At 65.9% G+C, this 54319-nt stretch carries 55 protein-coding genes and 1 tRNA gene (2 of these 56 only partly in view); 27 read left to right on the top strand and 29 right to left on the bottom strand.

Annotated elements, in window-relative coordinates; genetic code table 11:
- From ACGGKE_RS07420 to ACGGKE_RS07410, 3 genes are all read right to left on the bottom strand, one after another.
- Positions 1-710, bottom strand: partial view of a Gfo/Idh/MocA family protein gene (locus ACGGKE_RS07420; RefSeq protein ID WP_394441805.1) — the 5' portion only. It extends 214 nt beyond the left edge of the window; 710 of the gene's 924 nt are visible here — the first part of the coding sequence; its start codon is at positions 708-710; its stop codon lies beyond the left edge, outside the window.
- The gene (locus ACGGKE_RS07415) at positions 707-2284 is read right to left on the bottom strand and encodes an aldehyde dehydrogenase (NADP(+)) (protein ID WP_394441594.1); all 1578 of its coding nucleotides are present in this window, start codon (positions 2282-2284) and stop codon (positions 707-709) included. Before ACGGKE_RS07415 ends, ACGGKE_RS07420 begins: the two co-directional genes overlap by 4 nt.
- A gap of 143 nt (positions 2285-2427) precedes the next feature.
- Positions 2428-4230: an IlvD/Edd family dehydratase gene (locus ACGGKE_RS07410; RefSeq protein ID WP_394441590.1), complete on the bottom strand. Its 1803-nt coding sequence runs from the start codon at positions 4228-4230 to the stop codon at positions 2428-2430.
- 201 nt (positions 4231-4431) lie between these two features.
- Here ACGGKE_RS07410 and ACGGKE_RS07405 point away from each other — a divergent pair, with 201 nt between their 5' ends.
- Together ACGGKE_RS07405 and ACGGKE_RS07400 are read left to right on the top strand one after the other, a co-directional pair.
- Positions 4432-5460 carry a COX15/CtaA family protein gene (locus ACGGKE_RS07405; RefSeq protein WP_394441587.1) on the top strand — a complete coding sequence of 343 codons (1029 nt, stop codon included), beginning with the start codon at positions 4432-4434 and terminating at the stop codon, positions 5458-5460.
- Positions 5457-6257 (top strand): hypothetical protein, encoded by an 801-nt coding sequence (locus ACGGKE_RS07400; RefSeq protein ID WP_394441584.1) that lies wholly within the window; start codon positions 5457-5459, stop codon positions 6255-6257. The genes ACGGKE_RS07405 and ACGGKE_RS07400 overlap by 4 nt, the downstream gene beginning before the upstream one ends.
- A gap of 6 nt (positions 6258-6263) precedes the next feature.
- Here ACGGKE_RS07400 and ACGGKE_RS07395 read toward each other — a convergent pair whose 3' ends face one another.
- On the bottom strand, positions 6264-6890 hold the full coding sequence (locus ACGGKE_RS07395) for a hypothetical protein (RefSeq protein WP_394441581.1): 627 nt from the start codon (positions 6888-6890) through the stop codon (positions 6264-6266).
- Positions 6891-6955: 65 nt separating this feature from the next.
- Complete coding sequence (locus ACGGKE_RS07390; RefSeq protein WP_394441578.1) at positions 6956-8404, bottom strand: sigma-54-dependent transcriptional regulator; 1449 nt, start codon at positions 8402-8404, stop codon at positions 6956-6958.
- 147 nt (positions 8405-8551) lie between these two features.
- Here ACGGKE_RS07390 and ACGGKE_RS07385 point away from each other — a divergent pair, with 147 nt between their 5' ends.
- The 4 genes from ACGGKE_RS07385 (at position 8552) to ACGGKE_RS07370 (ending at position 10392) form a co-directional block, all read left to right on the top strand.
- Positions 8552-8677: an aa3-type cytochrome c oxidase subunit IV gene (locus ACGGKE_RS07385; RefSeq protein ID WP_394441575.1), complete on the top strand. Its 126-nt coding sequence runs from the start codon at positions 8552-8554 to the stop codon at positions 8675-8677.
- A 36-nt stretch (positions 8678-8713) separates the two neighbouring features.
- Positions 8714-8995, top strand: coding sequence for a hypothetical protein (locus ACGGKE_RS07380; protein ID WP_394441572.1), 282 nt, complete (start codon positions 8714-8716; stop codon positions 8993-8995).
- Positions 8996-8997: 2 nt separating this feature from the next.
- Complete coding sequence (locus tag ACGGKE_RS07375) at positions 8998-9627, top strand: NAD(P)(+) transhydrogenase (Re/Si-specific) subunit beta (protein WP_394441802.1); 630 nt, start codon at positions 8998-9000, stop codon at positions 9625-9627.
- A gap of 72 nt (positions 9628-9699) precedes the next feature.
- Complete coding sequence (locus tag ACGGKE_RS07370) at positions 9700-10392, top strand: aspartate/glutamate racemase family protein (protein WP_394441569.1); 693 nt, start codon at positions 9700-9702, stop codon at positions 10390-10392.
- A 26-nt stretch (positions 10393-10418) separates the two neighbouring features.
- On the opposite strand, the gene ACGGKE_RS07365 is transcribed toward ACGGKE_RS07370, so the two are convergent.
- Together ACGGKE_RS07365 and ACGGKE_RS07360 are read right to left on the bottom strand one after the other, a co-directional pair.
- On the bottom strand, positions 10419-10715 hold the full coding sequence (locus tag ACGGKE_RS07365) for an RNA-binding S4 domain-containing protein (RefSeq protein ID WP_317516464.1): 297 nt from the start codon (positions 10713-10715) through the stop codon (positions 10419-10421).
- On the bottom strand, positions 10708-13386 hold the full coding sequence (locus ACGGKE_RS07360) for a helicase-related protein (RefSeq protein ID WP_394441565.1): 2679 nt from the start codon (positions 13384-13386) through the stop codon (positions 10708-10710). Before ACGGKE_RS07360 ends, ACGGKE_RS07365 begins: the two co-directional genes overlap by 8 nt.
- Before the next feature lie 264 nt (positions 13387-13650).
- Between ACGGKE_RS07360 and ACGGKE_RS07355 the strand changes: the two genes are divergently transcribed.
- Positions 13651-13785, top strand: a complete 135-nt coding sequence (locus tag ACGGKE_RS07355) for a hypothetical protein (protein ID WP_394441562.1) — start codon at positions 13651-13653, stop codon at positions 13783-13785.
- Positions 13786-13862: 77 nt separating this feature from the next.
- On the opposite strand, the gene ACGGKE_RS07350 is transcribed toward ACGGKE_RS07355, so the two are convergent.
- A tRNA-Arg gene (locus ACGGKE_RS07350) sits at positions 13863-13939 on the bottom strand.
- A 67-nt stretch (positions 13940-14006) separates the two neighbouring features.
- On the opposite strand from ACGGKE_RS07350, the gene ACGGKE_RS07345 reads away from it, so the two are divergent.
- Positions 14007-14735 (top strand): queuosine precursor transporter, encoded by a 729-nt coding sequence (locus tag ACGGKE_RS07345; protein WP_394441559.1) that lies wholly within the window; start codon positions 14007-14009, stop codon positions 14733-14735.
- Here the strand turns inward: ACGGKE_RS07345 and truA are convergent.
- Positions 14726-15466 carry a tRNA pseudouridine(38-40) synthase TruA gene (gene truA / locus ACGGKE_RS07340; RefSeq protein WP_394441556.1) on the bottom strand — a complete coding sequence of 247 codons (741 nt, stop codon included), beginning with the start codon at positions 15464-15466 and terminating at the stop codon, positions 14726-14728. The two genes, ACGGKE_RS07345 and truA, sit on opposite strands and share 10 nt — an antisense overlap.
- Positions 15467-15470: 4 nt before the next feature.
- The gene (fmt, locus tag ACGGKE_RS07335) at positions 15471-16379 is read right to left on the bottom strand and encodes a methionyl-tRNA formyltransferase (RefSeq protein ID WP_394441553.1); all 909 of its coding nucleotides are present in this window, start codon (positions 16377-16379) and stop codon (positions 15471-15473) included.
- A 53-nt stretch (positions 16380-16432) separates the two neighbouring features.
- On the opposite strand from fmt, the gene recR reads away from it, so the two are divergent.
- The 3 genes from recR to ACGGKE_RS07320 all read left to right on the top strand — a co-directional run bounded on the left by recR (position 16433) and on the right by ACGGKE_RS07320 (position 20440).
- Positions 16433-17029 (top strand): recombination mediator RecR, encoded by a 597-nt coding sequence (gene recR / locus ACGGKE_RS07330; protein WP_394441550.1) that lies wholly within the window; start codon positions 16433-16435, stop codon positions 17027-17029.
- A 59-nt stretch (positions 17030-17088) separates the two neighbouring features.
- Positions 17089-17619, top strand: coding sequence for a peptide deformylase (gene def, locus ACGGKE_RS07325; RefSeq protein WP_394441546.1), 531 nt, complete (start codon positions 17089-17091; stop codon positions 17617-17619).
- A gap of 364 nt (positions 17620-17983) precedes the next feature.
- On the top strand, positions 17984-20440 hold the full coding sequence (locus tag ACGGKE_RS07320; protein WP_394441543.1) for a TonB-dependent receptor: 2457 nt from the start codon (positions 17984-17986) through the stop codon (positions 20438-20440).
- Between the two features lie 117 nt (positions 20441-20557).
- On the opposite strand, the gene phoB is transcribed toward ACGGKE_RS07320, so the two are convergent.
- The 7 genes from phoB to ACGGKE_RS07285 all read right to left on the bottom strand — a co-directional run bounded on the left by phoB (position 20558) and on the right by ACGGKE_RS07285 (position 27883).
- Positions 20558-21259, bottom strand: coding sequence for a phosphate regulon transcriptional regulator PhoB (gene phoB / locus ACGGKE_RS07315; protein WP_228167299.1), 702 nt, complete (start codon positions 21257-21259; stop codon positions 20558-20560).
- Between the two features lie 2 nt (positions 21260-21261).
- On the bottom strand, positions 21262-21957 hold the full coding sequence (gene phoU / locus ACGGKE_RS07310; RefSeq protein WP_394441539.1) for a phosphate signaling complex protein PhoU: 696 nt from the start codon (positions 21955-21957) through the stop codon (positions 21262-21264).
- Positions 21958-21976: 19 nt separating this feature from the next.
- The gene (gene pstB / locus ACGGKE_RS07305; RefSeq protein ID WP_394441537.1) at positions 21977-22765 is read right to left on the bottom strand and encodes a phosphate ABC transporter ATP-binding protein PstB; all 789 of its coding nucleotides are present in this window, start codon (positions 22763-22765) and stop codon (positions 21977-21979) included.
- An 8-nt stretch (positions 22766-22773) separates the two neighbouring features.
- On the bottom strand, positions 22774-24033 hold the full coding sequence (gene pstA, locus ACGGKE_RS07300; RefSeq protein ID WP_394441535.1) for a phosphate ABC transporter permease PstA: 1260 nt from the start codon (positions 24031-24033) through the stop codon (positions 22774-22776).
- Positions 24030-25424, bottom strand: a complete 1395-nt coding sequence (gene pstC, locus ACGGKE_RS07295; RefSeq protein WP_394441532.1) for a phosphate ABC transporter permease subunit PstC — start codon at positions 25422-25424, stop codon at positions 24030-24032. Before pstC ends, pstA begins: the two co-directional genes overlap by 4 nt.
- 10 nt (positions 25425-25434) lie before the next feature.
- Positions 25435-26499 (bottom strand): substrate-binding domain-containing protein, encoded by a 1065-nt coding sequence (locus ACGGKE_RS07290; RefSeq protein ID WP_394441799.1) that lies wholly within the window; start codon positions 26497-26499, stop codon positions 25435-25437.
- Positions 26500-26590: 91 nt separating this feature from the next.
- Positions 26591-27883: an ATP-binding protein gene (locus ACGGKE_RS07285; RefSeq protein WP_394441529.1), complete on the bottom strand. Its 1293-nt coding sequence runs from the start codon at positions 27881-27883 to the stop codon at positions 26591-26593.
- A gap of 101 nt (positions 27884-27984) precedes the next feature.
- Between ACGGKE_RS07285 and ACGGKE_RS07280 the strand changes: the two genes are divergently transcribed.
- The 5 genes from ACGGKE_RS07280 to ACGGKE_RS07260 all read left to right on the top strand — a co-directional run bounded on the left by ACGGKE_RS07280 (position 27985) and on the right by ACGGKE_RS07260 (position 31899).
- Entirely contained in the window at positions 27985-28425 is a 441-nt protein-coding gene (locus ACGGKE_RS07280) for a hypothetical protein (protein WP_394441526.1), read from the top strand.
- Between the two features lie 134 nt (positions 28426-28559).
- Positions 28560-29702, top strand: a complete 1143-nt coding sequence (locus ACGGKE_RS07275) for a glycosyltransferase (protein ID WP_394441523.1) — start codon at positions 28560-28562, stop codon at positions 29700-29702.
- Positions 29703-29744: 42 nt separating this feature from the next.
- Positions 29745-30053, top strand: a complete 309-nt coding sequence (locus ACGGKE_RS07270) for an HPr-rel-A system PqqD family peptide chaperone (RefSeq protein WP_394441521.1) — start codon at positions 29745-29747, stop codon at positions 30051-30053.
- The gene (locus ACGGKE_RS07265; protein ID WP_394441518.1) at positions 30050-30913 is read left to right on the top strand and encodes an HprK-related kinase A; all 864 of its coding nucleotides are present in this window, start codon (positions 30050-30052) and stop codon (positions 30911-30913) included. Before ACGGKE_RS07270 ends, ACGGKE_RS07265 begins: the two co-directional genes overlap by 4 nt.
- Positions 30910-31899, top strand: a complete 990-nt coding sequence (locus ACGGKE_RS07260) for a nucleotidyltransferase family protein (RefSeq protein ID WP_394441515.1) — start codon at positions 30910-30912, stop codon at positions 31897-31899. Before ACGGKE_RS07265 ends, ACGGKE_RS07260 begins: the two co-directional genes overlap by 4 nt.
- Here ACGGKE_RS07260 and ACGGKE_RS07255 read toward each other — a convergent pair.
- Positions 31896-32495, bottom strand: coding sequence for a TetR/AcrR family transcriptional regulator (locus tag ACGGKE_RS07255; RefSeq protein WP_394441513.1), 600 nt, complete (start codon positions 32493-32495; stop codon positions 31896-31898). The genes ACGGKE_RS07260 and ACGGKE_RS07255 overlap by 4 nt on opposite strands.
- Positions 32496-32566: 71 nt before the next feature.
- Here ACGGKE_RS07255 and bdcA point away from each other — a divergent pair, with 71 nt between their 5' ends.
- A complete protein-coding gene (gene bdcA, locus ACGGKE_RS07250) occupies positions 32567-33280 on the top strand; it encodes an SDR family oxidoreductase (RefSeq protein ID WP_394441510.1) in 714 nt (237 codons plus the stop codon).
- A gap of 41 nt (positions 33281-33321) precedes the next feature.
- On the opposite strand, the gene ACGGKE_RS07245 is transcribed toward bdcA, so the two are convergent.
- The 4 genes from ACGGKE_RS07245 to ACGGKE_RS07230 form a co-directional block, all read right to left on the bottom strand.
- On the bottom strand, positions 33322-34674 hold the full coding sequence (locus tag ACGGKE_RS07245) for an amidohydrolase (protein WP_394441507.1): 1353 nt from the start codon (positions 34672-34674) through the stop codon (positions 33322-33324).
- Positions 34675-34749: 75 nt separating this feature from the next.
- Positions 34750-36258, bottom strand: coding sequence for a S10 family peptidase (locus ACGGKE_RS07240; protein WP_394441504.1), 1509 nt, complete (start codon positions 36256-36258; stop codon positions 34750-34752).
- 509 nt (positions 36259-36767) lie between these two features.
- Positions 36768-37559, bottom strand: coding sequence for a 3-hydroxybutyrate dehydrogenase (locus tag ACGGKE_RS07235; protein ID WP_394441502.1), 792 nt, complete (start codon positions 37557-37559; stop codon positions 36768-36770).
- Positions 37556-38749 carry a patatin-like phospholipase family protein gene (locus ACGGKE_RS07230; protein ID WP_394441500.1) on the bottom strand — a complete coding sequence of 398 codons (1194 nt, stop codon included), beginning with the start codon at positions 38747-38749 and terminating at the stop codon, positions 37556-37558. The genes ACGGKE_RS07235 and ACGGKE_RS07230 overlap by 4 nt, the downstream gene beginning before the upstream one ends.
- Before the next feature lie 159 nt (positions 38750-38908).
- Here ACGGKE_RS07230 and ACGGKE_RS07225 point away from each other — a divergent pair, with 159 nt between their 5' ends.
- The gene (locus tag ACGGKE_RS07225) at positions 38909-39790 is read left to right on the top strand and encodes a neutral zinc metallopeptidase (protein ID WP_394441496.1); all 882 of its coding nucleotides are present in this window, start codon (positions 38909-38911) and stop codon (positions 39788-39790) included.
- A gap of 41 nt (positions 39791-39831) precedes the next feature.
- Here ACGGKE_RS07225 and ACGGKE_RS07220 read toward each other — a convergent pair whose 3' ends face one another.
- Together ACGGKE_RS07220 and ACGGKE_RS07215 are read right to left on the bottom strand one after the other, a co-directional pair.
- On the bottom strand, positions 39832-40197 hold the full coding sequence (locus ACGGKE_RS07220) for a hypothetical protein (RefSeq protein ID WP_394441493.1): 366 nt from the start codon (positions 40195-40197) through the stop codon (positions 39832-39834).
- Between the two features lie 83 nt (positions 40198-40280).
- Positions 40281-40466, bottom strand: coding sequence for a hypothetical protein (locus ACGGKE_RS07215; protein ID WP_394441491.1), 186 nt, complete (start codon positions 40464-40466; stop codon positions 40281-40283).
- A gap of 21 nt (positions 40467-40487) precedes the next feature.
- Between ACGGKE_RS07215 and ACGGKE_RS07210 the strand changes: the two genes are divergently transcribed.
- From ACGGKE_RS07210 to xth, 6 genes are all read left to right on the top strand, one after another.
- Entirely contained in the window at positions 40488-43244 is a 2757-nt protein-coding gene (locus ACGGKE_RS07210) for a bifunctional [glutamine synthetase] adenylyltransferase/[glutamine synthetase]-adenylyl-L-tyrosine phosphorylase (RefSeq protein WP_394441488.1), read from the top strand.
- Positions 43244-43705, top strand: coding sequence for a thioredoxin-dependent thiol peroxidase (gene bcp, locus ACGGKE_RS07205; protein WP_394441796.1), 462 nt, complete (start codon positions 43244-43246; stop codon positions 43703-43705). Before ACGGKE_RS07210 ends, bcp begins: the two co-directional genes overlap by 1 nt.
- Positions 43702-44493: a ferritin-like domain-containing protein gene (locus tag ACGGKE_RS07200; RefSeq protein WP_394441485.1), complete on the top strand. Its 792-nt coding sequence runs from the start codon at positions 43702-43704 to the stop codon at positions 44491-44493. The genes bcp and ACGGKE_RS07200 overlap by 4 nt, the downstream gene beginning before the upstream one ends.
- Before the next feature lie 125 nt (positions 44494-44618).
- The gene (locus tag ACGGKE_RS07195) at positions 44619-45347 is read left to right on the top strand and encodes a M23 family metallopeptidase (protein WP_394441483.1); all 729 of its coding nucleotides are present in this window, start codon (positions 44619-44621) and stop codon (positions 45345-45347) included.
- 80 nt (positions 45348-45427) lie between these two features.
- On the top strand, positions 45428-45754 hold the full coding sequence (erpA, locus tag ACGGKE_RS07190; RefSeq protein ID WP_394441480.1) for an iron-sulfur cluster insertion protein ErpA: 327 nt from the start codon (positions 45428-45430) through the stop codon (positions 45752-45754).
- Positions 45755-45830: 76 nt separating this feature from the next.
- On the top strand, positions 45831-46607 hold the full coding sequence (gene xth / locus ACGGKE_RS07185; protein WP_394441793.1) for an exodeoxyribonuclease III: 777 nt from the start codon (positions 45831-45833) through the stop codon (positions 46605-46607).
- A gap of 9 nt (positions 46608-46616) precedes the next feature.
- Here xth and ACGGKE_RS07180 read toward each other — a convergent pair whose 3' ends face one another.
- Positions 46617-47585: a diacylglycerol/lipid kinase family protein gene (locus tag ACGGKE_RS07180; RefSeq protein WP_394441478.1), complete on the bottom strand. Its 969-nt coding sequence runs from the start codon at positions 47583-47585 to the stop codon at positions 46617-46619.
- Positions 47586-47595: 10 nt separating this feature from the next.
- Positions 47596-48090, bottom strand: a complete 495-nt coding sequence (locus ACGGKE_RS07175; protein WP_394441475.1) for a DUF2141 domain-containing protein — start codon at positions 48088-48090, stop codon at positions 47596-47598.
- 128 nt (positions 48091-48218) lie between these two features.
- On the opposite strand from ACGGKE_RS07175, the gene lptF reads away from it, so the two are divergent.
- Positions 48219-49427: an LPS export ABC transporter permease LptF gene (lptF, locus tag ACGGKE_RS07170; protein WP_394441471.1), complete on the top strand. Its 1209-nt coding sequence runs from the start codon at positions 48219-48221 to the stop codon at positions 49425-49427.
- Positions 49428-49430: 3 nt separating this feature from the next.
- Entirely contained in the window at positions 49431-50531 is a 1101-nt protein-coding gene (lptG, locus tag ACGGKE_RS07165; protein ID WP_394441468.1) for an LPS export ABC transporter permease LptG, read from the top strand.
- A 162-nt stretch (positions 50532-50693) separates the two neighbouring features.
- Here lptG and ACGGKE_RS07160 read toward each other — a convergent pair whose 3' ends face one another.
- On the bottom strand, positions 50694-51764 hold the full coding sequence (locus ACGGKE_RS07160; RefSeq protein WP_394441465.1) for a fatty acid desaturase family protein: 1071 nt from the start codon (positions 51762-51764) through the stop codon (positions 50694-50696).
- A gap of 155 nt (positions 51765-51919) precedes the next feature.
- Between ACGGKE_RS07160 and ACGGKE_RS07155 the strand changes: the two genes are divergently transcribed.
- Positions 51920-53077 carry an N-acetyltransferase gene (locus ACGGKE_RS07155; RefSeq protein ID WP_394441462.1) on the top strand — a complete coding sequence of 386 codons (1158 nt, stop codon included), beginning with the start codon at positions 51920-51922 and terminating at the stop codon, positions 53075-53077.
- A 10-nt stretch (positions 53078-53087) separates the two neighbouring features.
- Here the strand turns inward: ACGGKE_RS07155 and aroB are convergent, their stop codons facing one another.
- Both aroB and ACGGKE_RS07145 read right to left on the bottom strand, forming a co-directional pair.
- A complete protein-coding gene (gene aroB / locus ACGGKE_RS07150; RefSeq protein ID WP_394441459.1) occupies positions 53088-54200 on the bottom strand; it encodes a 3-dehydroquinate synthase in 1113 nt (370 codons plus the stop codon).
- Positions 54191-54319, bottom strand: the 3' portion of a protein-coding gene (locus ACGGKE_RS07145) for a shikimate kinase (RefSeq protein ID WP_394441456.1). The gene runs 420 nt beyond the window's last position; only the last 129 of its 549 coding nucleotides appear in the window; the start codon falls outside the window, past its right edge; it ends in the stop codon at positions 54191-54193. The genes aroB and ACGGKE_RS07145 overlap by 10 nt, the downstream gene beginning before the upstream one ends.

The following is a 54319-nucleotide window of genomic DNA, read 5'->3' as shown; positions in this document are numbered from 1 at the left end:
CTGTCGGTTTCGACGGCGATGTCCCAGGTCTGCGGACCGGTCTGGCGCCAGTCGAACACGGTGTCGATCGCTGCGCCCGACGCCGTCGCCAGGCGGAGCGTCGCGCCGATCGGCGCCTGCTTGTTGGACGGCACTTCCAGTTCCGCCGACAGGACGGTGATCGGCTCGCCAACAATCTCGGTCAGGATCGACAGGGCGTTTATGCCCGGATCGAACACGCCAAAGCCGCCCGCTTCCCAGATCCAGGGCTGGCCGGGATGCCAGTGGCGGACATCCTCGCGCCACTGAATGTCGATCCGCTCGACCTTGCGCTCGGCGATCCAGGCCTTGGCCTGCGCCACCGCGGCGGCGTAGCGGCTGTGCCAGCTGGCATAGAGGGCGACGCCCTGGCGCCGGGCCAGGGCGATCAGCGCCTCGACTTCGGATACCGTCGCGCCCGGCGGCTTTTCCAGGAACACATGCTTGCCCGCCAGCAGCGCCTGGCGGGCCGCCGCATAACGAACCTGCGGCGGCTGGCAGAGGATAACGGCGTCGAGATCGGGCTCGCCCGCCAGCATTGCGCCGAGATCGGGGTAGTTGTTCACCCCTTCCCCCTGCGCGTTGCGGCTGGCGACCGCGACCAGCGCGATGCCGTCGATCTTCTCGATCGCCGGCAGATGCTGGTCGCGCGCGATCTTGCCAAGGCCGACGAGACCGGCCCGGATCATCAGGCGGCCACTTCCAGCTTGCCTTCGACGCGGCGCGTCAGGCCCCAGGGATTGGCGTCCTGCAGCGCGGGCGGCAGCAGCGCTTGCGGAACGTCCTGATAGCAAACGGGGCGCAGGAAGCGCATCATCGCCAGCGTGCCGACCGAGGTCGAACGCCCGTCGGCGGTCGAGGGGAAGGGACCGCCGTGGACCATGGCGTGCGTCACTTCGACGCCGGTGGGCCAACCATTGGTCAGGATGCGGCCAACCTTGCGCGACAGGGTCGGCAGCAGCTTGGCGGCATCATCCTCATCACCTTCGCCGATCTGCAGCGTGGCGGTCAGCTGACCTTCCAGCCCTGCGATCGTCGCGACGATTTCCTCGATGCTGGAGCAGCGGATGAGAACCGAGGACGAACCAAACACTTCTTCGGCGAGCACGGGGTTGGACTTGAAGGTCGCGCTGTCGGTCGAGAAGAAGGCGGCCTGGCCACGATTGACGCCTTCGGGATCGGTCCCGCGAGCAACGGTGGTGACGCCGTCGGCGCTAGCCAGCGCAGCAACGCCCTTTTCATAGGCTTCGTGGATGCCCGGCGTCAGCATGACCTGAGGGGCGGCGCCCGACAGAGCGCTGGCGGCGGCGGCGACGAAGCTGTCGAGGTCCGGGCCGTCGAGCGCGATCACCAGGCCCGGATTGGTGCAGAACTGGCCCGAACCCATGGTCAGCGAACCGACGAAGGCGGCGCCCATGGCTTCGGCGCGATCAGCAAGCGCACCGGGCAGCAGGACGACCGGGTTGATCGACGACATTTCGGCATAGACCGGGATAGGCTCGGGGCGTTCCGCAGCGATCTTCATGAGCGCCGTGCCGCCGCCGCGCGATCCGGTAAAACCCACCGCCTTGATGCGCGGATCCGCGACCAATGCGCCACCCAGGGCGCGATCGGCGCCTGGCAGGTAGGAGAAGACGCCTTCATGCAGGCCGCAGCTCTTGACCGCCGCCTGAATGGCGCGTGCGACCAGTTCACCGGTGCCCGGATGCGCGCTATGACCCTTGACGACGACCGGCGAACCGGCGGCGAAGGCCGCAGCGGTGTCGCCGCCCGCTACCGAGAAGGCCAGAGGGAAGTTGGACGCGCCGAACACGGCAACCGGTCCGACCGAATGGTTGACGCGGCGCAGGTCCGCGCGCGGCAGCGGCTGACGCTCCGGCATCGCCTTGTCGATGGTGGCGTCGAGCCAGTCGCCCAGGCGCACATAGCTGGCGAAGAGGCGCAACTGGCCCACGGTGCGGCCACGCTCGCCCTCCAGGCGGGCGCGCGGCAGACCGGTTTCGGCCATGGCGGTTTCGATCAGCAGGTCGCCGATGCCCATGATGTTGTCGGCGACAGTCTCAAGGAAGGTCGCGCGCGCATCGGGCGAGAGGGTGGAAAAGCTTTCGAAAGCGGCGTCAGCCAGCTTGGTGGCTTCCTCCACTTCGGCGGGCATGGCGCTCGAGAAGGCGACATCGCCCTTTTCGCCCGTGGCCGGGTTGATGGCGTGGAAAGGCTGGCCGCCGGTGCGCTCGCTCGCGCCGATGAGGATGGCTCCGTTGAACATGGGCTGTCTCCTGATGGGATCAAAGGGGCTGGCTAGACGAGCGCGCCGCATCGGTAGAAGATGATTTTGCGGCGGTCGTGATGCGAAACAGGATGGAAGGGGACGGCGACGCAGATGGCAAGCCGCCGTCCCACTTTCAATGATCAGTGATTGTCGCGCGGCAGGCCCTTGGTCTGGGCGATGCGCTGATATTTCTCCGCGCCTTCCAAAATGGCGCCGGTGTTCATCTGGCCGACGACCGAGCGCTGGATTTCCTGCCACGGCGTCTGCGAAGCGGGATAGGGGTAGCCGCCCGCAGCCTCCAGCTTCGCGCGGCGCGCAGCCAGTTCCTCGTCGGAAATGAGGACGTTCACCTCTCCCTTGTTGAGGTCCATGCGGACGCGGTCGCCGGTTTCCAGCAGCGCCAGGCCGCCCATCGCGGCTGCTTCGGGCGAGGCGTTGAGGATCGAGGGGCTGCCTGACGTGCCCGACTGGCGGCCATCGCCGATGCAGGGCAAGGCGGAAATGCCTTCGGTGATCAGATAGGCAGGCGGGCGCATGTTCACGACTTCGGCCGCGCCGGGATAGCCGATCGGTCCGGCGCCGCGCATGAACATCAGCGTGTCCGGCGTGATGCCCACTGCCGGATCGTCGATGCGATGATGATAATCCTCCGGCCCGTCGAACACGACCGCCGGGCCTTCAAAGGCGTTGGGATCATCGGGGTTGGACAGGTAGCGTTCGCGGAATTCCTGGCTGATGACGCTGGTTTTCATGATCGCGGCATCGAACAGATTGCCCGACAGCACCAGGAAGCCGGCTTCCTCCTTGATCGGCTGGGCGAAGGGGCGGATGACCTTTTCATCCTCGATCTCCACGCCTCGGCAGTTATCGCCGATGGTCCTGCCATTGACGGTCATCGCGCCTTCGCGGATCAGCCCCTGTTCGATCAGCTGGCTGATGACGGCGGGCAGGCCGCCGGCGCGGTAATAATCCTCGCCCAGATATTCGCCGGCCGGCTGCATGTTGACCAGCAGCGGCACCTTGTGGCCCACCGTCTCCCAATCCTTGAGCGGCAGATCGACGCCCATGTGGCGGGCGATCGCGGCCAGGTGGATCGGCGCGTTGGTCGAACCGCCGATCGCCGAGTTGGCGACGATGGCGTTGTGGAACGCGTCGAGCGTCATGATGTCGGAGGGCTTCAGATCCTCATGCACCATTTCCACGATGCGCTTGCCGGTGTGATAGGCGGCTTCCTGACGATCACGATAGGGAGCGGGAATCGCCGCCGTGCCTGGCAGCATCATGCCGAGCGCTTCGGCCAGCGCATTCATGGTGCTGGCGGTGCCCATGGTGTTGCAGAAACCGGTGGATGGCGCCGAAGAGGCAACGAGCTTGATGAAGCCTTCATCGTCGATCTTGCCAGCGGCGAGCAGCTGGCGGCCGTGCCAGACGATCGTGCCCGATCCGGTGCGCTCGCCTTTATGCCAGCCATTGAGCATCGGGCCGACCGACAGGGCGATCGCCGGGATATTGACGGTGGCCGCCGCCATCAGCAGCGCGGGCGTGGTCTTGTCGCAGCCCGTGGTCAGGATCACGCCGTCGAGCGGATAGCCGTACAGCGCCTCGACAAGGCCGAGATAGGTGAGGTTGCGGTCAAGCCCGGCGGTCGGGCGCTTGCCGGTTTCCTGTATCGGATGCACCGGGAATTCGATGGCGATGCCGCCCATTTCGCGAATGCCCTCGCGCATGCGCTCGGCCAGCACGATGTGATGGCGGTTGCAGGGCGACAGGTCGCTGCCGGTTTGGGCGATGCCGATGATCGGCTTGCCGCTGCGCAGTTCCTCAAGGGACAGGCCGAAATTCAGATAGCGCTCCAGATAGAGCGAGGTCATGTCGATATTGTCGGGGTTGTCGAACCAGGCGCGGCTGCGCAGCTTCGGGGCGGACTTGGTCGAATCGCTCATTGGGCATCCTGACGAAAGAGGCGGGGCGCGTTATGCGCGCTCGCAGCCTCGATATACTCAGACAAATAGGAATTCAAGTTGGCACGCGCAGGGGACGTCGATTTCTCTACGCGCACGGCCTGGGTCGATCGCCGAAGGCTCAGAGCCTGTTGTTCACGGGTTGTCCTTGAATATGACAGAGTGGAAGCGCATGGAACGGCGATGACGATCATGCCCCACCGCTCGGCGCCGCGCGCCATCGCTCGCTGGTTGCTCATCGTGGCGGCGCTCGTCTTTTGCATGGTGGTGGTCGGCGGCATCACGCGCCTGACCGAATCAGGGCTGTCGATCACTCAGTGGAAGCCGATCAGCGGCGCCATCCCGCCCCTGACGCACGACCAGTGGATGGAGGCGTTCCGCCTGTACCAGCAAATTCCGGAATATCGGGAGATCAACCGGGGCATGAGCCTGTCCCAGTTCCAGTTCATCTTTTTCTGGGAATGGGTGCATCGGCTGCTCGGGCGACTGATCGGGGTCGCCTTCGCGCTGCCGCTGCTGTGGTTCGCCTGGAAGCGGGCGATCCCGAAGGGTTATGGCTGGCGGCTGACGGCCTTGCTCGCGCTTGGCGGACTGCAGGGCGCGATCGGCTGGTGGATGGTCGAATCCGGCCTGTCGGAGCGCACCGACGTCAGCCATTATCGCCTGGCGGTGCACCTGCTGACGGCGCTGTTCATCATGGGCGGGCTGATCTGGACCGCGCTCGACCTGCGCGCGTTGGCCCGCCACCCCGGCGCGCGCCCGGCGCGATTGCGACCCTTCGCGCTGGCCGTGCTGCTGGCGCTGCTAGTGCAGCTGATGTTCGGCGCCTTCACCGCCGGGCTGGACGCAGGCTATGTGTCCAACAGCTGGCCGCTCATGAACGATCATCTGGTGCCCGAAGGCATCAGCTGGGGTGGCTCGCTTTGGGCAACGCTGTCGTCCGATCCTTATCTCGTCCATTTCATCCACCGCTGGTGGGCCTGGGCCGCGGCCCTGCTGCTGGTGCTGCTGGCGCGGCGGGCGAAGCGCGCCGGCCAGCGCGGCGCATCAATCGCGCTCCATGCGGCGGTGGGCACGCAGATCATCCTGGGCATCGCGACGGTGCTCACCGGCATCGCCCTGCCGCTGGCGGTGCTGCACCAGGCGGTCGGCGCGCTGGTCGTCGGGGCCGCCGCCTGGGCCGCGCATGCGGCGGGGCGGCAGCGCCTGTGATCGCGATACGCGGGGCCCTGCCGCTGTTGATAGCGGTCGCCGCACAACCGGCCGCAGCGGAGCGGATCGCCATCCCCTTCGCGCCGCCGCTGGGGCAAGGGCTGGCCTATGATATCGACCAGCATCGTCCCGTCGCCGGGCGGGAGAGCCGGTTCAGCGCGCATCGGACGCTGCGCTTCGAACGAGCGGAGGACGGCTATCGGCTTCATGCGATACTGGAGTCGCTGGACAGCGATGCGCCGGAGGCGGCGGCTGCGTCCTTCCGCGCGGCGCTGACCCCGCTGATCGGGGTTGCGCTGCGCTTTCGCCTGGATGGGCAGGGCAAGATCGTCGGCCTGGACGATGATGAAGCCATATGGACTGCCGTCGAGGAGGGGCTGGAGCGGATGATGGCGCATTTCGCCGCCGACACGCCGCGCCATCGCGCCGCGCAATCGGTCAAGACGCTGTTCGCCGGCCTCTCACGCGAAGGGCGGCTGGCGCTGCTGGCCGGAGAATATCAGCCCTTGCTGCTGTTTGCGGCGGGCGAGATCGAAGATGGGCCGCATGGCCGTGGCGTCAGGACGATGGCGGGGTCGCCGCTCGGCCGGCCGGTGCCGGTCGAAGGCGTCCTGGCGCTGCGTCAGCGGACGAGCGACAGCCTGTCGCTGACCGAAACGCTAAGCGGAGAAGGCGTGCAGGTGTGCATGGACTATGCCCTTTCGCCCCGCACTGGCCTGGTCGCTCGCCAGGCTCGCAGATTAACCGTGGGAGAGCGGACGCTGACCGAGGAGCGAGTGCTGCGCCCGGCGCCCTGAAGCGGATCAGGGCTTGGCGGCGTTGTCGGCCGGAGCGGAGGCTCCAGCCTGCTCGGCGCCATCGCGCGGCACGAACACGCGCAGGCTGTCGAGCAGCTTTTCGGCGATGCTCTGATATTGTTCGCTCAGCATTTCGGGATAGACGAAGGTCGCGGTGACGATCGACCCGTCCGGCTGCCGGAGCAGGCGCACGGCGACATTATTGCCTTCGCCGTCATTGGCGGTCCCGCGATATTCATTGTCGCCGATGAAGTCGCCATCGACGCCTTCCGCGCCGCTGCTCAGCGCCTCGACGATCTGCTGCAGCGTCTGGTCGTCGTCATTCTTCTGCCAGAAGACGCGCACGTCCGCGCCTGCGCCGGGATCTTCATAGACGACGCCATCATCGTTGCTCGCGCCCTTGTCCATCACCCATCCTTCGGGAAGGGTGACGGAAAAGCCGCGATCCAGGTTCACATAGTTCCGGCTGTCAGCTGTTTCGTCGACCTGCAGGTTGGAAATGGCGTTGGCGGCCGCGGCATTGGCGGCGGCGGCCAGTTCCTCCTGGCTTGGCATGTCGGCGACCGGCTCGGTCCGGCCGCATGCGGCGAGCAGCAGGAGGGGCAGGCAGGCGGCGAGCGGTGCATGTTTCATGCCCCGTTCCAAAGCATAGCCGCGCGCGGATTTCAACGGCGCAGCATGTGCGATCGACGACAGGTTCAGGCGGCGCTGTCGATGCCCAGTTCGGCCAGCTTGCGATAGAGGGTCGAACGGCCGATCCCGAGCCGCCGCGCCACTTCGGTCATGCGCCCGCGATAATGGCCGATCGCGAGCCGGATCACATCCGCTTCGATTTCGGCCAGCTGGCGGACATGGCCGTCCAGTTCGAACAGGGTGATGCCCGCGCCATCGCGATGCGGCTGGTTGATCGCGCGCACCCGCGGCGTCACCCGATCAATCATATCGCCGGCGCGGATCTGCGCCGCGATCTGCGGGAAATCCTGCGGCGTCAGCGCGTCGCCCTCGCACAGCACGGCGGCGCGGAACAGCGCATTTTGCAGCTGCCGGACATTGCCCGGCCAGGGATGCTGCATCAGCAGCGAGAGCGCGTCGTCGGTCAGGCCCAGGCTGCGCAGGCCAGGCTGGCCGGCGATGCGGGCGAGCAAGTGACGGCAGAGCGCGGGTATGTCGCCCATCCGCTCACGCAGCGGCGGCACGGTCAGTTGCACGACATTAAGCCGATAATAGAGATCCTCGCGGAAGCGGCCGGCTTCGATTTCCTCGCTCAATCGCTTGTTGGTGGCGGCAATCACGCGAACATCGACATGCACGGGGCGGCGCGCGCCGATCGGCTGCACTTCGCCATCCTGCAGCACGCGCAACAGCTTGACCTGCGCATCGAGCGGCATTTCGCTGACTTCATCAAGGAAGATCGTGCCCATGTCGGCGGCGACGAACTTGCCGACATGGCGGTCGAACGCGCCGGTGAAGGCGCCGCGTTCATGGCCGAACAGCTCCGATTCGACCAGGTTGGCCGGGATGGCGCCGCAATTGACGGTCACCATCGCCTGCTTGTGGCGCGGGGAAGCGGCATGGATTGCGCGCGCGATGACATCCTTGCCGACGCCGCTTTCGCCTTCGATCAGCACGGGCACGCGCGCGCGCGCCGCCTTGGCGGCGATGGCAAGGGCGGCGCGGAACTGCGGCGCGGAGCCGACCACATCCTCGAACGACAGCGGAGCGGTGATCTTCTCCGTCAGCGGGCGCAATTCGCCAGCGGCTGCCCCGTCGGCCAGCGTTGCGTTGAGCGCGGCGAGCAGCCGTTCAGGCGCGATCGGCTTCGACAAATAATCGGTCGCGCCGGCGCGCATCGCCTCCACCGCAACCGCTACATTATTGTGCGCGGTGAGGATCAGGATGGGCAGGGCGGGACGACGGGCGCGAATGTCGCGGATCAGGCCTGACGGCTGATAGTCCGGGCTCCATTGATCGAGGATGACGGCATCCAGTTGCATGCCATCCTGCGTACCCAGCATGGCAATCGCCGTTTCGCCGTCGGCCGCGAAGATGGTGCGCCATCCCGCGCGAGACGCGAGGGCCGACACCAGCCGGCGCTGGGCCGGCTCATCGTCGATCAGCATCACTATGGGTACGCCGTCGCGCGCCATTCCAACCCCTCGTCTTGATCAGGGGTCGGACCCTAGACGCCGGCGGTAAAGGCCGGCTTAACCGCGGCTGATTTTTGCGCGGGCGGTTGAGAGCGGCCCGGGGACGGGATAAGAGAAGCGTCAATTCGTCAGAAAGGGGATGATCGCATGGCGTCGGACGGGAATATGAAGAGCGCGAACCAGACCTATCACAGCTTCGTGGGGCTGATGAAATGGGGAACGATCGCCAGCGTCGCCGTCGCGGCCGTCGTGGTGCTGCTGATCGCCAGTTGAGGGCGGCAGCCTGTCCGAACATGCAGGCGGCGTGACATGATCGCCCCGTTGTCGCTGCTCCTTATCGCGCCGCCGACCCTTGCGGCATTGCTGCTGGTCCGCGCTGCCATGCCGCGCTGGCGGCCTGCCATGGTCATGCTGCTCTGCGCCATGTCCGCCGTGCCGCTCGCCGGCGCGTGGATCGTCGCTGCCGAAGTGGGCGGTGCCTGGCCCAAATTGCTGAGCCTTTCGGCGATCCTGCTGGGCAGCATCGCGCTGGTGGCGGGGTTCGGGCTGGTCGAACGCGCCTTGGGCGGATCGAAGGATGATCCGGCGTGACGATGCTTTCGCCAGTGGCGATGCTCGCCTGGACCGGCGCGGTGTCGCTGTTTTTGCTGGCGCTTCGCACCTGGTCGGACGAGCGTGCGGCGCGTCGGTGCGCGCGCATGGGCCTGGCGGGGATGATGCTCGCCATGGGCGCGGCGCTCTACACGCATGATGTCGTCAGCCTGCCTGAAATGCTGAGCATGGCGGCCCTGGGCAGCGGCATCGGCTATCTGATCGCGCGCCGGGCGCCGATGTGGTCGGCATGGCCCATAATAACGCTGCTGCAGGCGATGATCGGCGCGGCGCTGCTGCTGACGGCGTTCGCCATAGACGGCAATGCCATCGCCTTCGCCATGCTGACGCCGGATGATGCGCGGCTCACCGGGACAAGCATGGCGCTGCTTGGCCTCTCCAAGGCATGCGGGGCGATCGTCCTGCTGGGATCGTTGCTGCTGTGCCGGGCAATGGTCGGGGCACGGGCTGGCGTGGAGAGGTGGCTGGCGCTGCTGGCGAGCCTGTCCGGGTGGGGCGGGGTTGCGATCGCGCTGCTGCTGGGCGAGGCGGGGCTCGCCGGGATGAGCGGCATCGTGGGCGCCGGCGGACTGGTGCTCGGCCTGTTGTTGCGCCCGGCGAAAACCGATTAAGCCTTTGACGCGCGCCGAGGGCTTCCCTTAACCCTTGGCCGATTGCATGACACTTTGGGGGCAAGACGATATATGCGTAAACTCGGCCTGATCGGTGGTCTCAGCTGGACCTCGACCGCCCGCTATTATGAGATCATCAACAAGGCGGTGCAGCGCACGCTCGGCGGGCAGCATAGCGCGCCACTGCTGATCGAGAGCCTGGATTTCGCCGCCGTCGCCAGCTGCGTCAGTGATGACGACTGGGATTGCGCGGCGACTCAGCTGATCGATGCTGCGCGCCGCCTGGAAGCGGCCGGTGCGGGCGCGCTGCTGATCTGCGCCAATTCCATGCACCGCGTCTATGACAGGGTACAGGCGGCTGTCGGCATTCCCATCATCCATATCGCCGACCAGGTGGGCAGGGCGATGCAGGCCGATGGCGTGGAGAAAGCAGCCCTGCTCGGCACACGACGCGTGATGGTCGAGAAATTCTATCGCCAGCGGCTGGTGGCCCATGGCGTGTCGCTGCTGCCCCCCGACATGGAACTGGCCGAGCGGATCGACCGGATCTTTTACGAGGAACTGACCATCGGCCGGATCAACCGCGAATCGCAGCGGTTCATGAAGTCGGAACTGACCGACATCGCCAAGCAGGACGTGCAGGCGGTGGTGCTGGCCTGCACCGAACTGGAGATGATCGTCGATGTGAAGGCCAATGTGCTGCCCATCTATGACTGCACCAGCATCCATGCGCAGGCCGGCGTCGAGTTCATTCTGGGATCGTAGCGCGTGAGAGGGTTGGGGCGGCGACGTCAGTCGCCCACTGTCAGCTCCTCATAACAGGCTTGCGCTTCGGGGGCGGGGCCGCGTCGGGCCGGCAGCGCCAGCACCCGCACCACGCGCACCCCGCCGGGATGAGGGAAGGTGATGAGGTCGCCTGTCCGCACCGGCGCATGGGCGCGGTCGATGCGTCGGCCATTGAGGCGCATATGCCCGTCTTCGGCCAGCTTTTGCGCGATCGACCGGCTTTTCGACAGGCGCGCGAACCAGAGATATTTGTCGATGCGCAGGCTGGGGCCGTGACCGGCGCCTGCGACCGGGTCAGCCATTGCGGCCCAGCAGGTCGGCGAGGCCCGCGAAGGCGTTATTGGCGGGGGCTGGGGTCGCGCCGCTGCTGGCGGGCCGCGTCGCATCCTTCGAACGCGACTTGCCGCCGCCGCCTGGCTTGGGCCCGCGCCCGCGCTGCGCCTGCGGCCGATCGCCGCGCGCCTTCTGCCGGCCCTTGAACGCCCAGTTCGCGCCGCTCGGCGCGGGTGCTTCAGCGCCTTCCTCGACAGGAGCGGGCGGCGGCGTTTCGACCGGGCGGAAGCCGGCGGCGCGCATCAGCTGCAGGAATGATTCTTCGGTGAGGCCCAGCGACACGATCTGCGGACTGAGCGCGGTGAAGGGCTCGTTCTTGGCGATCGTTTCATGCGCCGTGCGGGCCATGCGCTCGGCCATGTCGATGCGCAGCATCTGCTCGCCAAAGCCGCGGAAGCCCGCGATGCGCGCGCCCATCTGCGCGGGACGCTCGCCTGCAGGGATCAGGGTGAGGCCGGGCCCCGGCAGCGGCAGGCAAGGCTTGGCGATGCGCGCGGCGAGCAGCGCCGAGCGCCAGCGCGCGGCGCCCGGCTTCAACAAGCCGGGATGATAGATGTCGAGCACGCCGATATCGATGCCCGCCTTGCGCAGCAGATGGCGCTGCTCCTTTTCCAGATGGCCGAGAGCCGGATCGAGATCGGTCCGCGCCATCACCCCGCCGGCGTCCGCCAGCTGAGCGAACACCGCGCGCACGACAGCGGGCACGGCCGGATCGGCGGCGCTCTCGCTCATCTTGACCAGCGGGAGCAGATGCTTCTGCTTCTGCGCGTCGAACCAGGCCGCCAGCCGGGTGACGATCTGCTTCTGCACATCCTGGCCCAGCGCCAGCAGCGCGCGATCGAGCCGGATTTCCGGCGTCAGCAATGTCGGCCCGGCCAGCAGCGCCGCCACCGGCGTTTCGCCCCAGGCGATGCCGGGCGCCTGTCCCGCTTCGTCCAGCAGCGCGAAATCCGCATCCGTCGCAGCAACCAGTTCGTCAGCCTTCACTCGCAATACCTTTCCAAGGCGCCGTTCCGCGGCCGCCAACAGCATCTTTCGGTCTTGATGCCGCGTAGCGGGATCGACCGAGAATCGGAAGCCGTCAAGTCGTCCGATCATTTCTCCATCGACACAGACGCTGCCATCGGGCTCCACCGTCACCGGCAGGTTGCTGGCATTCTGGCCGATGTCGCGCAACAGGACGGAGGTGCGGCGATCGACGAAACGTTGGGTGAGCGCCGCGTGCAGCGCGTCGGACAGCTTTTCCTCCAGCGCGCGTGTCCGCTCGGCCATCTCGCCCGGATGCGCCAGCCAATCGGCGCGATGCGCGATATAAGACCAAGTGCGCGCCGCCGCGATCCGGCCGGACAAGGTCGCGATGTCGCCCTGCACCGAATCGAGTCGCGCAATCTGCTGCGCGAACCAGTCGCGCGGGATATGCCCGCTGCCTTCCGAGAGGAAACGCCAGATCCGCGACACCAGCCGGGCATGATGTTCCGCGCCCAGCTTCTGGAAATCGGGCAGGCCCGATGCCGCCCAGAGTCGTTCGACCTGGCGCTTGCCTCTCGTCCGCTCGATCACCAGGGGATCGTCGGCCAGCCGCCGCAGCACGGCCAGATCGACCGCTTCGGGCGCGGCGCGCAGTTCGGGGTGCTGCGGCTTCTGCTCCAGATCATGCAGCAGATGCTCCAGCCGATCGGTGCGCGGCGTCCCGTCGCGCCAGAAGAGCTGCTCGAGCGGCGGAAAGCGGTGCGCCTCAATCGCTTCGATCTCCTCGGGCGTGAAGGCGGCATCGCCATCCTCATGGCCCAAGCTGCCGAACGTGCCGTCCTTGTGGTGGCGTCCCGCGCGGCCTGCGATCTGCGCCATCTCGCTGACGGTCAGTCGGCGGCTGCGGCGCCCGTCAAACTTACGCAGCGACGCGAAGGCGACATGCGCCACGTCGAGGTTGAGGCCCATGCCGATGGCGTCGGTCGCGACCAGATAATCGACATCGCCGTTGAGGAACATCTGCACCTGCGCGTTGCGGGTGCGGGGGGAAAGGGCGCCCATCACCACCGCAGCGCCGCCCCGGAAACGGCGCAGCATTTCGGCCACGGCATAGACTTCCTCGGCGGAGAAGGCGACGATGGCGGAGCGGCGCGGCAAGCGCGACAGCTTCTTGGCGCCCGCATAGCTGAGGGTGGAAAAGCGCGGTCGGCCGATGATCTCCACATCGGGGACCAGCGCCTTCACCACCCGGCTGATGCTGGCCGATCCCAGGATCATCGTCTCCTCGCGCCCGCGCGCGCGCAGCAGCCGATCGGTGAAGATATGGCCGCGCTCCGGATCGGCGCCCAGTTGCGCTTCGTCCAGCGCGACGAAGGCGAAATCCTCCTTGGGACCCGCTTCGCGCCCGCCCGCCATCGGCATGGATTCGGCGGTGCAGAGGAAATAGCGGGCACCGGGCGGGACGATCTTCTCCTCCCCGGTGACGAGCGCGACCTGTTCCGGCCCCTTGATCGCCACCACCCGGTCATACACCTCGCGCGCGAGCAGGCGCAGCGGGAAGCCCATCATGCCGCTGGAATGGCCGCACATGCGCTCGACCGCCAGATGCGTCTTGCCGGTATTGGTTGGCCCGAGAACGGCAGTGACGGGTGATCGGGCAAAGGAAACCATGATCCCGCCTATGTCGGGCATGGGGCGGCCAGGGGCAAGGGCAAAGGGGGGGCTCCGGCTCGCTTCGTCCGGTTCATTCGGTTCGCGGGTGAAACCTTTTCGTTTTCATGCGTTGGTTCTGCAGACAGAGTGAGGAACAGGCTCATGCAGATCGCATTCGGAACGGCCCGGCCGTCTTTCGCAAGGGGGTATAGCCCGCTTTACCATGCCGGAGAGACGAACCGCTGTCCCTCCTGCACTCGCCAGCACTGGATCGTTGGCCGCATGGTCGCCGAATGCGCCTTTTGCGGGACGGCGCTGCCGCTCGAACAGTTCAGCACTTATGGCGCCAGCCCGCGCATAGAGCGGACCGGCGCGACAATGAGCGAATTGCCAGAGGAATTGCGCGCGATTTCCTGAACGCGATGTTGTCGGGGAGAGCCATCAGCCCTGAAGCGATCCCCAGGCGCCGCCACCGATTGCTTTAAACTGATCACTGGCGACCCCGGCAGGATTCGAACCTGCGACCATCCGCTTAGAAGGCGGATGCTCTATCCAACTGAGCTACGGGGCCGTGCCATGCGCGATAGCGGCAGGGGCGGCGGCTTGCAATCGCCTGTCCACCCGATAAGCAGGACACCATGGACGACGGGGCGGTGCAGAGGATCGGGGCAGGGGCGCTGGGCGCGCGGCCGCTGCGCTATTATGATGTCTTCATGGCGGCCTTCGTCGCCATCCTGCTGCTGTCCAACCTGATCGGCGCGGCCAAGCTGTCGACGCTGGGCGGGGTCACCTTCGGCGCGGGTATTCTCTTCTTCCCGCTCGGCTATGTGCTGGGCGACGTGCTGACCGAAGTCTATGGCTATGCCCGCGCGCGGCGTTGCGTCTGGGCCGGGTTCGCCGCGATGCTGTTCATGGCGCTGATGAGCTGGGTCGTCGTCGCCTTGCCGCCCGCGGAAGGATGGCCGGACCAGCCCGCCTATGAGGCCGTGTTCGGCAGCACATGGCGCATCGTCTTCGCATCGCTCATCGCCTTCTGGGCGGGCGAACTCGCCAACAGCTTCGTCCTGGCGCGGATGAAGCTGCTGACGCAGGGGCGGCATCTGTGGATGCGCACGATCGGGTCGACCATCGTGGGGCAGGGGGTGGACAGCCTGCTTTTCTACCCGCTCGCTTTCTATGGCGACTGGACCAATGCGCAGGTGGCGACCGTCATGGTGACGAACTGGGCGATGAAGGTCGGGTGGGAGGCGATATTGACGCCGGTCACCTACGCCGTGGTGGGCTTTGTCAAGCGGCGCGAAGGGCTGGACATCTACGACGAGGGCACGAATTTCACGCCCTTCCGCGCCAGCATCCCTCAGGGATAGGTCGCGCTTACGAAATACAGGCCGTCGGGCGGCGCGTTGAGGCCCAGCGCCGCGCGGTCCTTCGCATCCAGCGCGTCGCGCAAATCATCGGCGCTCCAGCGTCCCATCCCCACCATCGCGAGGCAGCCCACCATCGATCGTACCTGATGATGGAGGAAGGAGCGCGCGGCGGCATGAATGGCGATGCGCTCGCCAGTCCGCTCCACATCCAGCCGGTCGAGCGTCTTGACCGGGCTTTCGGCCTGGCAATGGGCGGAGCGGAAGGTGGTGAAGTCGTGGCGGCCGACCAGGATCTGCGCGGCCGCATGCATCGCGCCGGCATCGAGCGGCTGCACCACGCGCCACACCAGCCCCGCCTCGAACGTCAGCGGCGCGCGGCGATTGGCGATGCGGTAGACATAGGACCGGCCGACGCAGGAAAAGCGCGCATGCCAGTCGTCCGGCACCGCTTCGCAGGCGAGGATCGCGACCGGCGCCAGGCGCATTCGGGCATTGAGCGCCTCCATCAGGCGAAACGGCGCGATCGGCTTGGCGATGTCGGCATGGGCGCGCATGGCGAGGCCATGGACCCCCGCATCGGTACGGCCGGCGGCATGGACGGTCGCGGGCGCCCCGGTCACTGCCGCGATGGCGTCCTCGATCGTCTGCTGGACACTGGGTCCATGCGCCTGCCGCTGCCAGCCCATGAAGGGGCGGCCGTCAAATTCGACGGTGAAGGCGAAACGGGTCATTGCGTCAGGCGTCGACGCGGCTGTGCGCGGGCATGTCATAGCCGCGCAGCAACTCGCCCGGGCTCATTGCGCCCTTGCCCGCGCGCTGGATCAACGTCGGACGGATCGCATCATGGCCGCAGCCGATAAGCAGGCTGTCGTCCAGCAATTCGCCCGGCGCGCCGGCATGATGTTCGACATGGGCGGCAAGGATGCGGAACCGCTCGCCGCGATATTCGAAGAAGGCGCCGGGAAAGGGATTGAAGGCGCGCACCTGGCGCTCGACGGCGTGCGCGTCGCGCGTGAAATCGATGCGCGCTTCGGCCTTGTCGATCTTGGCGGCGTAGGTGACGCCTTCGGCCGGCTGGGGCATGGGCGGGTGCAGCGACAGGTCGTCCAGCACCTCGACCATCAGTTCCGCGCCGGCAGCGGCCAGCTCCTGCGTCAGCGCGCCGGCGGTCTTGTCTTCGATCGGCGTCACATGCTTGGCGCGCATGGGTCCGGTGTCGAGCCCGGCCTCCATGTCCATGATGGTGACGCCCGTGACATTGTCGCCCGCCAGGATCGCGCGCTGGATCGGCGCCGCTCCGCGCCAGCGCGGCAGCAGCGAGGCGTGGATGTTCATGCACCCCTGGCGCGGCGCGGCCAGGATCGCAGCCGGCAGGATCAGCCCATAGGCCGCGACCACGGCCACATCGGCGTCCAGCGCGGCGAAGGCGGCCTGCGTGTCCGCGTCCTTCAGCGACGGCGGCGTGCGTACCTCCAGCCCCAGTTCCTCCGCGCGCAGATGAACCGGCGAGGCGCGCAGCCCCTTGCCACGGCCGGCGGGTCGGGGCGGCTGGCTGTAGACGGCGGCGATGTCATGACCCGCCTTCACCAACGCGTCGAGCGCGGGAACGGCGAAATCGGGGGTGCCCATGTAGATAATACGCATGATGCGTCCTCAAAGCCCTTGTCTGCCTCGGTTGCAACACTTTATCTCGGCGGATGGCTTCACCTGAAATCGAGATGCTGACGCAAGCGCTGTCCCGCCTGCCGGGTCTTGGTCCCCGATCGGCGCGCCGTGCGGTGCTGCATCTGCTCAAGCGCCGGGAAGGCGCGATGGAGCCGCTGCTGCGCGCGCTGGAGGCGGTCAATGAGCGGCTGGTGACGTGCCATGTCTGCGGCAATGTCGACACGGTCGATCCCTGCGGCATTTGTGCTGATCCGCGCCGCGACCCGCGCGCCTTGTGCGTGGTGGAGGATGTGTCTGACCTTTGGGCGCTGGACAGGTCGCGCCTGTTCCCCGGTCGTTTCCACGTGCTGGGCGGGCGGCTTTCCGCGTTGGAGGGCGTGCGGCCAGAGGATTTGACGATCGACGCGCTGGTCGGGCGGGTGGAGGCGGGCGGCATGGACGAGGTCGTGCTGGCGATGAACGCCACGCTGGAAGGGCAGACCACGGCCCATTATCTGGCCGAACGCCTGGAGCGTTTTCCGATACGGCTGACGCAGCTGGCGCATGGCGTGCCGGTGGGCGGTGAGCTCGACTATCTGGACGAAGGCACGCTGGCGCAGGCGCTGCGGGCGCGTCGTCCGGTCGCCTAGGGTGGTGGGAACCACGCGGAGCGCTTGATAAATGTGCGCGTTCCGCCTATGTTCGTCGCATGGCAATCCGTCCCATCCTTGAAGCGCCCGATCCTCGGCTGCGCACCATTTCGACCCCGGTCGAGGCGATCGACGACGATCTGCAGACGCTGATCGACGACATGTTCGACACCATGTATGATGCGCCCGGCATCGGGCTGGCTGCGATCCAGGTCGGCGTGCCAAAGCGGGTGCTGGTCATCGACCTTCAGGAACCCGGATCGGACGAGGAAGGCGCGCCGCTGGTCAAGAACCCGCTGGTCTTCATCAATCCGCAGATCCTCAAGGGCTCGGACGAACTGTCGGTCTATAATGAAGGGTGCCTCTCGGTGCCCGACCAGTTCGCCGAGGTCGAGCGCCCTTCCGTGATCCGCGCCAGCTGGATGGATCGCGAAGGCCGCATTCATGAGGAACAGCTGGAAGGCCTTCTGGCCACCTGCCTCCAGCATGAGATGGATCATCTGGAAGGCATACTCTTCATCGATCATCTCTCGCGCCTGAAGCGCGACATGTTGCTGAAGAAGCTCAACAAGGCCCGCCGCGCGGCCTGACGCCGGCTTCCTTTTACCTATCGCAAAGGCGCTCTGGCCAGTTGGGCAGAGCGCCTTTTCTTTATGCGCTATTGGGACGACGGAGTCGGTGTCTGACACAAAATGCCAGAGGCAGGGCCAGATATGGTACTCTCAAAGTCAAAATCAGAATTATGATGTAATGATCAGAATTATGGCAAATTGCATCTACAATAAGCTTTATAGTTAAAAACTGAAATTAAAAATAATATTCTGAAGCAACTTTTAATTTAACAAATTTGTCACGGCCTGCGCGCAGGGGAGCGCCCACGGTTCGCATGGATCGCCACGAGCATAAGAAGTCGGGCGGCTGCGACCTGTCCAACGACAAAGGGAATTCGGGTCCATGAAAAAGCTATTGATGTGCAGCGCCGCGATGGTCGTGGCGGCTATGCCGGCGCTCGTCCACGCGCAATCAACCGGGTCGCAGGATTTCGAAGATGCGATCGTCGTCACCGGTGCGCGCGCCGACGAAAGCGTGGCCGGCGTCACCACACCGGACACGCCCAAGGCCAAGGTCACGATCGAGCAGGAACTGATCGCGCGCCAGCGCCCGGGTCAGTCGATCAACGAAACGCTGAACCTTGTGCCGGGCGTCAGCTTCTCCAACCAGGACCCCTGGGGTTCGCTGGGCGGCAGCTTCACCATTCGCGGCTTCAGCGCAGACCGCGTGTCGCAGACGATCGACGGCATACCGCTCAACGATTCTGGCAATTACGCGCTTTACACCAACCAGCAGCTTGATCCCGAAGTGATCGAATCGGCGACCGTCAGCCTCGGCTCCACCGATGTGGACAGCCCGACAGCCTCCGCCGCCGGCGGCACGATCAACATCCGGTCGCTGACCCCCAGCGATGAGATGGGCGCGATGTTCAGCGCCAGCTACGGCAATATTGTCGCGCGCGGTAATGATGACGACCGCGCCTATCACCGCGTGTTCGGCCTGTTCCAGACTGGCGTCTTCACCGCGATCGGCACCAAAGCGTGGTTCTCCGCTTCGCGCGCGGTGAATGATTCGAGCTTCGTCAACTATGGTGGCGTCGACAAACAACAATATAACGGCAAGATCTACCAGCCGCTGGGCAGCAATGGTGACTTCATTTCGATCGCCGGTCATTACAACCAGAACCGCAATACATTCAACGGATCGACCTACACCACCAGCAGCTTTCCCGGCACGGCGGAAAGCCGCTTCTATGAAACGCCCAGCTGCACGACGGATACCGCCGAAGCCGGCGTGACCGACATCGCCGACAGCTGTGGATCGGCGTTCGAGCGTCGCTACAATCCGTCCAACACCGGCAATGTCCGCATCAATTCGCGCTTCACCCTGGCGCAGGGGCTGACGCTGACGGTCGATCCCAGCTTCCAATATACCAAGGCCAATGGCGGCGGCACCTCCTATGGCTATGAAGGGGCGAACGCCGATGGCTATAGCGGCGGCTATTATACCAGTGACAGCCGCAACACGGCGACGAGCAGTTCCACCCAATATTATTATTTCGGCGGCGTGGACCTGAATGGCGACGGCGACACCCAGGATTTCGTCCGTATTCTCTCGCCCAGCCAGACCGAAACCAAGCGTTACGGCGTGATCGCCAATTTGGGCTATGAGATCGATCCGAACAACCGGGTTCGCTTGTCCTACACCTTCGATCGCGCGCGGCATCGGCAGACGGGCGAGGCGGGCTATCTGACGCTGAGCGGCGATCCCGTCGACGTCTTCCCGGTGAACGATCCGATCACCGATGCGGACGGCAACGTCATCCAGAAGCGCGACCGCCTGTCCTATGCAACGCTGAACCAGATCGCGGGCGAATATCGCGGCAGCTTCGCTGACGATTCGATCGTGCTGCTCGCCGGTGCCCGCGCACCCTTCTTCACGCGGGATCTCAACCAATATTGCGTGACCACCGATGCGTCGGGCAACGTCGCATGCCCAGCCACCCAGGCCGGTATCGACGCGCTGCTGGCAGCCAATTCGTCCTACGCTGCGCCGCAGTCGCGCAAGATCACATATAGCAAGCTGCTGCCCAATCTGGGCGTCACCTACAAGTTCAACGACAAGGCGAGCCTGTTCACCAGCTATGCCAAGAACCTGTCGGTGCCGGGCACGGATGCGCTCTACGGCGCGCTCTATTTTGACGAGGACAGCAGTTCCGGCCAGCCCAAGCCGGAAACCTCCGATGCCTTCGATCTGGGCTTCCGTTATCAGTCGGGCATCATCCAGGCGCAGCTATCGGGCTGGTACACCCGGTACAATAACCGCCTGGCGAGCGCCTATGACGCCGATTGCGATTGTACCGTCACGCGCAACCTGGGCCGGGTCGACAAATATGGCATCGATGGCAGCGTCGCCGTGCGGCCGGTCAAGGACCTGATGTTCTACGTCTTCGGCTCCTACCTCAAGTCGGAGATCAAGGACGATGTCCAGACCAGCGCCACCGCCTATGCCGCAACTGCGGGCAAGCGCGAGGCAGGCGCCCCCAAATACACCTTCGGCGGCCGCATCCAGGGTACGCTCGGCCCGGTCGACCTCGGCTTGCAGGTCAAGCGGACGGGCGAGCGCTACGTCAACGACATCAATACGGTGAAGTTGCCCGGCTATACGCTGGTGGATCTCGACGCTCGCTTTTCGCTGGCGCAGTTCGGGCTGGAGAAGACCTTCTTCCAGCTCAACGTCACCAACCTCTTCGACAAGGTCTATATCGGCTATTCGGGGACCAGCCTGACCGGCACATCGGGCACTGCTTATCTCGGCGCGCCCCGCGCCATCAGCGGATCCATGGTCGTCGCCTTTTGAGTGGATCAGGGGGAGGGGCTATGGCGCCTTCCCCTGATCCATCCGACCTGAAAACGAAAAGCCCTCCCCAAATTGCCTTGGGGAGGGCTTTTCGTTTCCATTCGACCGGTCGAAGTGTCAGGCCATGCCTTCGGTGTCGAGCGCATAGCCTGCGGAGCGCACCGTGCGGATGATGTCTTGATATTGGCCATCGGCATTGATTGCCTTGCGCAGGCGGCGGATATGCACGTCGACCGTGCGCAGTTCGATGTCGCTGTCCTGGCCCCAGACGCTGTCGAGCAGGCGCTCGCGCGAGAAGACCCAGCCGGGATGCTCCAGGAAATGCTTGAGCAGGCGAAATTCGGTGGGGCCCAGCGGTATCACCTGGCCCGACCGGCGGACCTTGTGACCGACCGTGTCCATTTCGACATCGGCGAAGGTCAGCGTTTCGCCTGCCAGCGCGGGACGCACCCGGCGCAGCACCGCGCCGACGCGGGCGACCAGTTCGCGGGGGCTGAACGGTTTGGTGACATAATCGTCAGCGCCGGTTTCCAGCCCGCGCACGCGATCCTCCTCCTCGCCGCGGGCGGTGAGCATGATGATCGGCACATTGGCGGTGCCGGTCATGCGGCGCAGGCGCCGGCAGACCTCGATGCCCGAAAGGCTTTCGACCATCCAGTCGAGCAGGACGATGTCGGGGACATTCTCCTGCGCCATCAGCAAGGCTTCTTCACCATCGACGGTGTGGGAAACGTCGAAATCCTCTCGCTTGAAATGCCAGATCAGAAGCTCGGCAAGCGCCGCGTCATCCTCAACCAGCAGCATCTTGGCCCGCGGCATGATCAGTCCTCCAATTGGATGTCGGGGCCGCGCTCCCGTTCGGGCAGGGTCTTGCCCGTCGCGGCATAATAGACCATTTCGGCCACGTTCGTGGCGTGATCGCCGATGCGTTCGATATTCTTGGCGATGAACAGCAGGTGCGCGCATTCGCTGATCGTCTTGGGATTTTCGACCATATAGGTCACCAGCGTGCGGAAGACGCTGTTGTAGAAATCATCCACAACCGTGTCGCGCTCGACGACGGCCAGGGCCAGGTCGGGATCGCGCGCGGCGAAGGCGTTCAGCGCGTCATGCACCATCTCGCCGGCGACCTGGCCCATGGAAGGAAGAAGCGAAATCGGCTCCATGGTGCGGGTGTTGGTGGCGACCAGCGGCACCCGCTTGGCGATATTCTTGGCATAGTCGCCGATCCGTTCGACGACGCTGACGATCTTGAGCGCGGCGATGACGTCGCGCAGGTCGTTGGCCATCGGCGCGCGCAGGGCGATCACTTCGACCACCATCTTCTCGACCTCCGCCTCGATCGCGTCGATGCGCTTGTCGTCGGCGACCACTTCGGCGGCCAGCGTCTTGTCGTGACGCTGCAGCGCGAGCATCGCATTTTCGATGGCGGCTTCGGCCCGGCCGCCCATTTCGGCGATCAGGCCGCGCAGCCGGTCGATGTCCTCGTCAAATGCCTTGATCGTATGTTCTGCCATCTTAGTGCCTCCGCGCGGATCAGCCGTAGCGACCCGTGATATAATCCTTGGTCCGCTCCTGGCGCGGATTGGTGAAGATGTCGGACGTGACGCCATATTCCACCAGCTCGCCCAGGTGGAAAAAGGCGGTGCGCTGCGACACGCGGGCCGCCTGCTGCATGTTGTGCGTCACGATCACGATGCCGTAGCGGCCGCGCAGTTCGTGGATCAGCTCCTCGATCTTGGCGGTCGCGATCGGGTCCAGCGCCGAACAGGGTTCGTCCATCAGGATCACTTCGGGCTCCACCGCGATCGCGCGGCCGATGCACAGCCGCTGCTGCTGGCCGCCCGAAAGCGCGGTGCCGCTGTCCTGCAGCCGGTCCTTCACTTCTTCCCACAGACCCGCGCGGCGCAGCGACTTCTCGACGATGACGTCCATGTCCGCCTTGGATGCGGCCAAGCCGTGGATGCGCGGGCCGTAGGCGATATTTTCGTAGATCGACTTGGGGAAGGGATTGGGCTTCTGAAAGACCATGCCGACGCGTGCGCGCAACTGCACCACGTCCATCGACGCAGCGTAGATATCTTCGCCGTCCAGCGTGATCGTTCCTTCGACCCGCGCCGATGCGACGGTGTCGTTCATGCGGTTGAGGGTCCGCAGGAAGGTCGACTTGCCGCAGCCCGACGGGCCGATGAAGGCGGTGACATTGTCCATGTCGACGTCGATGGAGACGCCCTTGATCGCCTGCTTGGCGCCATAGAAGACCTTGACGTCGCGCGCCGTCATCTTCGGGTCGGCCAGGGCCAGGCTTTTCTGTTCTTCAGTCATGGGGCTGTTTACCACCGTTTTTCAAACTTGTTGCGCAGGTAGATGGCGAGACCGTTCATCGCCAGCAGGAAGACGAGCAGCACGATGATCGCCGCCGAGGTCTTTTCCACAAAGCCCTTGGAGACTTCGTCGGACCACAGGAAGATCTGCACCGGCAGCACTGTCGCGGGATCGGTGACGCCGCCGGGCGGGGTCGCGATGAAGGCGCGCATGCCGATCATCAGCAGCGGCGCGGTCTCGCCCAGCGCACGAGCCATGCCGATGATGGTGCCGGTCAGGATGCCGGGCAGGGCGAGCGGCAGCACATGCTGGAACACGACCTGCACCGGCGACGCGCCGATGCCGAGCGCCGCGTCGCGGATGCTGGGCGGCACCGACTTGATTGCGTTGCGTCCGGCGATGACGATGACGGGCATCGTCATCAGCGCCAGCGTCATGCCGCCGACCAGCGCCGCGGATCGGGGCAAGTGCAGGAAGTTGAGGAAGATCGACAGGCCGAGCAGGCCGAAGATGATCGACGGGACCGCCGCCAGATTGTTGATCGACACTTCAATGATGTCGGTCCACCACGTCTTGGGCGCATATTCCTCCAGATAGAGGGCGGTGGCCACGCCGATCGGAAAGCTCAGCACCAGGGTGACGATCATCGTCAGCAGCGAGCCCTTGAACGCGCCCCAAATGCCGACCTGCGTCGGGTCCGTGCCGTCGCTGGCCGACAGGAAGCTCCAGTTGAAGCCGGTCGACAAAATGCCCGCCTGGTTGAGCCGCTTGACCGCCGCTTCGGCTTCTGGCGACCCGTCGCTATTGGCGGCCAGATCGATGTCCGTGGAAGCGGGCACGCGGATGATCTCGGTGCGGTGGAGGACGGTGGGATCGGCCTTGATCGCGTCGCGCAGGCTGAGCCAGGCGGTGGGCGCCAGCAGAGTTCCGGCATCCTTGCCCAGCATCTTTTCCGCGACCGCGCTGGTCACCATCGGCAGATTGGCGTTGGCCAGCGCCTCGTTGGTGATCGCCTGCGGATCGAGGAGCAGCGGCGAGGCGGGGAAATCGACCTTCAGCGCGATCTCCGTCCGGGTGAAGCCGCGCAGGCCATTGCCCATCATCGTCACCAGCAGGAAAGCGAGGAAGGCGGCCGACAGCAGCACGGCGCCCAGGCCCAGCAAGTGGAAGCGCCGTTCGGCCGCGTAGCGCCGCGCAATCCGCTTGCGCATCGCGTCGGACTTCCAGTCGGTGGGAAGCCGCTCGGCGGGAGATGTGGTCGAGCTCATTCGTAGGCCTCGCGATATTTCTTCACGACCCGCAGGGCCACGATGTTGAGCAACAAGGTGACAACGAACAGGACAAGTCCGAGCGCGAAGGCGGCAAGCGTCTTGGCGCTGTCGAATTCCTGGTCGCCGGTCAGCAACTGGACGATCTGGGTCGTGACTGTCGTCACGCTGGCGAAGGGGTTGAGGGTGAGGTTCGCGGCCAGGCCGGCGGCCATGACAACGATCATCGTCTCGCCGATCGCGCGGCTGACGGCCAGCAGCACGCCGCCGACCACGCCAGGCAAAGCGGCGGGGATGAGCACGCGCGTGATTGTCTCACTCGTTGTCGCGCCCATCGCCAGGCTGCCGTCGCGCATCGATTGCGGCACGGCGGCAATGCTGTCGTCGGCCATGGAGGAGACGAAGGGAATGATCATCACGCCCATGACCAGGCCCGCCGCCAGCGCGCTTTCCGAACTGGCGCCATGGATGCCGATCGAGGCGGCGAGATCCCGCAGGGCCGGGGCGACGGTCAGCGCCGCGAAATAGCCGTAGACCACGGTCGGAACGCCCGCCAGCACCTCCAGCATCGGCTTCATCCATTTGCGGACGGCCGGGCTGGCATATTGCGTCAGGTAGACGGCGCTCATCAGGCCGAGCGGGATCGCCACGATCATGGCGATGATGGCGCCGATGAAGATGGTGCCCCAGAAAAGCGGGACCGCACCAAAGGCATCGTCATTGCCATAGCCCATGGCGGCCGATTGCGGCGACCATTTGAGGCCGAACAGGAAATCGATGGGGTTGACCATCGAGAAGAAGCGGAAGCTTTCCCACAGCAGCGACGCGACGATCCCCAGCGTGGTGACGATCGCCAGCAGCGAGGCGATCAGCAGCGAAATCATGACGAGCCGCTCGACCCGGGTGCGCGCGCGGAACTCCGGCCGGATGCGGGTAAAGGCATAGGCGCCCCCGGCGAAGGCGAGGATCAGCGCCAACACCGCGCCGGCGATGCCATATTCGGTCATCGCTGTGCGATAGGGTTCGACCAGCGGTTCGCTCGCCGGATTGAAGGCGCCCGCCTGAAGACCGCTTGCGATGGCGCGCGCCTCACCCAGGATGGCGGCGCGGGCGAAACCGTCGACGGGCAGGCCCTGCGCCGCCGGATCGGTCAAGACCGACTGCGTCACGAGCCCTGGCGCGAAATTGGCCCAGACGGCGAGAAAAATGCCAGCGGGGATCAGCGCCCACAGCGCGACATACCAGCCATGATAGCCGGGAAGGGAATGGACGGCATCGCGCCGTCCGGTCGCCCGCGCGGCGGTTTGGAGCCGCATGGCGCGCGCGCGCGCGCTGACCCAGGCGATGGCGCCCAGGCCTGCGAGCAGCAGGAGAATGGCAGGTCCGGTCATTGGCCTTCGCTTATTTCAGGTCGGCGCCATCGAGCACGGTCAGCGACTTGACCGTCTCGGCATTCTTCTTGCGCACATCCTCGGGCGCCGGGACCATGCCGCGCTTGGCCAGCACGCCACCTGGACCCCAATTGGCGGCGAAGGTGTTGAGATAGGCATGCAGGCCGGGGACGGCCTGCATATGCGCCTTCTTCACATAGATGTAGAGCGGGCGCGCGCCGGGATACCGCCCGGTCGAAACGGTTTCATAGGTTGCCTGGATGCCGTTGATCGGCACATCCTTGAGCGTGTCCTTATTCTCTTCCAGGAAGCTGAAGCCGAACACGCCCACGGCATTGGGATTGGCGCCCAGCTTCTGCACGATCAGATTGTCATTTTCGCCCGAGTCCACATATTTGCCGTCTTCGCGGATGCGGGTGCAGGCCGCCTTATAGTCGTCCTCGCTCTTTTCCTTGAGCGCTTCCATGGCGGGATCGGTCTGGCAGCCCTTTTCAAGAATGAGTTCCGCGAGCGAATCGCGGGTGCCGCTGGTCGATGGCGGGCCGAAGACGGAGATGGGAATGGCCGGCAGGCTGGCGTCGACATCCTTCCAGGTCTGCGCCTTGTTCGGCCCCTTGCCATAAGGGTTGGCGGCCAGCGCTTCATAGACGATCTTGGGCGTCAGCGAGAGGCCGGGGCCTTCCTTCGATTCCGCGAAGGCGAGGCCGTCGACGCCGATCTGCACCTCGATGATGTCCTTGACGCCATTGGCCTGGCACTGGTCGAATTCGGATTTCTTGATGCGCCGCGACGCGTCCTCGATATCGGGATGCTGGGCGCCGACGCCGGCGCAGAACAGCTTCATGCCGCCGCCGGTGCCGGTCGATTCGATGATCGGCGATTTCATGCCCGGATTGCTCTGGACGAACAGTTCGGCGGCCGCCGTAGCGAAGGGATAGACGGTAGAGGACCCGACCGCGCGAATCTGATCGCGCGTGCCGCCGGCACCGCCGATCTGATCGCCGCAGGCAGCGAGGCTGAGAACGCTCGTAGCGGCAGCGGCGAGCAAGGCGAAAGCTTTCACTGGTATCTCCATCGTCAAAGCCGCGAGTCGCATGCCGCCGCCCCCCTTGGAGCCGGGCCTTAGTCGCGGACCGTCGCGCCTTTGTGACATTGTGGTTTCATTTTCATGACACCGTGCCCGAAAGGGCAGACGGGCGCTTCTTCTCGTCCATCCGCGCAGACGCTTCTTCCGCAGGCGGTGGCAGCAGGACGCAGATGCTGGTGCCCTTGCCCAAGGTGCTGGCAATGTCCAGCCGCCCGCGATGCCGCTCGACAATATGCTTGACGATGGCGAGGCCTAGCCCCGTGCCGCCCATCGCTCGGCTACGGCCTGAATCCACGCGGTAGAAGCGCTCGGTGAGGCGCGGCAGGTGATCGGGGCCGATCCCTTCGCCCTCGTCGGTAACGCAGAGCTTCGCCATGCCGCTGGGGCCTTCCGCCAGCGTCACCCGAATGGGCGTGCCGGGGCGGCCATATTTGACCGAATTGCCGATCAGATTGTGGATCAACTGAGACAGCTGGGCGCGGTCGCCCAGCACCGGGCCGAGCGAAGGCGCGATTTCCATTTCGACGTCGCGGCCGCGTTCGCCATGGCTGGAACGGAACACGCCGACCACTTCGGCTACCAGTTCGCTCAGGTCCACCGGACTGTCGGGCGCGCGATATTTCTCGGCCTCGATGCGCGACAGCGAAATGAGGTCGTCGATGAGCCGCTGCATGCGCCGCGCTTCGCCGTCCATGATCTTGAGGAAGCGCTGGCGGGTTTCGACATCCTTGCCCAGTTCGGGATCGGCCAGCGTTTCGATGAAGCCCAATATTCCCGCCAAGGGGGTGCGCAGTTCATGGCTGGCATTGGCGACGAAATCGACGCGCATCCGTTCGGCGGCGTGAGTGCCGCTATGGTCGACCAGATGAACCAGCCGCCGCATCATGTCGACCGCGCCCACGGGCGCAACCCGCATCTGCCAGCGCTGTTCGCGCGTCCCGAGCCCGACCAGTTCGATCATGATTGGTTCGGCCAAAGGAGCCAGGCTGGCGAGCCGTTCGGCCGCGGCGGGGTGGCGGATCGCGATGCGGGCGTCCTCACCTTCTATATGCGCGCCTAGCAGCCGCATCGCCGCGCGATTGGCGCGCACGATCCGGCCTTTCTCCACCAGCATCAGCGGATCGGAAATCCCTTCCAGCAGGCTCGGGAAATCAGGATGCGCGGCAAAGTCAGGCTGCTCCGGCATGACGGGCGCGGGCAAATCGGCCGGGCGCAGGCCCGCATCCCCCGACGTGATGATCAGCACCAGCACGCCCGCCAGCACGGGCAGAGCGATGCTGATCGGATGCGCGCCCATCATCAGCGCGCCCCCCGTCCCCAGCAACAGCATGGCGAGGGAGGCGGTGATCTGTGATATGCTCAGTCGATTCATGGTTACCGCACTGGATTTGTCGCGCATCTGCTGCGAGTGTCTTGCCCCAATAGCGTGCAATCTTTACGCTTTGGCAAGCGGCGGATGCGAATTGGAGCGATATGACTGAGCCCAAGGCCGATCAGGACGGCGCCTTGCCGCAACAGCCCTCGGCTGCCGATCGGCTGGCGGAGGGCGGCGTGGCGTCGCGTCGGCAGTTGCTGATGGGGGGCGCGGTCGCGGCGTCCACCATCGTGTCGATCCGCCCGGCGCTCGCGAACACGGCGGCGTCGGTCCTCAACTGCACCATCCCTGTGCCCGACCAGGGACGGGCGGGCAACTATATCGCGCCTAATGGGAAAGTGGTGCCGCCTGGCACGCCCGGCGCCTTTCCCGGCACTGGCCGCAGCTATACCGGCGAACAGGTGAAGCAGGCGCTGCGCGGACGTCCCCTGCCGGGCACCAGCTACGATCAGAACCAGGCCTATCTCAATTATATCCGCCGGCTTCAGTCCGGAACGAGCGGCTTTACCTGCTACGCATCGCTGCAGATGCCGCGCTGAGTTGTCGCTCGGGCAAGGTGAGCGCAGCGTAACCACCGTTCGCAATCGGACCCGATACGGATCATGCGCGTTGATGCCGTCGAGCCGCTGAGGTTCATGCGAGCGGCGGAGACGAGATGTATCAGCAAGGCGCCATGTTGACGGCCGATCTGTCGGTGGCGGTCTATCTTTATCAGCCGGGTGATGGCGGGTTGGACAGGGTTGCAATCCTGTTGGCGAATCACTTGGCGCGACGCGGCATCAGGGTCGAATTGTGGATGGCCCACATGCAGGGCGTCAGCGCTCATTTGATCGATTCAAGGGTTCCAGTGCGACGGGTAGCGGCGCTGAACGGCCATCGGCGTTTGTCGATGATTGGCCAGTATCCGGCTCTGTGCGCGATGGTGCAGCGGCATCGGCCCGACATTCTCTATTCCGCCGGCAATCAGAGCAATATGCTGGTGGCGCTTGCCTGCGCCGGCACGCAGACGCGGTCGGTCGCGCGCATTTCCAATCCGATCATCCGGCCCAGGCAGCGCGTGATGGCCGCCTGGGCGCGGTTGAAACGGTTCCGGGCCATCACGCGGCTGAGCGACCTCACCATTGTCATGGGCGAGCATGACCGCGCGCTGCTAGCGTCCAGCGGCGAGGTGCGGCTGTTGCCCCGACCCACTGTGACGCCAGCCATGGAGAAGGCGCGGGCGCTGCGCCGGCCGCGCGAGGCGGACGCGCCTTTTTCCCTGCTGATGGTGGGGCGGCTGGTGACGCAGAAGGATCATGCCACCGCGCTCGACGCATTGGCGCGCTTGGCACATATCGACTGGCGACTGACGATCGCGGGCGAAGGGCCGCTGCGCGGAGCGCTGGAGCGACAGGCGCAGGCGCTCGGCATCGCCGATCGAGTCGACTTCTTGGGCTATGTCGGGGATCCCGAGCGCCTGGCGAGGCTGATGGGCCGAGCCGATCTTCTGCTCCAGCCTTCGCGTTGGGAAGGGCTATGCGCGACGCTCATCGAGGCGCTGGCCTGTGGTTCACAAGTCGTCGCGACTGACAGCACACCCAATATCCGGCCTGTCCTGGCCGCCGCCGGTCAGCATCCGCCGGTGCCCGTGGGCGATGCCGCCGCTCTGGCCCGCGCGATCGGGCGCACGCTGGCGCGTCCGGCTGCGCCCGCCTTGCTGGAGGCCGCGGTGCGGGAACATGGCGCGGCTCGAGCGCTCGACGCCTATCTCGATGCCTTCGCGGCGCTCGTCCGCCGACCCGCGCCGGCATTGTCGCCCTCGCCCGTCCTTCCCTGATACGTTAGGCTCTTGGCTACTCTCCTGCGCTAAGGCGGGGGCATGCCGCAGGAAGAGCCAGCTTTGGACCGGACCCGCATCTACCGACTCGACCCGCGGGATCATTACCGCATCTGCCCTCTCGATGACCTGGTGCTGCTCTACCATGTCCGGTCCGGACAGACCCATATGGTCATCAGCCCGGTGCCGGAGATGCTGGAGGCGATGGCGGACGGCGCGCCGTTGAGCGCGAGCGACCTTCATTCGCGGCTGGCGCGCGACTATGACCTGGGCCCGCCGGATGTGGCCGTCGCGCAGATCGGGGCGCAATTGCAGGCGCTCGAAGCGCTGGGTCTGGTGCGCGCGGCATGATGCACGGCCTCACCCTGCGGATCGGTCCCGCAAGCTTTCGCATCGGCTCCGCCTGGCGCTCGCCGATTGAAGCGCTGGCGAGCCTCTACGCTGCCTATCCCGATGGCGGCGGCACGGTCGCCGACTTCACCGTCCGGCTCCAGCCGACCAGCATGCTGCGGCGTTGGGTGCGGCCGTCCATCTTCATCACCGGCGACCATGGCCTCGCGGACGCCGCGCCGATGAGCCTGGCCCATGGGCTGCTGGCGGCGGAAATGGGGATGAACCTGCAAATGGCGCTGGGCTGGCGGCGACATCTGCTGCTTCACGCGTCGAGCGTCGAGAAGGATGGCCGGGCGCTGGTGATGACCGGCGAATCCGGATCGGGCAAGTCGACCTTGGCGGCGTTGCTCGGCGAGCGGGGCTGGCGGCTGATGGGGGACGAATTCGCGCTGCTCGATCTCGACAGCGGCGCGATCCTGCCCTTTCCACGCCTCGTGTCGCTGAAGAACCAGGCAATCGGCGTGGTGGCCGACGCCGTGACGCCGGACCGGATGGGCCCATTGCTGCGCGCGACGGCCAAGGGGGACATTCGCCATATGGTGCCGCGCGCCGATGCGGTCGCTCGCATGAGCGAAGGGGCGATGCCGGCGCTGCTGCTCTTTCCGCGCTTTGGGCATGAGGTTGCTCTGCGCCCCGTAGGGCAGGGGGAGGCGTTCATGCGCCTGACGCAGGCCTCCACAAACTATGTCGCGCTGGGCGAGCCGGGCTTCGCCGCGCTCACTCGCTTTGTCACTGGCGTGCCGGCCTGCGCGATCGACTTTCCGACGGGCGAGGCCGCCTTCGAGATGGTGGATCGTCTGTGGGAGGGCAGGGCATGAGCGCCGCCTTGCTGGTCCGCGCACTGCGCGATCCGGCTTCTGTCGAGGTGCTGGACGGGGCGGGCTGGAACCGCCTTCTGGCGGCGGCCAAGGCCGAACGGTTGATCGCGACGCTGGCATGGCGGATCCAGGGGATGCAACTGCCGCACGGCGTGAAGCCGATCCTGCAGGACGCCCGGATGGATGCGGAACGAGAGGCACGGCAGGCGATGTGGGAGGCGGACCGCGCAGCCCATGCCCTGTCCGCGATCGGCGTGCCCCTGATCGTACTCAAGGGCACGGCCTATGCGGCGGCGGAGTTGGTCGCAGGGCAGGGGCGCTTCATTGGCGACCTTGATATTCTCGTGCCGCGCGCCGCCATGGAGGCGGTGGAGCGCGCGCTGATGGCGGCGGGCTGGGAATGGGTGAAGGAAGACGCCTATGATGACGCTTATTATCGCCAGTGGATGCATGAACTGCCTCCGATGATCCATGCCGAGCGCGACCGGATGATCGACGTGCACCACACCATCCTCCCGCTGACGGCGCGGCCAAAGCCGGATGCGGCGGCCTTGCTGGCGAACGCGGTTTCGATCGGGGATGGCCTTTGGGCGCTTTCGCCCGAGGATCGAGTGATCCATGCCGCGGCCCACATGCTGGCGGACGGGGATCTGCAGGGGGGATTGCGCAATCTTTGGGACATTCACTGCCTGCTCCGCGACATCGACCGCGCCGCGCTCGAGGGGCGAGCGGCGCGGCATGGCCTGCGGGCGCATGTGCGGCAGGCCCAGCGACTGGCGGATGCGCTCTATGATGGCGGCGCGGCCTTGACGCCATGGGACCGGATCGTGCGCGCGCGCCTGCTCGCCCGGGACGGATGGGGGCGCGAGACGCGCAAGCTGCTGGTCTTCGCTTTTTACCTGCGCTCGCACTGGTTGCGGATGCCGCCGCTGATGCTGGCGCGGCATTTGTGGACCAAGTGGCGCAGGGGCCATCGGCCGCGTTAGCGTCCTTCGGGCTCCAGCATGGCGCGGATCGCGAGCGCGGCCATGTCGGCGATGGCGATCAGACGATCGGTCGCATGGCCCGCGCGCGCATCGCTCGACAGGCCGGACATGACGGCGGCAACATAGTCGGCCACGACCTGCGCTTGTTCGGGATGCGACCGAGCCACGAAGTCGCGGATCGTCGCCACGCTGGCGTCGCGGCAATCCCGCGCGCGGCAGGCGGCGTCGGCGTCGGTGCTGCGGCCATTTTCCAGCACCAGGCAGCCGGCCTGGGCCGGATCGGCTGAATAAGCGCTCGCCGCATTGCGCAGCAGGCGCGCCAGCGCGGCGGCAGGGTCAATGCCGGGCAGGTCCAGCACGTCCAGCAGCGGCGAAGCCTGGGCATAGCGCGCCAATATCTCATCGAACAACTGCGCCTTGCTGCCGAAGGCGGCGTAGAAGCTGGGCGGATTGATGCCCATGGCGCTGGCCAGCGCAGCTACGCCTACGCCCTCATAGCCATGGACGTGGAATAGCGCCTGCGCCTGGTTGAGCGCCTGGTCCCGGTCGAAAGCGCGCGGGCGCCCACGCTTCCGGATTTTTTCTGTATCGGTCACTATGATTATCCTTGAACGGCCCCTCCTTGAATTTATATAGCGATCTCTACATAATTCTCAAGGAAGACAGCATGACTGACCTCCATTCCAAGAAGACCCTCATCATCGGCGGCAGCCGCGGCATCGGCGCGGCCATCGTGCGCCGGTTCGTGCAGGACGGCGCGCATGTGGCCTTCACTTATTCCGGATCGCATGACGCGGCGCAGGCGCTGAGCGCCGAAACCGGGGCGACGGCGATCCGGTCCGACGCCGCCGACCGGCAGCAGGTGGTCGACGTAGTGGCCCAGCAAGGGCCGCTCGACATATTGATCGTCAATGCCGGCGTCGCGATGATCGGCGATCCGCTGACGTTCGAGGCCGATGCGGTGGACCGGATGATCGATATCAACGTCCGCGCGCCCTATCATGCCGCGGTGGAGGCGGCGCGCACCATGGCCGAGGGCGGGCGCATCATCGTTATCGGATCGGTCAATGGCGACGCGGTCCCCTTCGCCGGGGCGGCAGCCTACGCCATGACGAAATCGGCGCTGCAGGGTATGGCGCGCGGCCTGGCGCGGGATCTGGGCGAGCGCGGCATTACCGTCAACATCATCCAGCCCGGCCCGGTCGACACGGACATGAACCCGGCCGATGGCGAGATCGCCGGCATGGTCATGCCGTTCATGGCGATCAAGCGCTATGGCAAGGCGACGGAGATCGCGGGCATGGCGGCTTATCTGGCCGGCCCCGAAGCGTCCTACATCACCGGCGCCATGCACACGATCGACGGCGGCTTCGGCGCCTGAGAACAGCGGGGACGGGGCGCCCCGACGAGCGCCCCGTCCGCTCATTGCTTCTTCAATATGTCGAGCGCCAGGACGGTCATCGCTTCGCTGGCGGTGGCGATGACCTTGTCGGCCTGGGGCGCCCAGAAGGGGCTGTGCAGCGAAGGCAGGCTGATCTGCCCGGCCTTGGCCGCCGCCATCTTCTCGGCGGGAACGCCGCCGACCCAGAAGATGAAGCTCTTGATCGACTTGTCCGCGCGGTAGAAGCGGCCGAAATCCTCGCCGCCCATGACGGCGGGGGTCTGGACCACGCGACCGTCGGGGAAATGGGTCTTGAGCAGGCCTGCCATCTGCTCGGCAAATTCGGGCGGGTTGTAGGTGGAGGGGGTGAATTCATCCTTCACGCTGACGACCGGCATCTTGTCGTCCGGCACGCCCGCGGCGATCGCCTCGCCCCGCGCCACGCGCTTGATCCCTTCGATCAGCTTTTCGCGGGTCTCGTCGGAATAGCTGCGCACGGTCAGCAGCAGCTTGGCCTGATCCGGTATGATATTGTGCGTGGCGCCGGCCTGGAAGCTGCCGACGGTGACGACGGCGGGATCCTGCGGGTCCTGTTCGCGGCTGACCAGCGTCTGGAGCGTGCCGACGATGCGCGATCCCAGCACGATCGGGTCCTTCGCGGTCTGCGGATAGGCGCCGTGACCACCGACGCCCTTCACGTTGATGTCGACGCTGTCGACATTGGCCAGCGCATAGCCGGGCGTGAAGCCGATCACTCCAGCCTCTAGATTGGCCGCGTCGTGGAAGGCGAGGGCGTGGGTCGGGCGCGGGAAGCGGGTGTAGAGGCCGTCCTCCAGCATGTCGCGCGCGCCCTTGCCGACTTCCTCGGCGGGCTGGAGGATCATGACCAGCGTGCCCTTCCAGTCGTTCTTGCGCGCCGCCAACAGCTTAGCCGTCTCGATGAAGGCGGTCATATGGGTGTCGTGGCCGCAGGCGTGCATCACGCCGGTTTCTACGCCCTCGAGCGTCTTGGTGCGCACCTTGGACGCGAACTCCAGCCCGGTCTGCTCGACCACCGGCAGGCCGTCCATGTCGGCGCGGATGAGCAGCACCGGGCCGGAGCCGTTCTTCATCACCGCGACAACGCCTGTCCCGCCGACCTTTTCGGTCACGTCATATTTGAGCGCCTTGAGCCGCTTGGCGAGCTTGGCCGCGGTGTTGACTTCCTTGAGCGACAATTCGGGATTGGCGTGCAGATCGCGGTAGAGCGCCATCATCGCGTCCATGTCCTTGGCGACCGCCGCGCCGATTTCGCTTTGCGCGGGCGGCACCGCGGGTGCGCTCGGCGCGATCTGCGCGGCGGCGATGGACGTGAAGCTGACGGCGGCCAGCACGGCCGCGAGCGATTTACGCATATTCAAAGTCTCCCTTGCTGGGCGAGCATAAGGGCAATTTGCTGCCATTGAAGAGCCAAGTTTTCTTCATCCCATTCAGCGCGACGTGATGAACGCCCGGATGTCGGCGCTGAGTTTGCGCAGGTCGTCGGGGCGGACATACATCATGTGGCCGGCGTCATAATAATGATAGTGGATGCGCGAGGCGTCGAAGCCGGTGCGGCTCATGGCATATTCGGCGCCGAAGAAGGGGGTGGCGAAGTCATACCAGCCCTGGCCGACAAACACCTTGAGCCCGCTATTCTCGCGCAGCGCCTTGCCCAGATAAGGGGCGACGCTGGCATAGACTTCGCTGTCGCGGCCGCGCTGGCCCTGCAGCTTCCAGTCCCAGCCGCTGACCCCGCCGATCGTCACATAGGACCGGTCCGTCCTGTACTTCAGCTCGTCGCGGGCATAGCTGTTCATCGCGGCGGTATAGGCGCCGTCGATGGCGTAGAAGCTGGGATCATTGTCCGGCTCCTCGCCGGCGGCGTCATAATCCTTGCCGGTGTAGCGGGTGTCGAGGCGGCCGATGCTGAGGCCCTGGTCGCGCAGCAATTCCTTGTAGAAGCGGCCGGGGGTGACGCGCAGGTCGGCATGGTCGACGAAGCTTTCGGACAGGCCGGTGAGGCGCGCAAGTTCCGTCCGCACGCTGGCGCGTTCCTGCGGTGAGAGCTGGTTTCCTTTCGGCAGCGCGGCGGCATAGGGGCCGGTGGCGAAGGCGCGCGCCTGCTGCGCGGCCTCCGCAACGGTGGCGGGCGGGTTGCCCATGCGCTTGTGATACCAGGCGGTGGTCGCCATCGAGGGGAGGTTGAGGATATAGGGCATTTCATTGCCCTGCACTTCGGCCGAGGCGCCGAAGTCGAGGATGGTCGAGATCAGGATGATGCCGTTGACGGCGATGTCGTTATAGGTCCCCTCCAGTTCGTTGATGAGCGCGACCGAGCGCGTCGTGCCATAGCTTTCGCCGCCGATATATTTGGGCGAGGACCAGCGGCCATTGTCGTTCAGCCACAGGCGGATGAATTCCGCGATCGATTTGGCGTCGGCGGAGACACCCCAATAATCCTTGGGATCCTTCTTGCCGATGGCGTGGGAGAATCCGGTGCCGACGGGATCGATGAAGACGAGGTCGGTGACATCGAGCAGCGATTCGGCATTATCGACCAGCGGGTAGGGCGGCGCGCCGTCATCCTGCGCATCGGGCAGCACCACGCGCTTGGGACCGAAGGCGCCCATGTGCAGCCAGAGCGAGCCCGAGCCCGGCCCGCCATTGTAGAGGAAGGTGATCGGCCGGTTCCGATCACCGCCATCCTTCACATAGGAAGTAGCGTAGATCGCCGCGAGCGGCTTGCCATCCTTGTCCTTGAGATAGGTTTCACCGGTGGTCGCGGTGTAGCTGATCGCCTTGCCGCCGAACACGCCCTTGTGCCGGGTCACCGAGACATTAGGGGCCGGAACGGGGGCTTCGGCCGCCTCGTCCTTTTTCCTTGGTTCGTCCTGGGCATGAGCGATGGTGGCGGAAAGGGCCAGCGCCAGAGCGGCGAGGCTGGACGTCAAACGCATGATAATCCCCTTATTTTACGTGCGTCTGGCTAGCGGAGGGAAAGGCCGGAGGGAAGAGGCGACGAGCTTGCGACGCGACAGCGACGCCACAGGGCGAAGTTCACACGCTTTTCCAATTTTCGCGCGGAAGCGCCCGCTTCGCGCCCGCAAGGCGACACCGAAGCGACACGGACGCGACAGGCAGGCGACAGGGACGACACAGGGACGCGTCGGGCAGGCGACGGCTGGGGGCGAGCGCGAGGGGCGGGGGGTAGGCTTCATTCCTGATGGTAGATCAGAGGAAATCCTATTTGGGAAGAGGTGGCGTGCGGGGGGCGGGGCGGAGAGTGGGAGGTCCTTTACCGAGAGGGGGACACCCCTCCGTCTGGCCGTTGGCCAGCCACCTCCCCTTGCAGGGGAGGATTATGGTCTGCCTTGGCAATGAGCGCTGACGGGAGGGGTATCGGTATCGAGAGCACTTCGTGATCCCCGCTCCTTATAGGGGAGGATCCGGTGTGTGGGGACTGGCGCTATTGCGCGGTCCAGCCGCCGTCGATGGAGAGGTTGGCGCCGGTGACCTGGGCGGCGGCGTCGCTGCAGAGGTAGAGAGCGGTGGCGGCGACCTGTTCGGCGGTGACGAACTGCTTGGTCGGCTGGCCCGCCAGCAACACGTCGTTCATCACCTGCTCGCGCGTCATGCCCCGCGCTTTCATCGTGTCGGGGATCTGGTTTTCGACGAGCGGGGTCCAGACATAGCCGGGCGAGATGCAGTTGGCGGTGATGCCGAAGGTCGCGACTTCCAGCGCCACCGTCTTGGTGAAGCCGGCCAGGCCATGCTTGGCCGTCACATAGGCGCTCTTAAAGGGGGAGGCGACCAGCGAGTGGGCGGACGCGGTCTGGATGATGCGGCCCCATTTGCGCTCCTTCATCCAGGGGAGGGCGAGACGCGTCGTGTGGAAGGCGGCGTTGAGGTTGAGCGCGATGATGAGGTCCCACTTTTCGAGCGGAAATTCCTCGACCGGCGCAACATGCTGCATGCCGGCATTGTTGATGAGGATGTCCACCCCGCCGAACGCGTCGGCAGCGTCCTTCATCATCGCTTCGATCTGGTCGACCCTGGTCAGGTCATGGCCGGAATAGAGCGCCTTCGCGCCGGAGAGCGTTTCGAGGCCCTGCCGTTCCTTTTCGATCGCGTCCTTGTCGCCGAAGCCGTTGATGACGACGTTCGCGCCTTCGCCCGCCAGAGCCTTGGCATAGGCGAGGCCGATGCCCGAAGTGGAGCCGGTGATCAGGGCGGTCTTGCCAGCCAGGGACGTGCTCATGCCTTTTTCTCCTTGAGGTGATCGGGGGCGTCGAGATCGAAGGTCGCGCTGTTGCCGTCGAGGATGTTGCGGGCGATGAGATCGCCCTTGTGCATGACTTCCTCTACCGCCTCGCGGCCCTGGCTCCAATGATCGAGCATGGTCGAGCGGGAAAATTCGAAGTCCTTCGCGCCGCTTTCCCAGTTGCGCGAGCGATAGATGAGGTGGACGATGTTGACCGAGCCCTGGTCGAGGCACTGGCGCAGCGACTGCGCCTCGGGCGACTCCAGCAGGTCGGGCGGAAGCTTCGCGAGCAGCGCCTCGATCGCGCCATGTTCGCGGCGCAGGCGCAGATACTGGTCCGTCACCTGGCGCGTGCGGCTGCTATACTGAATGTCTTTCATGCGCGAATAAACATCGGTCATCTGCCGCGGCATCGGTCCTTCGGCGGGGAAGAGATCGACCTGGAACACCAGCATGTCCTCAGTCTGGTGCGTAAGGACATGGGAGAGCGGCGTGTTGGAGACAATGCCGCCATCCCAATACCAGCGCCCGTCAATCTCGATCGGCGGCAGGCCCGGCGGCAGCGCGCCCGACGCCATGATGTGGCGCGCGTCGATCCGCGTGTTGCCGCCCGGGCCGCGCGTGTCCCAATAAGCGAAATTGCCGGTTTCGACATCCACCGCGCCGACCGACAGGCGCACCGGCCCGTCATTGAGCAGGTCCCAGTCGACGCAGGCGTCGAGCATGTCCTTGAGCGGCGCGCTGTCATAGAAGCTGATCGCGCCGGGTGATCCTTCGGGCATCAGCGTCGCGGGCCAGATGCGCGGGCGGAACATGCCGGGCACGCCGAAGCTGGCGACGGTGGCGGCGGCGGCCAGATGCGCGGCTTCGCGGATATGGTCGATTTCGGGCAGGACGATATTGGGCATGCCGCCCGAGACGGTGTACCAGAATTTTCGCAGGCGGCTGAGGCGGCGATGCGGCTCATTGCCCGCGATGATCGCGGCATTGACCGCGCCGATCGAGATGCCCGCGACCCAGCTGACGTCAATGCCCAGTTCGTCCAGCCGGTCGAACACGCCGGCCTGGAAGGAGCCGAGCGCGCCGCCGCCCTGAAGCAGCAGGGCGACTTCCCGCGGGAGGGAGAGCGACGTGCGGGCGCGGCGAAGCGGCCGGGGTTGTGCGCGCGTAGGTTCGATGTCTGCCATGTCGCAGTGCAATATAGGCTTTGGCGCGCTCGATCCAAGCGAATGTCTCGCATGAAAGCGGGCGGATCGCGCAACCTTCCCGATCACGGACAGTTTTCCCGCGGCGCTCAATCGCGTAGGCACTGGCGCGTAGGCACTGGTCGGGAAAGGGAGGACGCGATGCGGCTCGACGACGAACGGGAAAGCAGCCATTACGAAGTGCAGGACGGCCGTGGCGGTGGCTTTGGCGGCGGCGGGCTGGGCGGGGGCCTGGGCATGCTGCTGCCGCTGATCGGCAGCCGGTTCGGGTGCGGCGGCATTGTCGTGGTGCTGATCATCATGGTGGTGATGGGCATGAACCCGCTGAGCCTGATCAGTGGCGGGGGAGGCGGCCAGCAGGTGCAGACCGAGCGGCCCGCGACCAGTGAGTTGAGCGCGGTGCAGCGCACGGCGCTGCAGGTGCTGGGATCGACCGAGCGGCGCTGGACGGACATATTCCGCGAACAAGGGCAGGATTATCCACCGCCGACCCTGGTCTTCTACAATCAGAGCGGCCAGTCGGGATGCGGCGCGGCGATGTCGGCGATGGGCCCTTTCTACTGCCCGGCCGACCAGCGCATCTATCTCGACACCGATTTCTTCCGCGAGATGGAGACGAAGTTCAACGCGCCGGGCGACTTCCCGATCGGCTATATCATCGCGCATGAGGTCGGCCACCATATCCAGACCATCACGGGCGAGGCCGACCGCATCCGCAAGGCGCAGCAGCGCGCGTCGGAAGCGGACGGCAATGCGCTGCAGGTCAAGATGGAGCTGCAGGCGGATTGCTATGCCGGCGTCTGGGCGGCGCGCGACACCAATTTGATGGAGGCGGGCGACCTGGAGGAAGGGATGCGCGCGGCCGAGGCGATTGGCGACGATACGTTGCAGAAGGCGGCCGGACGGCGGCCGGTACCCGAAAGCTTCACCCACGGCACCAGCGCGCAGCGCATGCAGTGGCTGCGCAAGGGGCTGCAAACCGGCGACCCGGCGCAGTGCGACACGTTCGGCGGCGCGATCTGAGGGCGCGGGGCGGCGGCGGCTTCAGCCGTCGCCGCGACCGTTCAATATTCGGCGTTGGGGGATCCGGCGGGCGCCTGCTGCGGCGAGCTATAGGGATTGGCGCCGCTATTGGGCGCTGCGGGGGCCTGGGGCAGACCCTGGCCCGGCGCGAGCATGGACATGCCCGCATCCGGCAGGGGCTGGCCCGCGGCAGGCACGGGGGTCGCAAAATCGGCGGGAGGAGGCGGCGCGGGCTGGGCCGGCGGCGCCATGGTGGGCGCAACGACCGGCGGCGGCGCGGCATCGGGATACGGCGCGTCCGCGGCGCGCTGAGGACCGAACGGCACTGTGGGCACGAAATTCTGGACCGCCAGCACGATGAGCGGCGCGGCGACGAGCGTCGCTATGGCAAAATTGCGATACAACATGGCGGCGATCCTCCGACGACCGAGGCTCCCCCAATGAGGGGCCATTATTGGTCGGCAGAAGTTAAGAAAATCTTGCCGGAGGATTAATGTCGATCAAGTTTGTCGAGCAATGCCTTCATGTCGTCGGGCACCGAGTCCCGCGGCGGCGCATAGGTGGATCGCAGCGCCCTGCCGACGCCTTCATAGGGCGCAGGCAGGCCGATGGTGACGATGCGGCCGAGGTCGCTTTCCCGTCCCTGTGCCGATCGGCCGATTAATTTGCGCTGCATTTCCATGTGTTGGAAACGGCCATGGTCCGGAAAAGTTTCTGGCCTTCGTCGCCTTTGCGCGCGATAGCCGCGCCCGACGAGGAGAAGATGGTGTCGAACTGGTCTGAGACGCTGGCGCGAATTCGCGCTCATTCCCCTTTTCTGGCGCGCGCGCTGGATCGCTATCCAACTGTCGCGGCGCAGCTGGAACAGGGGGATATGGACGCGGCGCTGGCCGCAGCCCATGTCGTCGCCGATCCGCAGGACGGCATCGCCCGATCGCTGCGACGGCGGCGCGGGGCAATCGCGCTGGCGGTGGCGGCAGCGGACCTTTCGGGCGCGTGGGACCTGAATCGCGTCACGCGCACCTTGTCGGATTTCGCCGACCAGGCGCTGGAGGAGGCGCTGGCGGCGGTGATGCAGGACCGCTATCCCGACGCCGAGCATAAGGGGTTTGTCGTGCTGGCGCTGGGCAAGCATGGCAGCCGCGAGCTGAATTATTCATCCGATATCGACCCGATTCTGCTCTATGACCCCGCGACGCTGCCCCACGGCGCGCGCGAGGATGTGGCGGATGCGGCGGTGCGGATCGGCCGGCGTGTGAGCGAATTGCTGAGCGCGCGCGATGGCGACGGCTATGTCTTCCGCGTCGACCTGCGGCTGCGGCCATCGCCCGAGGCGACGCCGATCGCGCTGCCGGTCGATGCGGCGATCGGCTATTATGAATCGACGGCGCTGGGATGGGAGCAGGCAGCCTTCATCCGCGCGCGCGCGGCGGCGGGCGACAAGGCGCTGGGCGAGGAGTTTCTGCGCCAGATCCGGCCCTTTGTCTGGCGGCGCAGCCTGGATTTCGGCGCGATCGACGCGATCGTCGACATATCCCGCCGCATCCGCGACCATTATGCGCAGGGGCAGGCGTTCGGGCCGGGTTATGACCTGAAGCGCGGACGCGGCGGCATACGCGAAGTCGAATTTTTTGCGCAGGTGCATCAGCTGATCCATGGCGGGCGCGACCCGTCGCTGCGATCGGGCAATACGCGCGAGGCGCTGCGCGCGCTGGCCGCAGCCGGGGTGATCGAGGGCGAGGTCGCGACGCGGCTGGACGCGGCCTATCGCCTGCTGCGCACGATCGAGCATCGGTTGCAGATGGTGGAGGACCGCCAGACACATGAATTGCCGCCGACGATGGCGGGCATCGACAATGTCGCGCGGCTGCACGGGCTGGACGATGGGGCGGCGCTGCTGGACCTGCTGCGGCCGCAGGTCGAATGGGTCGGGCGCAATTATGACCGGCTGAGCCCCACGCAGGAGGACGCTGCGCTGTCCCATGATGCGGAGAAGCTGACGGCGCAGCTGGTGGAGATGGGCTTTGCCGATCCCGACACGCCGCTCGCGCGGATCGAGCGGTGGCGCGGCGGCACGGTCCGGGCGCTGCGCAGCCCGGCGTCGCGCGAGGCGCTGGAGCAATTGCTGCCGGGGTTGATGCGGACGCTGGCGCAGGCGCCCGATCCGGCGCGGGCGCTCAACCGGCTGGACGACATGATCGGGCGGCTGCCGAGCGCGATCAATTTCTTCAAGCTGCTGGCGGCGCGGCCGGCATTGGTGGAATTGCTGGCGGAAGTGCTGAGCCACGCCCCGACGCTGGCCGATGCGCTGGGCCGGCGCGCGGAGCTGCTGGACGGGCTGATCGACGCCTCCGCCTTCGACCCGCCGCCCGCGGTGCCGCAGCTGGCGGCGCAATTTTCCGCGCTGGAGCCGGGCGAGGATTATCAGACCCTGCTCGACCGGGTGCGGCAGCGGGTGGGCGACCGCCGCTTCGCGCTGGGCGTGCAGATCATTCGCGGCGGCGATCCGATCGAGGCGGGCCGGGGCTATGGCCGCGTCGCGCTGGCGGCGATCGAGGCGCTGGCGTCCGCCACGATCGCGCAGTTCGAGGCGGCGCATGGCAAAGTGCCGGACGGGGAGATGCTGATCCTGGCGCTGGGCCGGCTGGGCGGCGGGGTGCTGACCCATGCTTCGGACCTGGACCTGGTCTATCTGTTCACCGGCGATTTCCTGGCGGAATCGGATGGCGCCAAGCCGCTGGGGGCTACGCAATATTTCAACCGGCTGGGGCAGCGGATCACCAATGCGCTGTCGGTGCATACAGCGTCGGGGCCGTTATACGAGGTCGATACGCGGCTGCGCCCGTCCGGCGCGCAGGGGCTGCTGGCGGTCAGCATCGACAGTTTCGCGCGTTATCAGCGCGAAGAGGCGTGGACCTGGGAGCATCTGGCGCTCACCCGGGCGCGGCCGGTCTTTGGGTCGGCGCAGGCGCGCGCGGCGTTGGACGGGGTGTTGAAGGCGACGCTGGAGCGGCCGCGCGACGTCGAGGATCTGGCGCGGCAGGCGGTCAAGATGCGCGGCGACATTGCGCGCCACAAGCCGCCGGCGAGCGACCTGGACGTCAAGCTGGTGCCCGGCGGCCTGGTGGACCTGGAATTCCTGATCCATGTCACCCAGTTTCGCCATGGCATGGCGTTCCATCCCGACCTTTCGGTCGCGCTGACGCAATTGGTGGAGGCGGGGCATCTGCCCGCGGCGCTGATCGCGGCGCATGACCTCATCACCCGCTATCTGGTCGTGTCGCGCCTGGTGTCGCCCGGATCGACCGAGCCGCCCGCAGCGACGCGGCCGCTGGTGGCGCGCGCCTGCGGCCAGGCGGACTGGGACGCGCTGCTTGCAAGCTATGCGCAGGCGCGGCAATGCGTGCGCGAGACATGGGCGGCGATCGCCGCGCCCTATCAGGAGGACGCATGATGCTGGAGCAAGGAGACGCCATTCCCGCCGTGACGCTGAAGGATGTGCAGGGCGTGGACTTTGCGCTGGACCATTATCGCGGCGAGCCGCTGGTCGTCTATTTCTACCCCAAGGCCGACACGCCCGGCTGCACCAATGAAGCGCGCGATTTCACCGCGCTGGCCGACGACTATGCCGCCGCGGGCGTGCCGGTGATCGGCATTTCCAAGGACAAGCCGGCCAAGCTGAAGAAATTTTCCGAAAAATATGGCCTCAGCGTCATCCTGGCCTCGGACGAGCCGGGCGAGGCGTGCGCGGCGTTCGGCATATGGGTCGAAAAGTCGCTCTATGGCCGCAAATATATGGGGATCGAGCGATCGACCTTCCTGTTCGACGCGCAGGGCATGCTGCAGCGGGTCTGGCCCAAGGTGAAGGTCAAGGGCCATGCCGCCGAGGTGCTGGAGGCGGTGAGGGCGCTTTGAGCCTGCCGCCGGGACTGGAAACGGTCGGCCAAGCCTGCGCGCATGTGCTGCTGACGCCCGAGCCGCAGGCCAAGCTGATGGCGGCGCGCGCGGTGGCGCGGGCGTGGCGGCTGGGCCGGCTGCGCCATGGCTTCGAGGCGGCGATGCCCGACATGCCGGCGCGCCCGGACGCGCCCATGCTGCTGCCGCCCAACCGCATGCCCAAGCGCGGCCGCATGGGATCGGAACGGGCGCGGATCGCGATGCTCCATGCGCTGGCGCATATCGAGTTCGTGGCCATTGACCTTGCGTTCGACCTGATCGGCCGGTTCGGCGGGGAGTTTCCGCCGGACTTCACCGATGAATGGATGCGCGTCGGCGCGGACGAGGCGATGCATTTCGCGCTGATCGACCGGCGGTTGCGGCAGATGGGCAGCCATTATGGCGCCCTGCCTGCGCATGACGGGCTGTGGGAAGCGGCGCGCGAGACGGCGGGGGATGCGCTCGCCCGGCTGGCGATCGTGCCGATGGTGCTGGAGGCGCGCGCGCTCGACATCACGCCGGCAACGGTGACGCGGTTCGAGGAAGTCGGGGACATGGCGTCGGGCCGCATCCTGCGCCGAATTGTGACAGACGAGATTCGGCATGTCGCGGCAGGGACGAACTGGTTCAACTGGGCGACGAACAGAAGAGGGTTAATGGCGCCTGCACATTATCAAATGCTTGTGAAACGCCTTTTTCGCGGAAGTCTGAAGCCGCCGTTCAACGACTCGGCGCGTCGACAGGCCGGTCTGACGGAAGATTTCTAGGCCGCGCTTGCAAGCTGAGCGGCGATTTGCAGTCTGCATTTCCAGCGGGGGCGGCTCATGTCGCCAAACACACAACACGGGAAGCGCCGAGAGACAACTGTCTCCGGCTGATAGTCGGGGTCTGCATGTCGGTTCTTCACTCGGTCAATGCGCGCGGATCGCTTATGTTCCAGTCCGCGTCGAAGTTTTTCACCCTTCTGGGAACCATGGGAATGGCGGGCGCGCTCTGCGCCGCCGCCCCGGCCCAGGCCGTCACGGACGATGATGATCCCTATGGCGAAGTGCCGGCGAGCGTCACCCAGTCCAATCAGAATGACGCGGGCTTCGCCAATCTCTTCGCCAGCCTGCAACGTCTGGACGGCACGACCCAGGCGTCAGCCTATATTCCTTCGGGCCGCCCGGTCGCCAAATTGTCGCTGACCTCCAACTTCGGCGTGCGGTCCGATCCGTTCAACGGCGGGGCGCGGATGCACAAGGGCATCGACATCCCGGGTCCGGTGGGCACGCCGATCTACGCGACCGCCGATGGCGTGGTGAGCCGCGCCGGATGGGCGAGCGGCTATGGCAATCTGGTCCAGATCACGCATGGCAGTGGCATGGAAACGCGCTACGGCCACATGTCCAAGCTGCTGGTCGCATCGAACAGCTATGTGAAGCGCGGCCAGATCATCGGCCTGATGGGATCGACCGGCCGCTCGACCGGCAGCCATCTTCACTATGAAGTCCGCGTCGACGGCGCGGCGATCAATCCCATCCCCTTCGTGTCCGGCCCCGATTATCTGGTGGCGATGAACACCAAGCCGCCGGTCGCCATGGGCGGCCCGACCAAGGCGGAGGAACAGGCGGCCGACTGAGCGCCGCTTTTCTGAAAATTCGCAAAGGCCCGGCGCCCCAAGGGTTGCCGGGCCTTTTGCCTGATCCTATGTTGATCCCCATGGCCGACATCGACCTCACCCCCTCTGCCGCCGCCCGCGTCGCGACGATCGCCGCCAAACAGGGCAAGCCCGCCATCCTTCGCCTGTCGGTGGAAGGCGGCGGCTGTTCGGGCTTTCAATATCGGTTCGGCCTGGCCGAGGCGATCGAGCCCGAGGATATGGCGGTCGAGCGTGATGGTGTGACGCTGGTGGTTGATGACGTCAGCATGGACCTGGTGCGCGGATCGGCGGTGGATTTCGTGTCGGACCTGGGCGGGCAGGCGTTCAAGGTGACCAATCCCAATGCGACCGCCGGCTGCGGTTGCGGCACCAGCTTCTCGGTCTGACGCTTCTTCCGTTTGAAAAGGCGGGCGCGGCTGCGTAGGCAGGCGCATATCCCCTTGCTGAATGGACGGCCTTTTCATGCGCATCGCGACCTTCAACATCAACGGCATCAAGGCGCGACTGCCGCGCCTGCTGGAATGGCTGGACGAGACACGGCCGGACGTCGCCTGCCTGCAGGAGATCAAGACCAGCGACGAGACTTTCCCCGCCAAGGAGATCGAGGAAGCCGGCTATGGCGCCATCTGGCACGGGCAGAAGGGGTTCAACGGCGTCGCGATCCTGGCGCGCGGCGAAACCCCGGTCGAGGTGTGCCGGGGGCTGGAGGGAGAGCCCGAGGACGAGCATAGCCGTTATCTGGAGGCGGACGTGAAGGGCGTGCGGGTCGCGTCCATCTACCTGCCCAACGGCAACCCGCAGCCGGGGCCGAAATTCGATTACAAGCTGCGCTGGATGGATCGGCTGCGCCGGCGCGCGATGGAAATCTGGACGGAGGAAGTGCCGGCGGTGCTGGCAGGCGATTATAATGTCATTCCGCGCGACGTGGACACATTTTCAGTCAAGGCGATGCAGGACGATGCGTTGATGCAGCCCGAAAGCCGGGCGGCCTATCGCCGGATGCTGAACGACGGGTGGACCGATGCGATCCTGACCCGCCACCCCGCCGGCGGCTTATGGACCTTCTGGGACTATCAGGCCAATAGCTGGCCGCGCGACGCGGGCTTTCGCATCGACCATCTGCTGCTGAGCCCGGCGGCGGCCGACCGCCTGATTGATGCGCAGGTCGACCGGGATTTCCGCGGTCGTGAAAAGGCGAGCGATCATGCCCCGACCTGGGTGGAGTTGCGCCCGGCCTGACGGGGCTCGTCAGGCCGCGAGGCGGAGGAAGGGGACCGGCTCGGTCGAGCGCAGGACGATGGGCTTGCCTTCGGAGGCTTCGAACAGTTCGCCGTCCAGGATGACGCTGCTATGGTCGCCCTCGATACGGATCATGTCGCCCTGTTCCAGGTGAATGCCCTGCATCTTGGCCTTGCCGACGCGGCCCCACAGGCTGGCCCACATCAGGCGCAGCAGGGCAGGGATATTCTGATCCACCGCCATCAGCTTCATGTTGCCGCGGCTGCTGCCGCCCGGCTGGACGCCCAGCAGCAGCCGTTCGAGCGTGGTCACGATCAGCACGGCGAAGCGGCCCGCAATCTGGCCGTCGCGGATCAGCGAAATGCTAACCGGCTTGCCCGAGGGCGGGAGGAAGCGGGCGCGGATGCCAAAGAGCAGCGACACGATCACCGCCACCGCAGTGATGAAGTGGCTGAGGCCGTTGGATAGGCCCAGCGGATAAATCTTGTTGCGGCAATAGAGCATATAGTCGGCCAGGCCCGCGCCGCCCAGGAACATGCCCAGCACCGGGCGGCTGCCGACCGCGCCGTCCGATAGGGCGATGAGTTCGCGCGCGACGACATGGTCGTCGACGCCCGACTTGGCGATGGCGACGATTCGCTCCAGCGCCTTGATCGGATCGCCATGGATGCCAAGGTCAAGCGCGATGAGGTTGGTCTTGCCATTGGGCAGGACGGCGATCGGCGGCACCCGGCCGGTGAAATGTTCGCCCTGATAAAGTTCGGTCAGCGACGCCTGCACCGTGCCATCGCCCCCGTTGATGACGATGACGGCAGGGTCGACGCGGGCGATCGTCTGGAACGCCCGGCCGATCTGGTCGACATGCTCCACTTCATAATGGAAGATGTCGGGATTGCTGGCGCAATAGCTGCGGACGCGCGGAAGGGTCTGCCGGTTGCCCGTGGACTTGGGATTGGACAAGAGCGCGACGCAGACCATGGCTGTTCGATCACATATATTGGAGGTTGATCGTGATTTTCGTCACGCCGGGGCCAGCCTGGAACGCGGCCTTGCTGACGCTCGGCTTGCCCAGGTTGAAGATGCTGATCGACGGATTGTTGGAAAATCCGCCGCCGTCGCTGGAAATATCGGTCTTGCCATTGCCATTGCGGTCATGCCGCACGGCGATGCCATAGGTGCCTGCATGGGGCACCGGCATGCAGAAGCGCATGGCTCCGTTCCGGGGCCTGGCCGGCACGTCGATGCGATTGATCCATTCGCCTTTCGCGAGCCATGCGGCCTTGGTGCCGGGATAGGATTGGACGCGCACCTTGCCGGTGGCGGAGGCGAAGCCGCGCACGTCGACCAGCACCGCCGGGCCGGGTGCATTGGCGCCGCAGCGGTCGAGATCGTTCGGGATTTCCTGGCCATGGGCCATAGCCGGCGCCGCGACGAGGATCGCCGCCGCCGACATCAGACCCATTGCAACTTTTACCATGACCATCAGACTCCTGGAAGCTATAGCCACCCGCATGGATCGGATGGCGAGCCCCTGTTCGCCCCGCAAACTTACCGTCCGCATATGAGCGGGGTTTGCGGCCAAAACATGGTGATGGGACGACGACTTAGAGAATGCTGACCGCCACCGACCGATATCTCGCCCGCCTGATCGCCGTGCCGATGCTGGGCACGCTGGTGATCGCCGCGATGCTGCTGGTGCTCGACAAAATGCTGAGCCTGTTCGATTTCGTCGCGGCGGAAGGCGGGCCGGTCAGCGTCGTGTGGCGGATGCTGGCGAACATGCTGCCCGAATATCTGTCGCTGGGCATTCCGATCGGGCTGATGCTGGGCATATTGCTGGCGTTCCGCAAGCTCGCCATGTCGTCGGAGCTGGACGTGATGCGGGCGGTGGGCCTGTCATACGGCCGGCTGCTGCGCGTGCCCTATATGTATGCGATCGCGCTGGCGCTGATCAATTTCGGCATTGTCGGCTTCGTCCAGCCGCTGTCGCGCCATGCCTATGAGGCGCTGCGCTTCGAATTGCGGTCGGGCGCGCTGGGGGCGTCGATCAAGGTGGGCGAATTCACCAACCTGGGGAAGCGGATGACGCTGCGCATCGAACGCAGCCGCGACGGGGGGCGCAACCTGCAGGGCATCTTCGTGCGCGCGACCAGCCGCGACGGCCAGTCGGTGGCGGTGACGGCGGCGCAGGGCACGTTCCTGGCGACGGACGATCCCGACGTCATCATATTCCGCCTGCGCAACGGCGTGCTGGTGAATGACGCGCCCAAATATAAGACGCCGCGAATCCTGTCCTTTTCGAGCCATGACCTGCCGATCGACCTGCCGCAGATCGAGGCGTTTCGCGGGCGCGACGTCGATCGGGAAAAGACGATCCCCGAGCTGGTGGTGATCGGCAAGAATCAGGCGACGCCCGACAAGCTGCGCAACGAGGTGCGCGCCAATTTCCATTTCCGCATGGTCGAGGTGGTGTTCATGCTGCTGCTGCCGCTCGCGGCGCTGGCCTTCGCCATCCCGCCCAAGCGATCGACGTCGGCGCTGGGCGTGTTCCTGTCGATCGTGTTCATCGTGACCTATCACAAGGTCAATCAATATGGCGAAAGTGTGGGGGCATTGGGCAAGATCGACCCGATCATCGCGCTGTGGGGGCCCTTCCTGCTGGCGTCGGGCCTGGTGCTGTGGATGTATCATGTGATCGCCCATCGCCCCGGCGGGCAGCCGATCGCGGCGCTGGAATTCGCCTTCGCGAAGATCGGCAAGCAGATCGGCCGGCTTATCAGGCTGGGCCGCCGGCGTCCTTCGGCGGAAGGAGCCGCCTGACCCATGAACCTCAATTTCTTTCCGTCGCGCCAGATCAGCCTCTATATGGTGCGGCTGTTCCTGACCCGCACCTTCGCCGTGCTGGCGCTGCTGGTGGTCGTGCTCCAGACGCTCGACCTGCTCGGCAATTCGGGCGACATCCTGTCCTATCCGGGCAATGGCGACCCGCAGCTGTGGCATTATGTGGGGCTGCGCGCGCCGCAGATCGTCGCCCGCTTCCTGCCCTTTTCGGTGCTGCTGGGCACGCTGGTCATGCTGGCGACGCTGAACCAGAATAGCGAGATCATTTCGATGAAGGCAGCGGGGCTGTCGGCGCACCAGATATTGGCGCCGCTGGTGGTCGCGGCGCTGGGCGTGTCGATCATCAGCTTCGTGTTCAACGAGCGGATCGTGGTCCGCTCCACCGCCGCGCTGAGCGCGTGGGAGGCGGTCGATTTCGGGCCGATCCCGCCCGACAGCGGCGTCAAGTCCAACCCGTGGGTGCGCGATGGCAACAATCTGGTCAATGTCGCCATCGTCGCCGGGCGCGGCAGCGACGTGCAACTGCGCCAGATCGAGATCTACAACCGGGTTAACAACAGCCTGACGACGATCGTGGAAGCGCCGCGCGGCCATTATGACGCGGCGTCGAAAAGCTGGGTGCTGGAAGGCGCGCGGCAGTTCGACGTGGCGCGCGGCACGGTGCGGGACGTGGGGACGGTGCGGTTCGGGCGCGACATCCGGCCCGATCAGTTCACCCTGGCCAAGGTCGATCCCGATGCGCTGACCTTCCGTGAACTGGAGAGCGCGATCGCCGACCTGCGCGATGCGGGGCGGCCGACCGCGGAACTGGAAGGCAGTTTGTGGCACAAGCTGTCGGGGCCTTTGTCGGCGTTGCTGATGCCGATCCTGGGGTCGGTCGCGGCCTTTGGCCTGGCGCGGTCGGGGCAGTTGTTCATGCGCGCGGTGCTGGGCATGGCGCTGGGCTTCGCCTATTTCGTCGCCGACAATTTCTCGCTGGCGATGGGCAATCTGGGCGCTTACCCGCCGGCACTGGCCGCCTGGGCGCCTTTCTTCCTGTTTCTGCTGGTGGGAGAAACGGTGCTGTTCCGCACCGAGGAATAAGGCAGCAAAAAGGCCCCGGCGACCAAGGGTGTCGCGCGGGGCCTTCCTTGAGGGGGCGTCCCGGTCCTCATGAGGGGGAGGGGAAAGACCGGAACAATCGCGATATGGGTGCGCGGTTGCCGGTTTCAAGCTGCAACCGAAAAAATGTGCCGAGCTGCCTGTTCAGGCGCCGCGCGTCATGGTGCTGCGCGCGATCTTGCCCACCAGCGGCATCATCCCGGCATAATTGCCCTTGCGATAGGGCGAGTCCATGTCGAGCGTGTCCATCAGCCGGGCATGGGCCTTCCCCAGCGCATGATAGGGAACGCTGGGCAGCAGGTGGTGCAGCGCATGATAGCGCAGGCCAACCGGCGCCCAGAGCGCGGGCAGGGTGCCGGGCGGGGGGACATTGACCGAATCCAGATATTGGGCGGTGACGGTCATCGCCTCGCCCTCATTCTCCCAGAGATGCGCGACCAGCGTGCGCAACTGGTTGATGACGGTCATCGCCGAATGGACGGCCATATAGACGAGCAGCGGCTTCCAGCCGAAAGCGAAGACGCTGCCGACCAGCGCCAGCGCGACGACACAGGCGCCCGCTTCCTGCGCCGCCCACTGCCGCGCGAAATCTCCTTCGGGCGCGCGGCGGCGATAGGCCGGGTTGATCGAGAGGGCGGAAAATTCCGCCACCACCTTGCGCCGCAGCGCGGGGATCAGCAGCGAGAGCGGCGTCAGCAGGCCGAAGCGCAGGATCAGCCCGATCGGTGCGAGCGCGGCGATGAGGATGAAAAGCGGCAGCGACCAGGGCTTCATCAGCGCGAGCGGCAGATATTCCGGGTCATCCGCCGTGCCATAACGCGTGCGGGCATGATGCTGGGTATGCACGCCTTCATACATGAAGGACGGGATCATCAGCGGCAGGCCGACCAGCAGGTTCCAGCCCAGTCGGAAACCGGGCAGGGCGCCCTTGCGGACGTGAGTCAGCTCATGGATGAAGCTCGCCGCGCGATAGAGAGCGAGCATCGACACAAGGCCGCAGGCCAGCGCGATCGCCACATTGTCGACCAGGATCGCGCCGGCAAGCGCGCTCCAGCCGACCAGCGCCGAGGCCAGCAGATCAGTCCAGTAGATGCGGGGATTGGCGAGCGCATAGTCGCGCGCCAGTTCGGCGGCGGCACGCAGCATCGCCATGTCGTCGGGGATCGCCGCGCGCGCCCGCTGCGCGGCGGCAAGGATGGGATCATGCACTGTCATGCGGGCGGTCCTAATCTCCAAATGCGCTATATTCATGGCAGCACCATGTCATGTTTACCGTCATAACCACTGCCGGCACGCGCATGATTGACATTGCGCAAACATGGGCCGAACTGCACCGCATCATTTTGCAACCCTGCTCGAAGGCGGCACCTGTGGCGCATACTGATCTGGTTATCACTCCCGTATCCGGCAAGGCCGACATGAAGGCTTTCATCGACTTGCCTTGGCGGCTGTATGCCAAGGACCCCAATTGGGTGCCGCCGCTCAAGGCCGAGGTGAAGGAGCTGCTGGCGCCCGGGAAGAACCCGTTTTTCGGCCATGCCAAGGCGCAATATTTCCTTGCCCGGCGCAGCGGCCGGGTGGTTGGGCGCGTGTCGGCCCATATCGACGAGCTGGCGCTGGGCCAGCCGGTCGAGCAGGGGATGGGGCCGGGCACGGGCAATTTCGGCCTGTTCGAGGCGGAGGACGCGGCGGTGGGCGCGGCGCTGATCGCGGCGGCCGAGCAATGGCTGCTTGACCAGGGCATGACCCGGGTGCTGGGGCCGATTTCCCTGTCCATCTGGGAAGAGCCGGGGTTGCTGGTGCAGGGGCATGACCATCCGCCCACGGTGATGATGGGGCATAACAGCCCCGCCTATCAGGCGATGATCGAAGGCGCGGGCTATGCGCCGGTCAAGCAGCTCAAAACCTATGAGCTGGACATTACCCAGGAATTTCCGCCGCTGATCCAGCGCATCGTCCAGTCGGGCGAGAAGAATGGCCGCATCCGCATTCGCACGGTCGACAAGGCGAAGTTCGACCAGGAGGCCGCGATCATCCTGGGCATTTTGAACGATGCCTGGGGCAATAATTGGGGTTTCGTGCCGATCACCGATGCGGAAGTGGCGCACACCGGCAAGAAGCTGAAGCCGATTGTGTTCGAGGATCTGATCATGGTGGCGGAGCTCGACGGCGAGCCGGTCGCCTTCATGATGACGCTGCCCGACCTCAACGAGGCGATCGCGCCGCTCAACGGGTCGCTCTTCCCCTTTGGCTGGATCAAGCTGCTGCGCTGGCTCAGGAAGCCGCAGGTGCGCACGATGCGCGTGCCGCTGATGGGCGTGGTGCAGCGGCTGCAAAGTTCCCGCATGGCCAGCCAGCTGGCCTTCATGATGATCGAATATATCCGCCGCAACGCCATCGCCCATTATGGCGCGACCCGCGGCGAGATCGGCTGGGTGCTGGACGACAATCAGGGCATGAACGCGATCGCCGACGCGATCGACAGCCGGGTGAACAAGATCTACCAGATCTACGAGAAGGCGCTGTAGCGCGGGGCTGTTATAGCGCGGCGGCGCGATCCTGATCGAGGAAGGCGGCGACATCGTCCAGCGAAACGTCCTTCGACAGGAAGGTCTGGCCGATGCCGCGCGCCAGCAGGAAGGGCAGGGTTCCGGCCGCCATTTTCTTGTCATGCAGCATATGGCCGACCAGCGTGGCGCCATCGGCGGTGACATGGGCGCTGGCGAGATCGTGCGGCAGGCCGACCGCCTGCAGATGCGCGGTGACGCGCGCGGCGTCCTCGGCCGGGCAAAGGCCGAGGCGCGCGGAATAGCGGAAGGCGAGCGCCATGCCCGCCGCCACGCCTTCGCCATGCAGCAGCCGGTCGGAAAAGCCGGTGTCGGCCTCCAGCGCATGGCCGAATGTGTGGCCGAGATTGAGCAGCGCGCGGCGGCCCGACGTCTCGCGCTCGTCATCGGCCACGATCGCGGCCTTGGCAGCCACGCTTTTTTCGATGGCGTGCGTGCGCGCGTCGGCATCGCCGGCGAGCAGGCGATGGCCATCGCTCTCGCACCAGGCGAAGAAGGCGGGATCGTCGATCAGCCCATATTTGACGACTTCGGCATAGCCGGCGCGGGTTTCGCGCGGGGGCAGGCTGTCGAGCGTCGCGGGATCGATCAGCACCAGCGCGGGCTGATAGAAGCTGCCGACCAGATTCTTGCCGGCGCGGGTGTTGATCGCGGTCTTGCCGCCGACCGACGAATCGACCTGGGCCAGCAGGGTGGTCGGCACCTGGACGAAGTGGCAGCCGCGCTTGAGGATGGAGGCGGCAAAGCCCACCAGGTCGCCGATGACGCCGCCCCCTAAGGCGACGATATGATCGCCGCGCTCGATTTCCAGGGCGAGCAGGGCGTCGAGCAGCTGTTCGAGATGCGGCCAGCTCTTGGTCTGTTCGCCGGGCGGCAGGATGATGGGCTCGATCGCCACATCCGCGGCGCGCAGGCTGGCTTCCAGCCGGGGCAGCTGGGCGGCGGCGACATGGGAGTCGGTGACGACGACGAGACGGCCCCGGCGCGCATAGGGGGCGAGCCGGTCCCCGGCGCGGTCGAGCGCGCCCTGCTCGATCACGATGTCGTAGCTGCGCGCGTCCAGCGCGACCCGGACTAATGCCATGCGGTCAGTTGCTCCATGATGCGGTCCACCGCGACTTCGTGCGGGGCGGCGATGCTCTTCACGTGGATGGGGGCGAGCGCGTAGACGGGATTGCGCAGCGTCGCCAGTTCGGTCAGCAC

The sequence above is a fragment of the Sphingobium naphthae genome, from assembly GCF_043589935.1.
GTDB classification, from domain to species: Bacteria; Pseudomonadota; Alphaproteobacteria; order Sphingomonadales; family Sphingomonadaceae; genus Sphingobium; species Sphingobium naphthae_A.
This window is presented reverse-complemented; position numbering and strand designations above follow the sequence as displayed.

Excerpts from the sequence above, each read along its gene's own strand:
- ACGGKE_RS07415 (WP_394441594.1), bottom strand. The coding sequence starts at position 2,284 with ATGTTCAACGGAGCCATCCTCATCGGCGCGAGCGAGCGCACCGGCGGC.
- ACGGKE_RS07410 (WP_394441590.1), bottom strand. The coding sequence starts at position 4,230 with ATGAGCGATTCGACCAAGTCCGCCCCGAAGCTGCGCAGCCGCGCCTGG.
- ACGGKE_RS07405 (WP_394441587.1), top strand. The coding sequence starts at position 4,432 with ATGACGATCATGCCCCACCGCTCGGCGCCGCGCGCCATCGCTCGCTGG.
- ACGGKE_RS07395 (WP_394441581.1), bottom strand. The coding sequence starts at position 6,890 with ATGAAACATGCACCGCTCGCCGCCTGCCTGCCCCTCCTGCTGCTCGCC.
- ACGGKE_RS07390 (WP_394441578.1), bottom strand. The coding sequence starts at position 8,404 with ATGGCGCGCGACGGCGTACCCATAGTGATGCTGATCGACGATGAGCCG.
- ACGGKE_RS07385 (WP_394441575.1), top strand. The coding sequence starts at position 8,552 with ATGGCGTCGGACGGGAATATGAAGAGCGCGAACCAGACCTATCACAGC.
- ACGGKE_RS07380 (WP_394441572.1), top strand. The coding sequence starts at position 8,714 with ATGATCGCCCCGTTGTCGCTGCTCCTTATCGCGCCGCCGACCCTTGCG.
- ACGGKE_RS07375 (WP_394441802.1), top strand. The coding sequence starts at position 8,998 with ATGCTTTCGCCAGTGGCGATGCTCGCCTGGACCGGCGCGGTGTCGCTG.
- ACGGKE_RS07370 (WP_394441569.1), top strand. The coding sequence starts at position 9,700 with ATGCGTAAACTCGGCCTGATCGGTGGTCTCAGCTGGACCTCGACCGCC.
- ACGGKE_RS07365 (WP_317516464.1), bottom strand. The coding sequence starts at position 10,715 with ATGGCTGACCCGGTCGCAGGCGCCGGTCACGGCCCCAGCCTGCGCATC.
- ACGGKE_RS07360 (WP_394441565.1), bottom strand. The coding sequence starts at position 13,386 with ATGGTTTCCTTTGCCCGATCACCCGTCACTGCCGTTCTCGGGCCAACC.
- ACGGKE_RS07355 (WP_394441562.1), top strand. The coding sequence starts at position 13,651 with ATGGTCGCCGAATGCGCCTTTTGCGGGACGGCGCTGCCGCTCGAACAG.
- ACGGKE_RS07345 (WP_394441559.1), top strand. The coding sequence starts at position 14,007 with ATGGACGACGGGGCGGTGCAGAGGATCGGGGCAGGGGCGCTGGGCGCG.
- truA (WP_394441556.1), bottom strand. The coding sequence starts at position 15,466 with ATGACCCGTTTCGCCTTCACCGTCGAATTTGACGGCCGCCCCTTCATG.
- fmt (WP_394441553.1), bottom strand. The coding sequence starts at position 16,379 with ATGCGTATTATCTACATGGGCACCCCCGATTTCGCCGTTCCCGCGCTC.
- recR (WP_394441550.1), top strand. The coding sequence starts at position 16,433 with ATGGCTTCACCTGAAATCGAGATGCTGACGCAAGCGCTGTCCCGCCTG.
- def (WP_394441546.1), top strand. The coding sequence starts at position 17,089 with ATGGCAATCCGTCCCATCCTTGAAGCGCCCGATCCTCGGCTGCGCACC.
- ACGGKE_RS07320 (WP_394441543.1), top strand. The coding sequence starts at position 17,984 with ATGAAAAAGCTATTGATGTGCAGCGCCGCGATGGTCGTGGCGGCTATG.
- phoB (WP_228167299.1), bottom strand. The coding sequence starts at position 21,259 with ATGCCGCGGGCCAAGATGCTGCTGGTTGAGGATGACGCGGCGCTTGCC.
- phoU (WP_394441539.1), bottom strand. The coding sequence starts at position 21,957 with ATGGCAGAACATACGATCAAGGCATTTGACGAGGACATCGACCGGCTG.
- pstB (WP_394441537.1), bottom strand. The coding sequence starts at position 22,765 with ATGACTGAAGAACAGAAAAGCCTGGCCCTGGCCGACCCGAAGATGACG.
- pstA (WP_394441535.1), bottom strand. The coding sequence starts at position 24,033 with ATGAGCTCGACCACATCTCCCGCCGAGCGGCTTCCCACCGACTGGAAG.
- pstC (WP_394441532.1), bottom strand. The coding sequence starts at position 25,424 with ATGACCGGACCTGCCATTCTCCTGCTGCTCGCAGGCCTGGGCGCCATC.
- ACGGKE_RS07290 (WP_394441799.1), bottom strand. The coding sequence starts at position 26,499 with ATGGAGATACCAGTGAAAGCTTTCGCCTTGCTCGCCGCTGCCGCTACG.
- ACGGKE_RS07285 (WP_394441529.1), bottom strand. The coding sequence starts at position 27,883 with ATGAATCGACTGAGCATATCACAGATCACCGCCTCCCTCGCCATGCTG.
- ACGGKE_RS07280 (WP_394441526.1), top strand. The coding sequence starts at position 27,985 with ATGACTGAGCCCAAGGCCGATCAGGACGGCGCCTTGCCGCAACAGCCC.
- ACGGKE_RS07275 (WP_394441523.1), top strand. The coding sequence starts at position 28,560 with ATGTTGACGGCCGATCTGTCGGTGGCGGTCTATCTTTATCAGCCGGGT.
- ACGGKE_RS07270 (WP_394441521.1), top strand. The coding sequence starts at position 29,745 with ATGCCGCAGGAAGAGCCAGCTTTGGACCGGACCCGCATCTACCGACTC.
- ACGGKE_RS07265 (WP_394441518.1), top strand. The coding sequence starts at position 30,050 with ATGATGCACGGCCTCACCCTGCGGATCGGTCCCGCAAGCTTTCGCATC.
- ACGGKE_RS07260 (WP_394441515.1), top strand. The coding sequence starts at position 30,910 with ATGAGCGCCGCCTTGCTGGTCCGCGCACTGCGCGATCCGGCTTCTGTC.
- bdcA (WP_394441510.1), top strand. The coding sequence starts at position 32,567 with ATGACTGACCTCCATTCCAAGAAGACCCTCATCATCGGCGGCAGCCGC.
- ACGGKE_RS07245 (WP_394441507.1), bottom strand. The coding sequence starts at position 34,674 with ATGCGTAAATCGCTCGCGGCCGTGCTGGCCGCCGTCAGCTTCACGTCC.
- ACGGKE_RS07240 (WP_394441504.1), bottom strand. The coding sequence starts at position 36,258 with ATGCGTTTGACGTCCAGCCTCGCCGCTCTGGCGCTGGCCCTTTCCGCC.
- ACGGKE_RS07235 (WP_394441502.1), bottom strand. The coding sequence starts at position 37,559 with ATGAGCACGTCCCTGGCTGGCAAGACCGCCCTGATCACCGGCTCCACT.
- ACGGKE_RS07230 (WP_394441500.1), bottom strand. The coding sequence starts at position 38,749 with ATGGCAGACATCGAACCTACGCGCGCACAACCCCGGCCGCTTCGCCGC.
- ACGGKE_RS07225 (WP_394441496.1), top strand. The coding sequence starts at position 38,909 with ATGCGGCTCGACGACGAACGGGAAAGCAGCCATTACGAAGTGCAGGAC.
- ACGGKE_RS07220 (WP_394441493.1), bottom strand. The coding sequence starts at position 40,197 with ATGTTGTATCGCAATTTTGCCATAGCGACGCTCGTCGCCGCGCCGCTC.
- ACGGKE_RS07215 (WP_394441491.1), bottom strand. The coding sequence starts at position 40,466 with ATGCAGCGCAAATTAATCGGCCGATCGGCACAGGGACGGGAAAGCGAC.
- ACGGKE_RS07210 (WP_394441488.1), top strand. The coding sequence starts at position 40,488 with ATGGTCCGGAAAAGTTTCTGGCCTTCGTCGCCTTTGCGCGCGATAGCC.
- bcp (WP_394441796.1), top strand. The coding sequence starts at position 43,244 with ATGCTGGAGCAAGGAGACGCCATTCCCGCCGTGACGCTGAAGGATGTG.
- ACGGKE_RS07195 (WP_394441483.1), top strand. The coding sequence starts at position 44,619 with ATGTCGGTTCTTCACTCGGTCAATGCGCGCGGATCGCTTATGTTCCAG.
- erpA (WP_394441480.1), top strand. The coding sequence starts at position 45,428 with ATGGCCGACATCGACCTCACCCCCTCTGCCGCCGCCCGCGTCGCGACG.
- xth (WP_394441793.1), top strand. The coding sequence starts at position 45,831 with ATGCGCATCGCGACCTTCAACATCAACGGCATCAAGGCGCGACTGCCG.
- ACGGKE_RS07180 (WP_394441478.1), bottom strand. The coding sequence starts at position 47,585 with ATGGTCTGCGTCGCGCTCTTGTCCAATCCCAAGTCCACGGGCAACCGG.
- ACGGKE_RS07175 (WP_394441475.1), bottom strand. The coding sequence starts at position 48,090 with ATGGTCATGGTAAAAGTTGCAATGGGTCTGATGTCGGCGGCGGCGATC.
- lptF (WP_394441471.1), top strand. The coding sequence starts at position 48,219 with ATGCTGACCGCCACCGACCGATATCTCGCCCGCCTGATCGCCGTGCCG.
- lptG (WP_394441468.1), top strand. The coding sequence starts at position 49,431 with ATGAACCTCAATTTCTTTCCGTCGCGCCAGATCAGCCTCTATATGGTG.
- ACGGKE_RS07160 (WP_394441465.1), bottom strand. The coding sequence starts at position 51,764 with ATGACAGTGCATGATCCCATCCTTGCCGCCGCGCAGCGGGCGCGCGCG.
- aroB (WP_394441459.1), bottom strand. The coding sequence starts at position 54,200 with ATGGCATTAGTCCGGGTCGCGCTGGACGCGCGCAGCTACGACATCGTG.